Origin of the sequence: Rhodococcus sp. H29-C3 (assembly GCF_030063405.1) — a bacterium.
Taxonomy (GTDB): Bacteria; Actinomycetota; Actinomycetes; order Mycobacteriales; family Mycobacteriaceae; genus Rhodococcoides.
Map to the genome: position 1 here is coordinate 57,672 of NZ_JASITC010000010.1, position 57,671 is coordinate 115,342.

General features: G+C 61.3%; 45 protein-coding genes (2 of these 45 cut by a window edge). 13 read left to right on the plus strand and 32 right to left on the minus strand.

The window, feature by feature from the left end:
• Positions 1 to 355 carry the 3' portion of a DUF4188 domain-containing protein gene (locus QMK32_RS19355; protein ID WP_283476817.1) on the plus strand. 128 nt of this gene lie to the left of the window's left edge, so only the last 355 of its 483 coding nucleotides appear in the window; its start codon lies off the left edge, out of view; its stop codon occupies positions 353 to 355.
• A gap of 281 nt (positions 356 to 636) precedes the next feature.
• Here QMK32_RS19355 and QMK32_RS19360 read toward each other — a convergent pair whose 3' ends face one another.
• From QMK32_RS19360 to QMK32_RS19370, 3 genes are all read right to left on the minus strand, one after another.
• Positions 637 to 2,232, minus strand: a complete 1,596-nt coding sequence (locus QMK32_RS19360; protein ID WP_283476818.1) for a thiamine pyrophosphate-binding protein — start codon at positions 2,230 to 2,232, stop codon at positions 637 to 639.
• 162 nt (positions 2,233 to 2,394) lie between these two features.
• Positions 2,395 to 3,636 carry an NAD(P)/FAD-dependent oxidoreductase gene (locus tag QMK32_RS19365; protein ID WP_283476819.1) on the minus strand — a complete coding sequence of 414 codons (1,242 nt, stop codon included), beginning with the start codon at positions 3,634 to 3,636 and terminating at the stop codon, positions 2,395 to 2,397.
• Positions 3,633 to 5,066, minus strand: a complete 1,434-nt coding sequence (locus QMK32_RS19370; RefSeq protein ID WP_283476821.1) for an amino acid permease — start codon at positions 5,064 to 5,066, stop codon at positions 3,633 to 3,635. The genes QMK32_RS19365 and QMK32_RS19370 overlap by 4 nt, the downstream gene beginning before the upstream one ends.
• A gap of 228 nt (positions 5,067 to 5,294) precedes the next feature.
• On the opposite strand from QMK32_RS19370, the gene QMK32_RS19375 reads away from it, so the two are divergent.
• Both QMK32_RS19375 and QMK32_RS19380 read left to right on the plus strand, forming a co-directional pair.
• Entirely contained in the window at positions 5,295 to 5,897 is a 603-nt protein-coding gene (locus QMK32_RS19375; RefSeq protein WP_283476822.1) for a TetR/AcrR family transcriptional regulator, read from the plus strand.
• 113 nt (positions 5,898 to 6,010) lie between these two features.
• On the plus strand, positions 6,011 to 7,228 hold the full coding sequence (locus QMK32_RS19380) for a Glu/Leu/Phe/Val dehydrogenase dimerization domain-containing protein (RefSeq protein WP_283476823.1): 1,218 nt from the start codon (positions 6,011 to 6,013) through the stop codon (positions 7,226 to 7,228).
• Positions 7,229 to 7,609: 381 nt separating this feature from the next.
• On the opposite strand, the gene QMK32_RS19385 is transcribed toward QMK32_RS19380, so the two are convergent.
• The 13 genes from QMK32_RS19385 to QMK32_RS19445 form a co-directional block, all read right to left on the minus strand.
• A complete protein-coding gene (locus QMK32_RS19385; RefSeq protein ID WP_283476825.1) occupies positions 7,610 to 8,224 on the minus strand; it encodes a TetR/AcrR family transcriptional regulator in 615 nt (204 codons plus the stop codon).
• A gap of 21 nt (positions 8,225 to 8,245) precedes the next feature.
• Positions 8,246 to 9,211, minus strand: a complete 966-nt coding sequence (locus QMK32_RS19390) for a DMT family transporter (RefSeq protein ID WP_283476827.1) — start codon at positions 9,209 to 9,211, stop codon at positions 8,246 to 8,248.
• 4 nt (positions 9,212 to 9,215) lie between these two features.
• A complete protein-coding gene (locus QMK32_RS19395) occupies positions 9,216 to 10,373 on the minus strand; it encodes an acyl-CoA dehydrogenase family protein (RefSeq protein ID WP_283476829.1) in 1,158 nt (385 codons plus the stop codon).
• A gap of 94 nt (positions 10,374 to 10,467) precedes the next feature.
• Complete coding sequence (locus QMK32_RS19400; protein WP_283476831.1) at positions 10,468 to 11,892, minus strand: aldehyde dehydrogenase family protein; 1,425 nt, start codon at positions 11,890 to 11,892, stop codon at positions 10,468 to 10,470.
• Positions 11,889 to 13,469 (minus strand): thiamine pyrophosphate-binding protein, encoded by a 1,581-nt coding sequence (locus QMK32_RS19405; RefSeq protein ID WP_283476832.1) that lies wholly within the window; start codon positions 13,467 to 13,469, stop codon positions 11,889 to 11,891. The genes QMK32_RS19400 and QMK32_RS19405 overlap by 4 nt, the downstream gene beginning before the upstream one ends.
• Before the next feature lies 1 nt (position 13,470).
• On the minus strand, positions 13,471 to 14,277 hold the full coding sequence (locus QMK32_RS19410) for an SDR family oxidoreductase (protein WP_136171585.1): 807 nt from the start codon (positions 14,275 to 14,277) through the stop codon (positions 13,471 to 13,473).
• Positions 14,278 to 14,349: 72 nt separating this feature from the next.
• Entirely contained in the window at positions 14,350 to 16,395 is a 2,046-nt protein-coding gene (locus QMK32_RS19415) for an acetate--CoA ligase family protein (RefSeq protein ID WP_283476834.1), read from the minus strand.
• A 32-nt stretch (positions 16,396 to 16,427) separates the two neighbouring features.
• A complete protein-coding gene (locus tag QMK32_RS19420; protein WP_283476836.1) occupies positions 16,428 to 17,534 on the minus strand; it encodes an ABC transporter ATP-binding protein in 1,107 nt (368 codons plus the stop codon).
• Positions 17,531 to 18,367 (minus strand): ABC transporter permease, encoded by an 837-nt coding sequence (locus QMK32_RS19425; protein ID WP_283476838.1) that lies wholly within the window; start codon positions 18,365 to 18,367, stop codon positions 17,531 to 17,533. The genes QMK32_RS19420 and QMK32_RS19425 overlap by 4 nt, the downstream gene beginning before the upstream one ends.
• On the minus strand, positions 18,364 to 19,275 hold the full coding sequence (locus QMK32_RS19430; RefSeq protein WP_283476839.1) for an ABC transporter permease: 912 nt from the start codon (positions 19,273 to 19,275) through the stop codon (positions 18,364 to 18,366). The genes QMK32_RS19425 and QMK32_RS19430 overlap by 4 nt, the downstream gene beginning before the upstream one ends.
• On the minus strand, positions 19,272 to 20,330 hold the full coding sequence (locus QMK32_RS19435) for an ABC transporter substrate-binding protein (RefSeq protein ID WP_210729889.1): 1,059 nt from the start codon (positions 20,328 to 20,330) through the stop codon (positions 19,272 to 19,274). The genes QMK32_RS19430 and QMK32_RS19435 overlap by 4 nt, the downstream gene beginning before the upstream one ends.
• Before the next feature lie 413 nt (positions 20,331 to 20,743).
• A complete protein-coding gene (locus QMK32_RS19440; protein ID WP_283476842.1) occupies positions 20,744 to 22,051 on the minus strand; it encodes a plasmid pRiA4b ORF-3 family protein in 1,308 nt (435 codons plus the stop codon).
• 86 nt (positions 22,052 to 22,137) lie between these two features.
• Positions 22,138 to 23,889, minus strand: coding sequence for a TerD family protein (locus QMK32_RS19445; protein WP_283476843.1), 1,752 nt, complete (start codon positions 23,887 to 23,889; stop codon positions 22,138 to 22,140).
• 243 nt (positions 23,890 to 24,132) lie between these two features.
• On the opposite strand from QMK32_RS19445, the gene QMK32_RS19450 reads away from it, so the two are divergent.
• Positions 24,133 to 24,759, plus strand: coding sequence for a DUF2510 domain-containing protein (locus QMK32_RS19450; RefSeq protein ID WP_283476844.1), 627 nt, complete (start codon positions 24,133 to 24,135; stop codon positions 24,757 to 24,759).
• Between the two features lie 8 nt (positions 24,760 to 24,767).
• Here QMK32_RS19450 and QMK32_RS19455 read toward each other — a convergent pair whose 3' ends face one another.
• Positions 24,768 to 25,559, minus strand: coding sequence for a hypothetical protein (locus QMK32_RS19455; RefSeq protein ID WP_283476845.1), 792 nt, complete (start codon positions 25,557 to 25,559; stop codon positions 24,768 to 24,770).
• Between the two features lie 283 nt (positions 25,560 to 25,842).
• Positions 25,843 to 26,577, minus strand: coding sequence for a DUF4352 domain-containing protein (locus QMK32_RS19460; RefSeq protein ID WP_283476846.1), 735 nt, complete (start codon positions 26,575 to 26,577; stop codon positions 25,843 to 25,845).
• Between the two features lie 172 nt (positions 26,578 to 26,749).
• On the opposite strand from QMK32_RS19460, the gene QMK32_RS19465 reads away from it, so the two are divergent.
• A complete protein-coding gene (locus tag QMK32_RS19465) occupies positions 26,750 to 26,980 on the plus strand; it encodes a hypothetical protein (RefSeq protein WP_283476847.1) in 231 nt (76 codons plus the stop codon).
• 585 nt (positions 26,981 to 27,565) lie between these two features.
• On the opposite strand, the gene QMK32_RS19470 is transcribed toward QMK32_RS19465, so the two are convergent.
• The gene (locus QMK32_RS19470; protein ID WP_283476849.1) at positions 27,566 to 28,033 is read right to left on the minus strand and encodes a DUF4190 domain-containing protein; all 468 of its coding nucleotides are present in this window, start codon (positions 28,031 to 28,033) and stop codon (positions 27,566 to 27,568) included.
• A gap of 510 nt (positions 28,034 to 28,543) precedes the next feature.
• Positions 28,544 to 33,391, minus strand: coding sequence for a PDDEXK-like endonuclease domain-containing protein (locus tag QMK32_RS19475; protein WP_283476850.1), 4,848 nt, complete (start codon positions 33,389 to 33,391; stop codon positions 28,544 to 28,546).
• Positions 33,392 to 33,498: 107 nt separating this feature from the next.
• Here QMK32_RS19475 and QMK32_RS19480 point away from each other — a divergent pair, with 107 nt between their 5' ends.
• Positions 33,499 to 33,690, plus strand: coding sequence for a hypothetical protein (locus QMK32_RS19480; protein WP_283476851.1), 192 nt, complete (start codon positions 33,499 to 33,501; stop codon positions 33,688 to 33,690).
• Positions 33,691 to 33,922: 232 nt separating this feature from the next.
• On the opposite strand, the gene QMK32_RS19485 is transcribed toward QMK32_RS19480, so the two are convergent.
• The 3 genes from QMK32_RS19485 to QMK32_RS19495 are packed head-to-tail and all read right to left on the minus strand — an operon-like array spanning position 33,923 to position 35,054.
• A complete protein-coding gene (locus QMK32_RS19485; RefSeq protein WP_283476853.1) occupies positions 33,923 to 34,351 on the minus strand; it encodes a hypothetical protein in 429 nt (142 codons plus the stop codon).
• Positions 34,348 to 34,572, minus strand: a complete 225-nt coding sequence (locus tag QMK32_RS19490; RefSeq protein WP_283476855.1) for a PLDc N-terminal domain-containing protein — start codon at positions 34,570 to 34,572, stop codon at positions 34,348 to 34,350. Before QMK32_RS19490 ends, QMK32_RS19485 begins: the two co-directional genes overlap by 4 nt.
• A 32-nt stretch (positions 34,573 to 34,604) precedes the next feature.
• The gene (locus tag QMK32_RS19495; protein ID WP_283476856.1) at positions 34,605 to 35,054 is read right to left on the minus strand and encodes a DUF6924 domain-containing protein; all 450 of its coding nucleotides are present in this window, start codon (positions 35,052 to 35,054) and stop codon (positions 34,605 to 34,607) included.
• A gap of 284 nt (positions 35,055 to 35,338) precedes the next feature.
• Between QMK32_RS19495 and QMK32_RS19500 the strand changes: the two genes are divergently transcribed.
• The gene (locus QMK32_RS19500; protein ID WP_283476857.1) at positions 35,339 to 36,934 is read left to right on the plus strand and encodes an SIR2 family protein; all 1,596 of its coding nucleotides are present in this window, start codon (positions 35,339 to 35,341) and stop codon (positions 36,932 to 36,934) included.
• 120 nt (positions 36,935 to 37,054) lie between these two features.
• Positions 37,055 to 37,981, plus strand: coding sequence for an SMI1/KNR4 family protein (locus QMK32_RS19505; RefSeq protein WP_283476858.1), 927 nt, complete (start codon positions 37,055 to 37,057; stop codon positions 37,979 to 37,981).
• A 287-nt stretch (positions 37,982 to 38,268) separates the two neighbouring features.
• Here the strand turns inward: QMK32_RS19505 and QMK32_RS19510 are convergent, their stop codons facing one another.
• A complete protein-coding gene (locus tag QMK32_RS19510) occupies positions 38,269 to 39,480 on the minus strand; it encodes a Fic family protein (protein WP_283476859.1) in 1,212 nt (403 codons plus the stop codon).
• A 412-nt stretch (positions 39,481 to 39,892) separates the two neighbouring features.
• Here QMK32_RS19510 and QMK32_RS19515 point away from each other — a divergent pair, with 412 nt between their 5' ends.
• The 5 genes from QMK32_RS19515 (at position 39,893) to QMK32_RS19535 (ending at position 42,830) form a co-directional block, all read left to right on the plus strand.
• The gene (locus QMK32_RS19515) at positions 39,893 to 40,258 is read left to right on the plus strand and encodes a WXG100 family type VII secretion target (RefSeq protein WP_283476860.1); all 366 of its coding nucleotides are present in this window, start codon (positions 39,893 to 39,895) and stop codon (positions 40,256 to 40,258) included.
• 2 nt (positions 40,259 to 40,260) lie between these two features.
• Positions 40,261 to 40,563 (plus strand): WXG100 family type VII secretion target, encoded by a 303-nt coding sequence (locus QMK32_RS19520; RefSeq protein ID WP_283476861.1) that lies wholly within the window; start codon positions 40,261 to 40,263, stop codon positions 40,561 to 40,563.
• A 62-nt stretch (positions 40,564 to 40,625) separates the two neighbouring features.
• Positions 40,626 to 41,849, plus strand: coding sequence for a hypothetical protein (locus QMK32_RS19525; RefSeq protein ID WP_283476862.1), 1,224 nt, complete (start codon positions 40,626 to 40,628; stop codon positions 41,847 to 41,849).
• Entirely contained in the window at positions 41,834 to 42,220 is a 387-nt protein-coding gene (locus QMK32_RS19530; protein WP_283476863.1) for a hypothetical protein, read from the plus strand. Before QMK32_RS19525 ends, QMK32_RS19530 begins: the two co-directional genes overlap by 16 nt.
• Before the next feature lie 340 nt (positions 42,221 to 42,560).
• Complete coding sequence (locus QMK32_RS19535) at positions 42,561 to 42,830, plus strand: SMI1/KNR4 family protein (protein WP_283476864.1); 270 nt, start codon at positions 42,561 to 42,563, stop codon at positions 42,828 to 42,830.
• Positions 42,831 to 42,889: 59 nt separating this feature from the next.
• Here QMK32_RS19535 and QMK32_RS19540 read toward each other — a convergent pair whose 3' ends face one another.
• The 8 genes in view from QMK32_RS19540 to QMK32_RS19575 are tightly spaced (at most 55 nt apart) and all read right to left on the minus strand, a layout consistent with a single transcriptional unit that may run on beyond the window.
• On the minus strand, positions 42,890 to 43,483 hold the full coding sequence (locus QMK32_RS19540) for a hypothetical protein (protein ID WP_283476865.1): 594 nt from the start codon (positions 43,481 to 43,483) through the stop codon (positions 42,890 to 42,892).
• Between the two features lie 15 nt (positions 43,484 to 43,498).
• Positions 43,499 to 44,656, minus strand: a complete 1,158-nt coding sequence (locus tag QMK32_RS19545) for a TRAFAC clade GTPase domain-containing protein (RefSeq protein WP_186629387.1) — start codon at positions 44,654 to 44,656, stop codon at positions 43,499 to 43,501.
• Positions 44,653 to 45,687 carry a hypothetical protein gene (locus QMK32_RS19550; protein WP_283476867.1) on the minus strand — a complete coding sequence of 345 codons (1,035 nt, stop codon included), beginning with the start codon at positions 45,685 to 45,687 and terminating at the stop codon, positions 44,653 to 44,655. Before QMK32_RS19550 ends, QMK32_RS19545 begins: the two co-directional genes overlap by 4 nt.
• A 40-nt stretch (positions 45,688 to 45,727) precedes the next feature.
• Positions 45,728 to 48,448 (minus strand): GAP1-N2 domain-containing protein, encoded by a 2,721-nt coding sequence (locus QMK32_RS19555; RefSeq protein ID WP_283476869.1) that lies wholly within the window; start codon positions 48,446 to 48,448, stop codon positions 45,728 to 45,730.
• Positions 48,445 to 50,856 carry a SaeA-related protein gene (locus QMK32_RS19560; protein ID WP_136171562.1) on the minus strand — a complete coding sequence of 804 codons (2,412 nt, stop codon included), beginning with the start codon at positions 50,854 to 50,856 and terminating at the stop codon, positions 48,445 to 48,447. Before QMK32_RS19560 ends, QMK32_RS19555 begins: the two co-directional genes overlap by 4 nt.
• 1 nt (position 50,857) lies before the next feature.
• Positions 50,858 to 53,566: a hypothetical protein gene (locus QMK32_RS19565; protein ID WP_283476871.1), complete on the minus strand. Its 2,709-nt coding sequence runs from the start codon at positions 53,564 to 53,566 to the stop codon at positions 50,858 to 50,860.
• Positions 53,566 to 57,171, minus strand: a complete 3,606-nt coding sequence (locus tag QMK32_RS19570; protein ID WP_283476873.1) for a tubulin-like doman-containing protein — start codon at positions 57,169 to 57,171, stop codon at positions 53,566 to 53,568. Before QMK32_RS19570 ends, QMK32_RS19565 begins: the two co-directional genes overlap by 1 nt.
• Positions 57,172 to 57,226: 55 nt before the next feature.
• Positions 57,227 to 57,671, minus strand: partial view of a vWA domain-containing protein gene (locus QMK32_RS19575; protein ID WP_283476875.1) — the final stretch only. 2,342 nt of this gene lie beyond the right edge of the window; only the last 445 of its 2,787 coding nucleotides appear in the window; its start codon lies beyond the right edge, outside the window — the gene reads right to left on this strand; it ends in the stop codon at positions 57,227 to 57,229.

Genomic DNA, 57,671 nt, shown 5'->3' on the forward strand with positions numbered 1-57,671 from the left:
CATGCCGCGAATGCTGCGAGAGTTGCAACAGCACCCTGACAAGGGCCTGCTGGGCGCTCGGATGTCGTTGGGGGGCCGCACGATCACCGTGGTGCAGTACTGGCGCAGCTTCGACCAACTCGAAGCATTTGCGAAGAACCCGAACGATCCACACCTCCCGGCATGGAAGGCGTTCAACAAACGCGTCGGCACCGGCGGCGACGTCGGGGTCTACCACGAGACATACCGTGTCAGCACTGGTCAGCACGAGTCGATCTACTCGAACATGCCCATCATGGGGCTAGCCGCAGCCGGCAGATCGGTCGCAGTAGGAAAGCGCAGTGAAACAGCGAGAGCACGCATCGCGGGGTCATGAACGGGGATTCCGGTTGTGCAGGCAATTCTGGCGCTGTTCGCTATCGGATTCCCGGCCGACGACTGATGGATCCTCCTCGTGGTAGACACCCGACGCCGATCAGGAGCCCGATTCGGTAGCGGCGCAATACCCACTGCGCTCACCCGCCTTGCTTGACAAATTCTGACTGTTCACCGGCGTTCCGGCCCCACTCGGCGCTGACAGAGTGGGGCCTTCTGTGCGTCACGTCCAGGAACCGGCGCCAGTGACGGTCGATGCCCGGACAACCTCTCACAGCCGGCTCATACTGATGTCTCTCGAATGTGAATGATCGTCGGCCGATCTGCCGCAAAGGCTTTGGCCACTGCGGCGGTCAACTGCTCCGCCGACTCGATCCCCACTCCCAGAGCACCCACGGTCTGGGCTAGCGCCGGGAAATCGATCGGTGCCAGATCGACCGCATGCACTATGTCGGCCCGATCGGCCATCTCATTGCGGATCTCCCCGTAGCCACCGTTGTCTACCACGATGACCGGCAGCGCGATGCGTAATTCCGCAGCAGCCGCCAACTCCGCGATGGTGAACATCACGCCACCGTCGCCCAGAATGGCGACCACCTGTCGGTCCCCCGCCGCCACCTTGGCTCCGATCGCTGCCGGCAGTCCATAACCGAGGGTGCCGACACCGGTCGGATACAGGAACGAGCGCGGTCGATGCAGCGGCAGGTTCGCCATCGCCCCGTAATAGCAGGCCATTGTGCTGTCGCCGACGACAATCGCATCCTCATCGAGAGCTTGTGCAAGTGCCTCGACGATACCGAGGTAGTTTTTGCCCTCAGCGCGGGAATCCGCGCGCAGGCGCTCCCGCCACTGTGCGGCGCGATCGGCGGCAGGATCTCTGCTCATTCCGTCGATAAGTTCGTCCAGCGTATGAGCTGCGTCGCCGACGAGGGCCACGTCGGGCACTCCGTTCGTGTAAATAGATGTCGGGTCGATGTCGATGCGAATGAGTTTGCCCGTCGCTTCGAGCGGCCCGTACCAGAAGTCTGACGGCGCCAATTCCGTACCGACTGCCAGCACCACGTCCGACTCCGCGACCAGTTTTGCTACTGATGGCAGATGGACGCCTGCTCCCAGTGACAGTGGATGACTCTCGGGTAGCACGCCTTTGCCGTTGGTAGTGGTGATAACCGGAGCTCCGAGAATTTCGGCCAGAAGCTTCAGTGGTCCGGAGGCAGTGGACGATCCGCCACCAGCGATGATCATCGGGGCGACCGCTGCCGTCAACAGAGTGCGGGCTTGGGTCACATCTTCCTCGCGGGCAGCGACGACCGCGCCTCTCACTGGCCCTGGCACGCGCACGTCCGCGATCTCGTCCAGGATGTCCAGCGGGATCTCGAGGAACGCCGGGCGCGGCCGACCCGTGGTCATCGCCGCGAAGCATTGTGCGACGGCGAGCGGGATCTCCGCGACGCTGGTGACCCGCTGACTGTGCCCGACGATCGCATCCATAGCACCGATCTGGTCTTTGATCTCGTGCAAGATACCGTTGCCGTGCCCGGGGTGTCGTAGAGGTAGGCCCGGTGAGATCAACAAAACGGGGATCGAGTCCGAGTAGGCCTGTGCCGCGGCGGCTGCGGCGTTGAGAATCGCCGGACCGGATGTGGTGACGACGACGCCCGGTGCGCCGGTGGTTCGTGCGTAACCGTCGGCCGCGTATCCAGCACCTTGTTCGTGCCGGGTCAGCACATGGGTGATCTCGGAATCGGCGAGGGCGCTGTAGATCGGCAGATTGTGTGTGCCGGGGATGCCGAACACGACGCGCACGCCGTGCGCCTCCAGCGCGGCGACCAGTGCTTGGCCGCCAGTCATCGTGGTGGTCATGTCAGTTGTCGGCATGTCAGCCCTCGTTTCGGGAATCGGTGTGAATGGTGAATTTGAGGTGGGTTGGCTGCGGACGGGTAACTTCTCGACTTTACATATTGACTGATTCACCAGTTAATTATGGAGAGCGCACCGATACCATGTCCATAGTCACGGGGACCGCTCCGATCTCCGCGTTCACCGCAGCGGATCGAACGCAGCGATGTCCTTCGGTATCGTGCGCGTGCATATAGCCTCGGCCAATAGCCGGCCGGTGGCAGGGCCCAGTGTCATCCCTTCCATTCCGTGGCCGCCCGCGACGAACACTCGCGGCGAATTGGTCCGCCCGATCAGCGGGAGACCGTCTGCCGTGCAGGGGCGCGAACCCACCCACTCGTCACGCCTGTCGTCCAACTCCACACCACGCAAGAGGGGGCGAACCGACTCGACAATTGCTTCTATCCTGCGCGGATCCAACGGGGCGTCGTGCGGACGGAACTCCATCATCCCGGCCACCCGAATCCGATCGCCGAGTGGCGTGCAGACAACCGAGCTGGTCGGGAAATACAGCGGGCCCTCCGGCATACGTTCGGGCTCGACAGAAAAGCTGTAGCCGCGGCCTGCGCGCACCTGCGCACGTACCCCGAATGGCCTAGCCAATGGATTCAACTCCGCCCCGTTGGCGAGCACAACGGAATCGAAGTCCACGTCGAGATCGTCACCGACCACCGATACGCGCGGCCCGTGGTCGTGCACTGCCGTGACCTTGGCGCTGCTTCGCAGCAAACCTCCGCGTGCGACGAACGAATCCGCCAGTGCCGCAACGAAGGCGGGCGGGTGCAGATAGCGTTGGCCTCGCAAGAGGAGTGCCCCGCGTATGTTCATCGACAGCAACGGTGCCATTGCACGCGCGTCCTCGACGGACACTCGCTCGATCTCCACATGCTGTCCGGTGGCGGCGATTTTGCACCCCTCGTCCAGCAACGTCTGGGCCTGGGCCGGGTCCGTGTAGGCGACGATGAACGGATCGGCGTCGTGGATCGGACCTTCGACCCCACCGTTGGTCAGTATGTCGAACGCGTCGAGCGCCTGGCCATTGATACCGACCAGCTTTTTCATTCCTGAACGCCATCGGCGAGAAGTGCTGTTTCGGGTGAATCGCGCAAGGAACCCGATGAGATCGGGGTCGACGCTGAGCGGTACGTACAGCGGCGATGTCGGCCGCAGCAGCTGACGAATGCCATGCGTGAGCGTGGATGGCTCGGGTAGCGGTGTGCTCAGCGTCGGCGTGATCCAGCCGGCATTGCCCCATGAAGCACCGGCCGCGGGGCCCGTCTTGTCGAAAACCGTCACCTCGGCTCCTCGCTGCTGGAGAAACCAGGCTGTGGAAAGCCCGACCATGCCGGCACCGACCACCGCGACGGTGTAGTGGGTGCTCATTGAACGGTTCTGTCGAGATTTCGCTTGACCACGAAGTGGTAAACGAGGTAGCACACAGGCACCACTCCCAAGCCCAGGCCCAGTGAGAGACGTTGCGTCGAATCGAAGGCCATCGCGACAAAGACCGCGATGTTCATCAGGATGACCAGGATTGGCGTAATCGGAAACATCGGCGCCGCGTAGGGGAGGTCCGACACCTTTCCGCCGTCCGCGATGAATTCGCGCCGGAACTTGTACTGGGACAACGCGATGGTCATCCAGCTGAGCGCACCACCCACCCCGCTGACGGAGATCAAGAAGATGAAGAGAGTGTCCGAAGCGACGACGTTGGACAGCAAAGAGAGAAGCCCGAAGGCGAGCGTGACGATCAAGGCGACGAGCGGCACGCCGCGCTTTGTGGTGCGACCGAAAGACTTCGGTGCCGCGCGTTCTTGGGAGAGTGACCAGAGGATGCGGGTGCACATGTACAGGCCGGTGTTGCCGACCGACAGGACCGCGATGAGCACGACAAAGTTCATGATACTGGCGGAGTAAGGGATGCCGATGTTGGTCAAAACCGTGACGAAGGGGCTTTCGTCAAGGCCTACTTGGTCCCAAGGAATCAGTGCGATGAGGATGACGATCGCCCCGAGGTACAAAAATACGAGTCGGAACACGATGGTCTTGACGGCGCGTGGGACGGCCTCGCTCGGGTTCTCGGTCTCTCCGGCGGCGACGCCCATGACCTCCGAGCCCATGAACGTGTAAATCACTGTCATCATCGCGGCAAACACGGCGCCGAAGCTCGCGGGAAAGAACCCGCCGTGATCGAAGAAGTTGGAAAGAAGCGGAGGGGGTTGATTGTCCGCTCCGATGACGCCGAACACTGCCAGGCCGCCCAGAATGATGAACAGTGCCACCGCAAGCACCTTGATGCCGGCCAGCAGGTATTCGGTCTCGGCAAAGGAGCGTGTGGTGAAGCAATTGATGAGGAAGAGGACGGTGATGAATACTGCCGACCAGATCCAAGTCGGCGTGTCTGGAAACCAGTATTTCATGATGATTCCAGCGGAGAGAAACTCCAATCCGATGAAGGCGGCCCAGCTCAACCAGTAGATCCAGCCGATACTAAACCCCGTTGCGGGACCGATGAATCTGGTGGCATGGGCTTGAAATGAACCCGACACCGGCATCACAACCGAGAGTTCTCCGAGGCAGACCATCGTCAGGTAGAGCAGAAAGCCGCCGACTATGTACGCGACGATGGTTCCGCCGGGACCGGCCTGACCAATGACTTGCCCCGTTCCGAGGAACAACCCGGTCCCGATAACGCCGGCGAGGGTGATCATGAACAGGTGACGACTCTTCATCACCCGTTTGAGCTGCTTACCCTCGGGGGCCACCGAAACCGCGGGGCTCTCCGATTCCGTGAGTTTGTCGGATGTAGTCATACGCAGTAACTCCTTTGCCGGGTCAGTAGTGGAATTTTCGATCACAGCGATTACTCCTCGAAATTCTGTGGCTTCGGTGTGAGTCGCTGCTCCCGCGGACCGACGCCTCTGGCGCTTCACGTAACTGACTGGTCACTCAGTCAGGTGTGACAACTGTGCGATACGCATCACACTTTTGTCAACCCTCGACTTGGATCACACTCTTACAAATTAGCGATAGCACGTACCATGACTTCCGTGACACGGGCGAAAGCGGATGCAGTGGGCCGCCGCGAAGACATCCTCAACGCGACCCTCGCGATGATCGAGGACAAGGGCATCGACCAGGTTCGTGGTGCCGACCTCGCCAAACGTGTAGGCGTAAGCGTGGGATTGATTTTTTACCATTTCGACAACCTCGAAAACTTGATCATTTCTGCGCTCCGCTTGGCCGCTAGCCGCGACATGGAACACCTTCACGCCATGCTCGAGAGTGTTGATGGCGACGTAACCACTCGCGTGTATGCGGTCCTGCACGAGTACGGCCCCACCGGAACCGCATTCGGCTGGCGCCTCTGGGTGGAGTCATGGTCCGCGAGCCTGCGCAATCCGGAATTGCGCAAGGTCATCAGGATGCTCGACGCGGGTTGGCGCGATGTCCTGATCGAACTTATCGACGAGGGAACGAAGTCCGGCGAGTTCCGATGCCCTGACCCGGCGGCAGCAGCGTGGCGCATAACTTCACTCCTGGACGGGCTGGCAGTGCAGGTCGTCGTTTTCGACGAGGCTGTATCCAACGAACAGGTCGCCGACTGGACGCGCCTCACGGTCTCCCGCGAGCTGAACGGCTGACCTTCAGCCGCTGTGTAGGTATCCCGATCTGCCTCGACCTTTGACGCAGATAATGATGCGTGTCACACTGACTGAGTACTCAGTTAGCTACTCACTCAGGAGTCCGTATGTCCATGACCCTTCCGAACGCAAGCAAAATGAACGGTGTCGACCGCGACGACGCGGCCATTTACGAGGCCGTCTGGCGTGACACCGAGAGTGACGCGACGGGTTACCTCGTCATCGATACCCTCGTGCGTGGCGTTGCCTCGGGCGGCTTGCGTATGCGTGCCGGGTGCACGATGGACGAGGTCAGAGGATTGGCCCGTGGGATGACGCTCAAGGAAGCGATCCACTTCCAGGACGGCGCCCACTATGTTCCGCTCGGTGGCGCGAAGGGCGGAATCGACTTCGACCCTTACCATCCCGATGCGGACGGCGTACTCCGCCGCTTTCTTGCAGCGATGGGCCCAATGATCGAGAAGCGTTGGACTATGGGCGAGGACTTCGGCATCCAGCAGGCAACGATCGATGCGATGCTGAACGATCAGGGCCTCGAAAGTTCCATTCAGGCTGCCTACCGGGTCGTGGCAGATCCGGATGCTGCGAAGCTACGGATGAAGACCGCGTTCGCGAGCGTTGTGGACGGGATTCAGCTGGACGAGCTGGTCGGCGGTTACGGTGTGGCACAGGCCGCACTGGCCGCAATGGAGCAGCGTGGCCTCGCGCCTTCCGGCTCGCGCGCCGTCATACAGGGATTCGGATCGATGGGCGGCGCAACGGCCCGTTACCTCGCTAAGGCCGGAGTACGCATCGTCGGAATCGTCGACGTCGAGGGAGTTGTCGTCAACGACGAAGGCTTGGACGTCGAAGAGTTGCTGCGCACACGGAGCGCCAAGGGCAATGTCGATCGTACGAGGTTGCGTGTCGACGATCGCCAGCTGGCTGCATCCGAATGGCTGTCGATCGAGAGCGAAGTGCTGGTCCCCGCTGCCGTCTCGTACTGTATCGACGAGACCAACCAGGCTGATATCCGTGCCCAGCTGATCGTAGAAGCCGCCAATATGCCGGTCACTCCCGAGGCAGAGAAGCTACTGGCCGACCGCGGCGTACAGGTCTCCCCCGACTTCGTTGCCAACTCGTCGACCAACGCGTGGTGGTGGTGGGTGTTCTTCGGCGACGTCGACGGCACGCCCGAGCAGTCTTTTCGCCAGATCGCTGACCGCATGCAGACGCTCAGTAATGAGATGTTCGATGTCGCCGCCGAGAATCGCGTCACCCTCCGGGAGGCCGCATTCGACCTGGCTTCACAGCGTCTCGGAACCATCCGACAAGAATTCTCGACCTACTGAGACGTGCACACTGCTGGCGGCCAGCTACCGACGAAATCAATCGACATCGCCGGTAGCTGAGGGCCAGCGCCGTTACCGGCCGTGTCTACTGTTCGACAAGCATCGAAACGAGTGCGGTGGCGACGGACTGATCGGATGGGTCTGGCACGACCCTGAGTCGGTCGCTGGAAAAGTTCACGATCGGTACCCCGCATACGACGAAAATTTTGCCAAACCTTCTCGTGCGAGCAGAAGTTGAGAGAGCGGGTCACCGCGATGCCAGCATCGTGACGAGTGCCAACTCACTGTTTCGGGTTTCGCCAAATCGTGGGACTGGCATGCCAAGCTCTATCGAGACAAAGTTTGGGATATTCGTCGGTACCCCCCGGAGGAGCCCAGCCTTCAGGTCCGAATTGGGTCGCCGATGAGCATGATCGAGTCGATGTACGAGTCACATAGTTCGAGCATGCGTGCTTGCGTCACATGGGTGGACTTGTTCAAGGCCTGAATTGCCAAGCCGTCGAGCATGCTCAGAAGCATGTCGGTCAGGTCGGCCGGGTCGGTGGCCTCGTTGAGCACGCCCACCGCGGCAGCGTCGTCGACAGTGGAGCGGACGATGGCCCGCCAGGTCTGATAGATGGTGTCGTTGAGTGCTTGCAGCTCAACGCTGCCCAGCGCTGCTGCCCATAGCTCGACCCATACTCGCCACGCTGTGATCGTCTCGGGACCGGCCGGCAGGTACGACTCGACGAGGTGGTGCAAGTGCGCGCGAGGTGATTCCTTGCCCTCCCCTATCCACTTGCGTCGCTCGAGGGAGTTTTCGAAGTTGAAGGCGAATGCCTCGCGCAGCAGGGCGTCTTTCGACTCGAAGTAATAATGGACGGTGCCACTACTTATCCCTGCACCCTTGGCGACGTCAGCTACCCGGACACCTCGGAAACCCAGCTCCGCGATGCTTTCGCATGCGGCTTGCAGAATTTGCTGCCTGCGTTCGGCCTCGACACTCGGGCGTGCCATGTTGATCACCACTCCTTCTCATCACTCTTGGCTACCGTATCGGACAAGTGTTGGGGTGACTGGCACTCGCCTTTTGGTGGACGTCGCCCAAGGCAATACCCCGCACGCGAGAAGAATCACCACCATCCCGGCCCACTGACCGGGCATCAGGGATTCTGCGAGCACAAGGCTTGCGGCCAGCACACCGACGATCGGCTCCAACAAACCCAGCAGGCTCAACGAGACCGAGCCGAGCCTGCGCACCGCGTAGAACGCGCAGCCGATGCCGACCGGAATCATGAAGACCCCCTGCAGGATCACCGACACCCACCCCATCGATGTGATCGCCAGGCTCTGCCAGGTCACCAAGGCGACCGCCCCAGCGGTCAGCCCAGCGCCCGCCGTAACCAGACCGCCGGCGACCACGGCTCCCACTTCTTGCACCCACCGCTCACCGAGCACTAGGTACAGGGCATAGCCCAAAGCGCTGGCCACTGCGAGCCCGATGCCCGCCAGCTTGACGTCTGCCGCCCCGGTCCAGCCGACCAGCCCGATTCCCCCGATCATGACGAGGCATAACGCGATAACCAGCGGGCTGTGCCGCTGTCGGTACGTCAGCCACACCATCAGGAGGACGAACACCGGGTAGACGTGCACGACTACCACCGCGACCTGCACACCGGTGGATTGGACAGCCGCAAAATAGCACAGCAGTTGAAAACCGAAGAGTGGCCCACACACCAGCATCAGTCTCAGTGCCGCCCGCCACGACGAGAGTCGAATCCGGCCGGTCGCCCAGGCGAACAGCAGGATCGCCGCGGCCCCGAACAAGCTGCGCAGCGCAACGAGCATCGTCGGCGTCAATCCAGTTCCGTAGGAAAGCGCGGCGATCGTCGGCGTCAGGCCATATACCACTGCCGACAAGACGCCGCACGCCCAGGCGACGGCGACGTGCGGCGGGGTGGCCGGATTCGCTTCGACGCCTGGGCGTTTGGTCGACAGTGACACTAAATTAGAGCTTCCGCGAGATCACGAGCCGCATGATGTCCGAGGTGCCTTCCTCGAGCTCTTCGAGCTTGACGTCGCGCATCCATTGCTCCACGGGGAATTCGCGGGAGTAACCCCAACCACCGAGTGTCTGGATCGCAGCGTGCGTGACGAACATGGCCGTCTCCGAAGCCGTCAGTTTGGCCATCGCTGCCAGCCCAGTGGAGTCGTGGCCGGCGTCGAGCGAACGCGCCGCGTGCAGAACCAGCAAGCGCGCAGACTCGATGCGATTTGCCATGTCCGCCAACCGAAATGCCACTGCCTGGTGCTCGATGATCGGCTTGCCGAACTGTGTGCGATTGCGGGCGTAGTCGAGTGCGAACTCGTAGGCCGCGCGCGCTGAGCCGACGGCCGCTGCGCCGAGGACGATGCGCGAAATATCGAAGGTCTTCATCAGACCGATGAAGCCTTGGCCTTCGTCTCCGAGTCGATCCTCGTCGGGGACGAAGACGTCGTCGAAGAACAGCTCGCGGCAGACGATCGCCCGCTGGCCCATCTTCTTCATCGGCTCGCCCCAGCTCAGACCCGCCACGTCGCTCTTGATCAGGAATGCGGTAATCCCCTTGGACCGCTCGTTGCGGTCCGTCTTGGCGAAAACTACGTACTGACTGGCCGCGCCGGCGTTGGAGATCCACACCTTCTGGCCCTTGATCTTGTATCCGCCGTCGACCTTGGTGGCGTAAGTGACCATGGATGCGGCGTCCGAACCTGATCCCGGCTCGGTGGTCGCGAGAGCCGTCAGCAGGGGCGAAGTGCCGGTCAGTGGACGCAGCCACTTTTCCTTCTGCTCATCGGTGCCGAGCTCGAGGATCGGGTCGGAGAAGAAGCCGTTGGAGCACACGAAGTTGCCGATACCGGGATCGCCGAAACACAGTTCCTCTTGGACCAGGCACTGAGTGAAGACGTCGGTGAACCCGCCGCCGCCGAACTCCTCCGGGATCATGTAGTCGGTGATGCCGACCTGCGCGGCCTTCTGGAAGATGTCGACGGGTGTGACCGTGTCGGCCTCGTCGACCTCGCGGCCGCGGGGGCGGATCTCCTTCGCTGCGAAGTCGCGGCAGAGCTTGACGATCTCGCGCTGCTCGGTGGTGAGGGCCCAGGGCTCGAACGCGGTGAGGGTCATCTTGATGGCCTTTCTTAATTGACTGGTCAGTTAACTATGTACCGAAGTGTCTGAAATGTAAATAGATGCGCGAAAGTTGCTCGTCTTCAGTGGTTCACATCTGCACCGACGTCCATTCCGTGAACTCCTCGAAGCCGATCACACCGAGCTCACGGCCCAGTCCGGAGAGCTTCCAGCCGCCGAACGGCGCCAATGGGTTGAACAACGCGCCGTTGATATCGACCTGCCCGGTATCGAGTCGTGCCGCAATCTCCAGTGCAGCTTCCGCATCCGCCGACCACACCGCGCCGGCCAACCCGTAGTCGGTGGCATTCGCCAGCGCGACAGCGTCGTCCTCGTCCCGGTAGGCCTCGACGACCAGGACCGGGCCGAAGATCTCCTCGGTTGTCACCGGGTCGCCACGCTTGATATCGCAGAGGACGGTCGCGCGCACGTAATGCCCGTCGAGTCCGGGGATTGGATCCGTGCCGCCTGCCGCAACCCGGGCACCGCGCTCGATCGCGCCGTCGACCGCAGCCAGCACCGACAGTCGTTGCTTGTGCGAGACCAACGGACCGAGATCGGTGCTGCGATCGTTCGGATCTCCTACCACCAGTGCGTCGGCACGCTTCGAGGCCAACGTCACGGCCTCGTCGTAACGTTCCTGCGGCACCAACAACCTGGTCCACGCGCTGCACGTCTGTCCGCTGTTGAGCATCGCGGCGTCTACGGTGGCGGGTACCGCGACTTCGAAGTCCGCGTCGGCCAGCAGCACCGAGGCGGACTTCCCGCCGAGTTCGAGGCACGCCCGCTTGATCAGCTCGCCCGCTGAGCGGCCCACCTGACGGCCCACCATGGTCGAGCCGGTGAAGGAGACCACAGCGACATCGGGATGCTCGGTCAGCGCCGGCCCGAGCACGGTTCCGGAGCCGGGCAGCAGGTTCACCACCCCGGCGGGGAGCGAGGTCTCGAGCACCGCATCGCAGAACAGGTACGTGGTGATCGGAGTCAGCTCGGCGGGTTTGAGCACCGTGGTGCACCCCGCTGCCAAGGCCGCACCGACCTTCGCCGCCAACTGGTAGAGCGGATAGTTCCACGGCGTGATGCATGCGACCACCCCCGCCGGGCGACGCAGCAGCACCGAGTTGCCGGTTCGCTCACGTAGCGGGGTGTCCCGTGCAATGACGGCGAAGGACTCGATGATCTCGATCGCCAAATCCACGTGGGCCTCCTCGGCCACCGTGATCGGCGCACCGACCTCTGCGATCGTTGCTGCGACCAACTCGTCCCGGCGATCACGTAGTGCGGCCACCAGTTCTTCCAGTGCCGCCGAGCGCTGCTTTCCGGTGGTCCGGCCCCAGTCCGTACCCGCGGCGACTGCGGCCGCGACAGCAAGGTTCACGTCTGCCACGGTGGCGGATGCGGCCCGGCCGACGATTTCACCGGTGGCAGGATTCTCCACATCCGTCGTAGTCGAGCGCGGTTCCCAGCGCCCGCCTGTCAATACGGTGTCGCGCATCCAGTTCTGCGGTGCGGTCATGACTTCTCCTCGCGAATGTGAATGACGGTGGGCCTATCGGCCGCGAAAGCTTTCGTGACCGCGTCGGTCAAGTCGGCCGAGGACTCCAGGCCGACACCCAGACAACCCATCGAGCGGGCCAGGGCAGGGAAGTCGATGGCGGCCAAGCCCACCGCGTGGACGGGGTCGGATCGTTCGATCATCTCGTCGCGGATCTCGCCGTAGCCGCCGTTGTCGACCACGATGATCGGCAGCGGCACAGCGAGTTCCGCGGCCGCGGCAAGTTCGGCGATGGTGAACATCACGCCGCCGTCACCGAGCATCGCCACAACTTGCCGGTCACCCGCCGCGATCTTTGCGCCGATCGCTGCGGGCAGTCCGTAGCCGAGAGTGCCGACACCCGTCGGGTAGAGGAAGGAACGCGGCCGGTGCAACGGCAGGTTCGCCATGGCGCCGTAGTAGCAGGCCATGGTGGAGTCGCCGACGAGTATCGCGTCCTCGTCCAGCGCCTTGTCGAGTGCGGCGAGAATGCCCAGGTAGTTTTTGCCCTCGACCTCTGAATCGGACCGCAGCCTGATACGCCACTGCGCAGCACGCTGCGTAGCGGGTTCGCGAACCAACCCGTCGATGAGCGCGCGCAAAGTCGCGGACGCGTCGCCGATCAGTGCCACCTCGGGAATCGCGTTGGTGCACACCGATGTCGGGTCGATATCGATACGGATCAACTTCCCCTCCGCCTCGAGCGGCCCGTACCAGAAGTCCGAAGGCGCGAGCTCGGTGCCGACGGCGAGTATCGCGTCGGACTCCGAAACCAAATCCTTGACCGACGGCAGATGTACGCCCGCCCCGAGCGAGAGCTCGTGGCTTTCCGGCAGTACGCCTTTGCCATTGGTGGTGGTCAGCACCGGAGCTCCCAGCAGCTCTGCCAACTCCCGCAATGGTGTTGCCGAGCCCGAAGATCCACCGCCCGCGATGATCAGCGGCGAGGCCGCCGCTGCCAACAGCGCGCGGGCCTTGTCCAGCTCGGCGACGGGCGCAGCCACCGAAGACTGAGCGATCGGCCCAATGATGTTGACGGGTACCGACTCGTCGAGAATATCGAGTGGAATCTCCAGGAACGCCGGCCGGGGACGGCCGGAAGTCATCGCCGCAAAGCACTGCGCGACCGCCAGTGGAATCTCCGCCACGCTGGTCACCCGCTGACAGTGTCCCACGACGGAGTCCATTGCGCCGATTTGGTTCTTGATCTCGTGCAGGATGCCGTTGCCGTGGCTCGGATGCCGCAGAGGTAGCCCTGGCGAGATCAGCAGCACCGGAATCGAATCGGAGTATGCCTGAGCTGCCGCGGCAGCGGCATTGAGGATGGCCGGGCCGGATGTGGTGATCGCCACCCCCGGTTGGCCCGATGTGCGCGCGTAACCGTCAGCCGCGTACCCGGCCCCCTGCTCGTGGCGGGTGAGCACGTGGGTGATCTGCGAGTCCGCGAGCGCGGAATAGATCGGTAGGTTGTGGGTGCCGGGGATACCGAATACGGTCCGGACGCCGTGGGCTTCCAGCGCTGCGACCAGCGCCTGGCCGCCATTCATATCGGTTGCCATTTCAGGCCTCGTTTCGGGGATCGGTGTAGATGGCTTTGCCCAGCCATTGGCCGCCGTCGACCACCAGCGTTTCGCCGGTGACGTAGGCGGCCCGGTCGGACAGTAGGTAGGCCGCGGATTCCGCAACCTCCTCGGGTGTGGTGAACCGGCCCGCCGGGACGCTGGAAAGTACACGGGCACGGGCCTTCTCGTCGGGCCACAGCGCGGCGCCCGCGCCCTCGGTCTCCGTCGGTCCCGGCGCGATGCAGTTGAGCCGGACACCGCGCGCAGCCCACTCCACTGCCAAGGTTCGCGTCATCGCAACCACCCCAGCTTTCGCCGCCGCACTGTGCACGGTGCCAGGGTGTCCGTGCCAGGCGTAGGTGGCGATGGTGTTGAGGATCGCGCCCCGGCCGGCGGCGAGCATATGCTTGCTGGCCGCGCGGGTGCCGTAGAAACTGCCGTTGAGGACGATGTCGATGACGGCCTTCCAGCCGCCCGGTGACAGGTTCTCCCCGGGCACCACGAAGTTGCCAGCGGCATTGTTGACCAGTACGTCGAGGCGGCCGTGCCGTTCGACGACGCCGTCGATCAGCGCTTCGACCGCTGCGGCATCGCGTACGTCGCAGGTCAATGCTTCCCCTTTGCCTCCGGCGGCTTCGGCGAGGCGGACGGTCTCGAGCAACGGCTCTTCTCGGCGTCCCACTACCGCGACAGTGCCTCCGGCGGCGGCGTAGCGGACCGCGATGGCACGGCCGATCCCCGATCCCCCTCCGGTGATGACGGCGACGCGGCCGGCAAACTCGTTGCGAATATCTGGTGCAGTCATATCAATTTCCTTGCTTGTCAATGCTTCTGAACAGATTTGGGCTTCTGAAGAGATTTGGGCTTCTGAAGAGATTCAGTAGGAGGGTTCTTCGATGATCAGTGCGTCCACCGCAACGATGCCGGTCGGTCCTACGCGTAGCGGATTGAGCTCGATCTCCGAGATGGTGGGGTGGGCGGCGGCGAGCTCGGAGACCGCCACAACGAGGTCCGTCAGTCCGGCGATGTCCACCGCAGGCTTGCCGCGCCAGCCGAGTAGCAGTGCGTGGCATTGAAGTCGCTCGATCATCGCCGCGGCGGTGCTGCGATCCACGGGCGCCATTTCGATGGCGACGTCACGGTAGACCTCTGCCTCGGTGCCGCCCGCGCCGACGACCACGACGGGTCCGAGGTCGCGGTCGCGGCGTACACCCAGCAGGATTTCGACGACGTCCGCGCGCCGGTCCATCTCTTCGAGGATGTACTCACCGTCGCCGATCTTGTCGTGCATCTCCACAAAGGCCTCACGCGCCTGCGCGATGTCACGCAGGCCGACTGCGACGCCGCCGACCTCGCTCTTGTGCTCGAGCCAGGCGGCTTTGAGGACGAAGGGGGCGGTCAGTTCAGCGGCTACTCGGTCGATGTCCTGGGCCACGAGAACGCGGCCGCTGCCAGGAAACTGGACCCCAGCTCGACGCAGAAAGGATTGAGCCGCAGTATATCCCGGACCGATCGGGGTGTCGTCTGGCGCCGATATGGTCATCTCTCGACCGGATCGTTGCAATGCGGTGACCGAGGACAGGGAGGACACTGCAGCCTCGATACTGGCGTAGGCGGGGATGCCGTGTTCCCACATCGCCTCGATCGCGGGGCCTTCTGCCACCATCGAATGCACGAGCAATGGCTTACCTGCCGCGAGTGCCGAAGCCGCCATCCGCTCGACCAATCCGGTTTCGCAGGCGGCAAGGGTCGGTGTGTCGACGCCGTAGCTGCCGAAGTAGCCGGTCAACAGTACCGAGTCCACTTCCTCCGATGCCAGCATCTGCTCGACGACGGTGGCGTAGGTGGTCAAGTCCTTCTCGCCTGCTCCGGCGAGATCGACGGGATTGCTGACCGCAGCACCGTCCGGCAGCATGTCCGTCAGGACGCCCGCCAGTGGTTCGCTGAACGCCGCAACTTCCAACCCGGCCATGGATGCGACGTCGGCCGCGATACCGGTCTGTCCCCCACTGTCTCCGACTACGCCGACACGGCCGCCGGCGGGTAGGTGCGCCGACATCAGCAGTCGCGCCACCTGAATGATCTCGGTGGGGGTGTTCACTCGTACCGCGCCCGCTGCACGCGCCGCCGCATCGACGACATCCAGTGCGGAGGTCATCGATCCGGTGTGCGAACGAGCCAGCCGGGTGCTGGCCGCGCTGGCGCCCACGGTCAACAGGATCGTGTGCTTGCCGGCCGCGCGCAGTCGGGCGATCGTCGAGATCAGTTGCCGGCCGCCGGCGAAGCTTTCGAGATAGAGAGCAACGACTTTGGTGCGCTCATCGCCGATCAGGTCTTCGAGCAGCTCGGCCGCTATTACGTCGGTCTGGTTTCCGATGGAAACGAAACGTGAAATACCCAGTCCGGCGCGATCTGCGAGTGTCGCGATCTCCGAACCGAGCTGGCCGCTCTGCGAGATGATCGCGATGGAGCCTGGGGTGAATTCGCCCCAGGCCAGCTGCAGCGTGGTGGAGGCGTCGAAGATGCCGAGGCTGTTCATGCCGACCATTCGGGCCCCTGCTGCCTTGATCCGCGCGCCGATCTCCTGCTCGCCGGGTGCTCCGGCGGTGATGCCGAGAAATCCACGCACTCCCAATGCGAGCGCTTCGTCGACGACCGCGCCCACCGTGGCCGGCGGCACGCACAGCGCCACGAGCTCCGGCACGGTCGGTAGATCCGCGATGCTCCGGTAGCTGCGCTCGCCGAGGATGTCGGCCCCGCTGCGGTTGATCAGATACACGCTGCGCCGATCGCGGCCTTTGAGTGCGCCGCGTGCCAGCCAGTATCCCCACTTCGACAGATCCGCCGACGCCCCGATGACGGCGACCGATTCCGGATCTGTGAACACGCGCAGGCTTGCGCCGGCGATCGTGGTAGTAGCCATAGCGATGGAACTCCTGAGTTGGTGAGGCTGGTTCAGCGATCGAGGACGGTGAGATCGACGGTGGGCCAATGCGCGTGCACTGCTGCACCGGCCGTCACCGCGTCTGCTGTATGCGGGACGGGGGTGCGGGCGATCAGCAGACGACCATCCGATGTCCGAACCTGCACCTGACGGCAATTGCCGAAATAGACTGTGTCCTCGACAGTTCCGTCGATCTTGTCGTGGTCGGCGGCGACGGTCTCACCAGCACCGATGATGCCGATGCGCTCGGGACGCAGCATTACGCTGGCCGCTCCGCTGGGCGCGGTGGCCGGTACCTGAAGGCGGTTCGAAGTCTCGTTCTCGGTGAAGACGCCGCCCGTGATCGTGCCCGTGAAGATGTTCGACGCGCCGATGAATTCTGCCGCATAGGTGCAGTTCGGGGATTTGTAGAGCTCCTCGGGAGTACCTACCTGGACGATCGCGCCGTCGCGCAGCAGTGCGATGCGGTCGGACATCGCGAGTGCCTCGTCCTGGTCGTGGGTGACGAACACGAACGTGATGCCCAGTTCCTTGTGCAGGCGACGAATTTCCAGCTGCAATTGTTCGCGCAGTAGCTTGTCGAGCGCGCCGAGAGGCTCGTCCATCAACAGCACCGGAGGGCGGAAGACGACCGCGCGGGCCAGCGCCACTCGCTGCTGTTGACCGCCCGAGAGCTCCGACGGCATCCGCGCGCCGAGGTGGCCGAGCTGGACCAACTCCAGTGCGTCGGCGACGCCGTTCTTGATGTCCGCTTTGTTCCAACCGTGCCTGCGTAGCGGGAAGGCGACGTTCTCGGCGATGGTCATGTGCGGGAACAGTGAGTAGTTCTGGAACACCACGCCGAAGCCGCGCTTGTGGGGCGGCACCTTGGTCAGCATCCGTCCATCGACTTCGATGTTGCCGTCGGTGGGCTTGATGAACCCCGACATGATGTTGAGAAGTGTGGACTTGCCGGAGCCGCTGGCCCCGAGCAGTGTGAGGAACTCGCCGCCGCGGATGTCGAGGTCCAAGTTGTCCAGCACAGTGGTGGTGCCGTATTTCTTGGTCACGCCGGTGACGGTGATGCCCGCGCCTGGCTTGTCGGTTGCGGCCGGGGTTTTCAGGGTTGCGGTGCTCATGACGTTGCTCCAATCGTGGTGCCGGCGTTGCGGTGCCGGTACGTTCGAATGCTCAGGCGGATCAGCTTCATCGCTCCGAACAGGAGGAATGAGCCGATGATGACGAACAGGGTCAGGCCGGAGATGGCGGCGACCGTCGGGTCTACAGATACCTTGACGCCGGACCAGATCCGCACTGGCAGCGTGGTCATTTCCGGTCCCGAGAGGAAGATCGCGCTGACGACCTCGTCCCACGAGGTGATGAAGGCGAACAGGGCTCCGGCGAAGACGCTGGCTGCGATGTTCGGGAATGTCACGCGGAAGAAGGTGGAGATCGGTCCCGAACCGAGGCTTTGTGCCGCGAGTTCCAACCCTCGGTCGAAGCTGACCAGCCCGGAGGCCACATTGATAATTACGTACGGCACCGCCAGCGCGGTATGCACCAGCACGAAGCCGAGCGTCGTCTCGGTCAGCCCCATCTTGAGGAAGACGATGTAGACCGCGAGGCCGACGATGACGTACGGCACGATGACCGGCGCCAGCAGCAGTGCGGTGAGCGCCCCGCGGAACGGGTACTTGCCGCGGACCAGGCCCATCGCGGCCAGCACGCCCAGCACTACCGCGCAGATCGTCGAGAGGACCGCCACTCGCAGACTTACCAGCGCCGACTCGATCCACGTCGGATCGTTGATCAGCTGCTCGTACCAGCGGGTGGAGAATGCCTTCGGTGGGAATTGCAGGAAGGCGCTGTCCGAGAAGGACATCGGGATCACTACCAGTACCGGCAGGAGGAGGTACGCGATGGTCACCGCGGCGACGAGGATCAACGCCGCTCGGGTCAGGAGTCTAGTCATGATTGCCCCATCAAATATTTCTTCATGTCCACGAATCGGCTGGCGATGGCGAGGAGCACGAGGGTGCTCACGAGCAGTAGGACACCGAGCGCGGCCGCGAAGCCGAACCGCAGCACCGTGCTGACCTGTTGGACGATGAGCTCGCCGATCATCGTGTTCTGCGGACCGCCCAGCAGGGCGGGCGTGATGTAGTAGCCGAGTGCCTGGATGAAGACGAGGATCACGCCGGCGAACATGCCGGGCATCGTCAGCGGCACGTAGACCTTGGCGAATGCCAGCGAGGGCCTGGCCCCGAGACTCTCTGCCGCTTGGAGCAGCCGACGGTCGATCCCGCGCATCGTGGCGTATAGCGGCAGCACGGCGAACGGCAGCGTGATCTGAACCATGCCGAACAGCACCCCCGACATGTGACGTAGCAGCGGCAGCGGTTCGTCGATGACGCCTATCGAGTCGAGGGCGGTGTTCAGCGCGCCGGTGTCCCGCAGCACGAGCACCAGCGCGAAGCTGCGTACCAGCAGGCTGGTCCAGAACGGTACTAGGACCGCGATGATCATCACGGCTCGCCAGAACGGGGTCGCCAGAGTCATCAAATACGCATAGGGGAACGCGATGAGCAGTGTCAGCACCGTGGTGCCGATTGCGACGACGAAGGTGTTCTTCAGGACCTTCAGGTAGAGGGAGTTTTCCCAGATCGCCCGGTAATTATCCAGTCCGACAGTGGGATCGGTGAAACTCTTGGAAAACATCATGATAAGTGGCGCGATGAAGACCACGAGTAGGAACACCACCACCGGCAACAGCAGCAGCGACCACCCGTTGGTCTCGAAGCGTGACCGCCACGGCGGCTTTGCACTCTTCGGCGGTTTGGGAGCCGTCACTTCGACCGGGGCTTCGAGAACATGACTCATGAGATGGCCCACGCATTCAGTCGCTCGGTGACTTCGTTGTAGTGCTCGGCCCAATAGCGGTAGTCGATCGCGCCGGCCGATTCTTCGATGTTGGCCGGGTAGGTCGAGAGTTCCTTGGCAATATCGGAGGGGACCTCGTCGAGCGCCGCGGGATTGACGGGTGCGAACAGACTGCCTTCGGCATCACGGGCCTGGCCCTCGACGTCGCCGAGGAAGTGGACCATCCAGTCCATCGCCAGTTCTGTGTTCGGGTAGCCCTTGGGAATGACCACCTGGTCATGCGAGATCAGGTTCTCTCCCCATTCGTTTGCGATGGGTTGATCTTCAGCCGCAGCTTGGCCGACTCGACCGTTCCAGGCTTGGACCAGGGGCGCTTCGCCACTGGCGACCAGTTGAGCTTGCTCGTCTCCAGTGTCGTAGAAGACGATGTCGTCCTTGATCGTGTCCAGCTTGCGGAATGCGCGATCCAGATCGAGCGGATAGAGATTCTCCGGCTCTACCCCGTCTGCCAGCAGTGCGGCCTCGAACATGCCGCCGGTGGCGTAATTCCAGAAACCGCGTTTGCCAGGAAATGTATCGGTGTCGAAGAACTGAGCCCAGGTGGTGGGGTGAGCGTCGGGGAAGGTGTCCGTGTTGTAAGCGATAGTGAACGCGTACAACAAGACTGGGATACCGCAGTCGCTCATGAACTTCGGATCGATGTTCGCGGCGACGGCCGCGGCCTTCACCTCCTCGGACAGCGGGGTGAGGGTGCCGTTCGCGCAGGCTGTTTCCGCGTAGTTCGGCTCTACCTCGACCACGCCCCACTTGACGTTGCCGTTGTCGACCTGTGCGGCAATCTTCGCGTAGTCCGAGGGCGAGTCTTGGCGGACCTTGAGACCGTTCGCCTTAGCCCACGGAGTCACGTAGCTCTCGATATGGGTCTGCTGACCTGCCCCTCCCCACATGGTGACGGTGAGGGTTTTCGACGGATCACCGCCCACCCCGCACGCAGACAGAGCTAGCAGTGCGGCCAGCCCTACTGCGACTCGGGATCCAATTTTCGCTGATCTCACGCTCGACTCCTTAGTTGACTGACGCGCCAGTTAGTTATGAAGTGTGGCGTGCGTCATGATGAAAGTCAAGATGTGATGCCCGTCTACTTCCAAGCTCGCCGACAATCGGGTGGGCTACGTGAATCCGCTCCAATAGCCCGGGCCTCGAACGTGAGTGACCGTGACGCAGTACTCCATCTTCTCGCGTGACCGAACAGTGCTGGAAAAAGAACGTTCGACGCGAATGTGCCGGCACCGGTGATTCACCTATAGTTCGTGGAAAACGTTGTCACATAATAAAACTCGTCCGCGCATAGACCGTTTCCAACAACGCCATGCTTCGATCGGGACTAGTTGACGGCCGCGCCGATCGGCCCGAATGGATCCCGAATTCCGTGCAATCCTAGGTCACGATATGCGTGTCGACGGCGCAACTACCCGAGGCACTGTCGTGCGAACGACCGACCCCAGTCAGGTCCGGCATCTCTTCGTCCGAGACCCGATCCAACAGCTCCTACGAGGGTGAGAAGGTCGAGTGTCGGCCGTGCGAGGTATTGCGTGTACGGACGCTCCGAGTCCGGCACCCTCCACCCGATGGCGGACAGCGAATCGAAAATCGCCGCGTTACGTTCGGTCCCATCGCATCCTGCTGCCACAGTCACCAGAAGCAGAATCCCGGCGTCAACTTCCAGGTCGGACTTGCCCAGTGGGGATCTCGAGACTGCCCGGCGCCACAAACCTACGGGATCGTTGGCGAGTTTTCGACCATCCTGTGTCAGGATCAGTCGCCCCTTGAGCACTCGGGCGAGGCCGAGGTCTTTCAGTGCGGTACGCATCCAATGAACCTGATGATTGTCGATTTCACGCGAGGAGTTGCCGATCCAGTCCCGCCCCCAGTCCAACTCGTCCCGCATTGCGGCGACGTCAACGGGTCGTAAGTAGTTGGCAGCGGTCAATTGAAGCCCTTCCGGGCCGATGCGAGCAAGCATCCAGGACAGCTTCTCCATGGCGACGCCGGAGATGACTGGGTCCACGTCGACGTCGTCGAAATCGATGAGTCGAAGCATCGGCGTGAGAAGTCGGTGGTAGTTGAGCGGCGCGCGGTCGAGGATCGTTCCCAACAACGGCGTCGCACGGGTGACCAGTCGACTCAGTTCACTGAGATTGCGCCTGGACACAATCCGCGCGTTGGCCTCGTCCACCTCGAATCGACCTGCCTCGAACATTCCCGCCCACTGGCGATAGTGCTCGTGCTCCTCACGCCCCGGGTCGGCGAGGGCCTCCAGGAAGTCCTTGTATCCGTACGGTCCCCCGCAGTCCTCGGGAGGGCACGCGCGCTCACCGCCGAGGCAGCGGACGCCGTTGTCACCCAGCCTGCCGATTGCCTCCACGACGAGCCGGTGCTCCCAGTTGTCGCCGAAATCGTATTGATATCCGAGGCTGTCACCCACCCGGGACAGCAACCGGCCTATCGGGATGTCGTCCTCGGCAATCCCGGTACCGTCGTCGCCTTCGTCGAGCGAGAACTGCATCTCGAACCGTTGACCATCACCGGCACCGCCTTCCGCTGAGGAGAAGGCGTGTAAATGTCGGTCCTCCCAGCCCATCGCATCCTGAATCACGTTGTGCAACTCGGGAAGAAGCAGGTTCGAGGGCAGAGCAACACGCCGCCACACCGGCGGCTCCACTTCATCCAGTGTCACCTTGATTGTCAACAACACAGCCTGATCAGTCTCCGTCACCCGCACGACATTAGCTCAACCGCAATCGCTGGCCTTTGAAAACCAGAACAGCGAACTTGCGACCAATCACAACCGAAGATCGATGGCTACTCGTCCACCTCCACGCCGTATCGCACGGCAAGTTCCGCCAAACCGTCGTCGTACCCTTGACCGATCGCGCGGAACCGCCAGCCCGCTCCTCGACGGTAGATCTCGGCAAGGAGCAATGACCGCTCGGTCGTCGCCGCATCGAGGACCGCTGTGGCTACGGGAGCCCCGTGCCCGTCGAGAGCGATCGACACAGCACCGATATCACCGAACGTTGCGTCGCCTTCGATTGCTCCCGCGACCACGATCCGTTCGCAGTCGGCTGGCACCGACGTCAGATCGATGCCGATCCCCTGCTCACTGTCCCCATCGATAGTCAGCGCAACTCCGCCGTCAGACGTCGCCGGTGCATTGAAGAAGACGAAATCTTCCTCGCTTGAAACCAATTCGTCGCTGTTGAGCAGGAAGGCTACGACATCGATGGCCGTGCTGTCGGTGTCACTTGCTCGCCAAGATACGTTGACGGACAACGAAGTCATGCCCGGGTCGAGGTCGAGAACACCTCCTCGCGGAACGAGAGGGGCAATCTTCGGCCGTACGGGGCCAACTGCGATCGGGTCGTCAAGATTCAAAGCGCTGTCGACCAGCACCGGGGTGAGCACTGTCAATCCACGTTCAGCGACTCGCGGCATCCGCGGGTCGCCATCACCATCGGTCAGCACCAGAACGTCCGTCACACCTGCACTCAGATTCACAGCGGGCGTCGCGCCGAGCTGAATCAATCGCGATCGCATCAACACGGACTCGACGTGCGACCCACCCATCACCAGTACGCGTCGGTCTTGCCACGGCTTGCCCGCCTCGAGTCGGGCCTGAGGTGACGGCGGCGAAGGCACGACGATCGATGTCCGCTCGCCCTTGGGAGTCCCCGGACGTACGGCGTCAAGGAGGTCGAGGATGTGCGATTCGCTCACGACCTGCAGCCCGTTGGCGCGGGCGCGCCGTACCTTGCCACTCTCGGAAGTCGGGTCGGAGCACACCACCAGGCTCGTGTAGCGGCTCACCGAATTCATGACGTCGAGCCCCGCCTGATCGAGACGGGCGGCCAGTTGTAGCCGTGGAATATTCGTGCTTCCACTGATTACGACGCGCATCCCCTGTATCAACCCCTGTGACGGATCGAACCGGCCTGGATTCTCCCAGCCGCAGTCGGTCCGTGGGACGGAGTCCGGATACAGCGTCAAGCGCTCGGTGCACATCGTCACCGGCAGGGGCAGATCCAACGATCGGGCGAGACGCGAACTGTGGGTGAAGATCTGCGCCAGAACGACAGCATCGTCGTAGGCATCGTGCGCGTTGGACTGCATGACTTTCCAATGCCCAGCGAGCGTCGCCAGCTTGTGGTTCGGTAGGTCGAGTTGTAAGCGACGTGACAAAGCGACAGTGCACAGCCGCTGTTTGGTGGGCATGTCTATACCTGCGCGCATAGCTTCCAATTTCAAGAACCCGTGGTCGAAGCTCGCGTTGTGCGCGACCATCGTTCGACCGTCCAGCATCTCCATGAGCTGCGGAGCAACGTCCTCGAACTTCGGCGCACCTGCCAGCCGATCCGGCGTGAGCTTGTGAATATGCACCGGTCCAGGGTCGCAGCCCGGGTTCACCAAGGTGGATAGTTCGCTTCCGATATTGCCGTTCTCGTCGATCGTCAATGCGGCAATACTGAGAACACGGTCGCGGCTTGCCTTCAGGCCGGAAGTCTCTACATCGACCACGACCCAGCGGTCATCCGTGGCCGTAGTGGCATTGCGCATCTTTTCTGCTTTCGACGATAGTGATCCGATCTCCGGTCACTATGCAGCATCGACGGTGAGCGCACCACCAGAACACAATCCAGTCCCGGACTCTGACGTGAACTGCCCGAGACAGAAGTTCATTCACTCGAATGAACAAACTGGTGAATATATCCAGTTTCTCATTGGATAATTGAAAAGCACTTTCGCCGTAGCACTCCCGCTACCGGCCCTCGGAAAGCCTGTTACGAACGGATCGCTTGAATGCCCGATGAATCACCGTCCGCGCAGCCTGGATGGTACCCGACCCCTGACGGTCGCCAGCGGTATTGGAACGGCTCGACATGGCTGGATCTACCGGAACCGTCGAGTCCCTCGGCGCCTGCCAGTGTGAAGTCCCCGAGGTGGCGCCCGTCCAAGAAACTTGTCATCATCGCTGCCGCAGCCTTGCTCGTGTTGGCTGTCGGAGGAATTACCGCAAAGGTAGTTCACGACTCTAATGTGAAGGCGGAGCAGCAAGTTGCGCAGGACGCCGCCGATCAAGCCGCACAACAAGAGTCCGACCGTGTCGCAGCCGCTGCCGCAGCACAGAAGAAAGCGGACGACTCCGAACGGGTCTCGAGGCTCATTTCGGTAAGCGGCATCGAAAGCAGCATCGAAAAGATGGCCGAGGACCACATCTCGAAAGGCATCGTTGAAGGGCCGATCATTTCGGTGTCGTGTTCACCAGTGAGCGGAGGATCAGCCGACGATCTCACTGCGACGACGACTGTATTCGAATGCTTTGTTTCGAACGAAGACAACGGAGATGGGACCATGAGTGGTTACAAATACCACTCCACGATGAACTGGACGACGGGGAGTTACACCTACGGCTTCGGCGCACCGTAAGCGAGTCCTCAGACCGATCGTCCCAGCTGTTCGGCTGCGTCGCGCAGTTGAACACCGATTCGGTCGGTCGCTTCGTCGAACATGTCGCGGGCTGCGCCGAGGTGCAGTGATCCGAGTTCGTCGCCCTCCCGAGCCTCGAACTCGGCTGCCTCCGGTGTTCCATGGTTCTCGATCCACCGCACCTTCTGCAGTTCTCGCTCGATGTCGGTCAAACCGTCCAGGTACGATCGCAGAGCCGTCAAACGACCGATGAGCGTGCGTTGCCGGTCCGCGAGTGCATCTGTGCGCTCGCGATAAATCCTCTGTACCTCTGGATCATCGGCAAGATGACCGGTCGGCGACGCCCCCAGCCGCGTGAAAGCAGTTTCGAGTTGCCCGGCACTGCTCGCGACGGAGGCAACCTCGGTCGAGAGATCGATTCGCACGATCCGATGCGCCACCTCGATCGCAGTCCAGGCCTCGAGGCCCGACACTTCTGCTGCCAGAAACACGACGGCGTAGACGACTTTGCCCCGTATCGAGGTCTGAAGCGCGCTGATCTCAGCGATGTCCGCCGACACGCCGTTCTCGGCCTTGCGGTCACGGTCGACGATTCTGCGCACCTTCTCGCGTCGGGTCGCAGTCGGATCGACCGAGGCTGGGATTGCAGCGGTACGCCAAGCTCCCAACGCGTCACGAACGAACTGCAGCGATCGGCCGGCGACTCGCGGGTCCGCCCAAGGAGACTTTCCCAGGCCGGCCAGTGCATCGTCGATCGCACGCTGGTCCTGCGACCGCCGATCCAACGGGTTCCATCTCATCGCTCGCGTCCTCCCCCAAACAAGGTTCTGTCTTCCCACGCAACATACAACCAGGGTCCGACGGGAGTTCAAGGATGATTGGCTCACCCGAATACTGCTCCACTGCATACTTCGTCTGCTCACCGCCGCCAGCAATGCCGATCCTTCGCCAGGTCAATGCGGTTGACGCGGAACGATATAGAGGGTTTCTTTCGCGACCACATCTGTCGAGCACTGACCAATTCCCGATGCAGCCGAATAGCCGGGCACAATCACGGGTGCCCGGCCAACGACGAAATCCGACCTACCGCAGGGAGATTTCGGCCCCACCGGAGAACATTGAGTCGTGCACTTCGAGTGTCGCGGGCACAGCATCCTGCGGGATGTCGAACACAATTGTGATGTTCTTCGACAGTCCGGGGTTGATGTCGCCCCCGATTGCTGTGTCCGACTCCAGATTGATTGCAGCCATTGCGTCGTTCTCGAACTCACGGCCCTGCGCATCGATCAACTTCTGGTTCGAGCCGAAGTAGCTTTGTGCCTTGTCGGACACGTTGGTAACCGTGACACTCACCAGAACGAACTGACCCAGTGCGTCCTTCTGCAGGTACGGGTTGTCTCCCAAGGTTGTAACACCAGTCTCCACACCGGTCACGACGAAACCGAACTTGCCGTCGCGCACTTCTTCGCCGATTCCTGGCGCCGATTTTTCAGGTTCTGGTGCAGCGGCAACCGGTTCGACGGGCGCAACCGCAGCAGCCGAGGGCGCTACCGCGGCTGACGATGTGGCTTGCGCCGTCGTACTTGACTTCTCCTTGTCACCACCGCCCATCATCCCGGCGATGACAAGTACGAGTACAACGCCGCCGACAACCCACGGCCACTTGCGCTTCTTTTTGGCGGGCGACTGTGGCTCGCCGTACGGCTGCTGAGGGTAGGACTGCCCGGTGGGAGGCTGGTTACCGTAGGGAACCTGAGATTGCCCGTACGGGGACTGCCCGGCAGGCTGCGGCTGGTTTGGGTCGTGAGGAAACGTCATGAAGTCCTGGTCTCTGGTTGAAGTGGTGCTTTCTCCTTATAGGACCGGTCGATTGGAATGTTTCACAAAGTTCGAAGTTTCATACAATTGAATGACAAACTTTCAATTGGATCAGTTCACGGATCAGCCTCTACCGGGGCAGGTCGCGATAGTGTTTCCCACGAGATCGCCTATGTCGTGGGTTCTTTGGCATCGAGCCTGCTACCAACGATCATCACTGCCGACTTACACCAGGCGCTGGACGCCTGCCGCTGCCTCCGGCTCACTCGCATTGAGGGCCAACGATGTAGCCCTGTTCACACCCATACTGGGTCTGGATGTCTCCGCTGGTCGGCTCTTCCCCGCACAGAACTCCACACCGCTCGTATCCGTTGACGACGCCGTCGCCATTCCGGTCCTCTGATTCGTTGTACGGGTATCCAGTTGAGGAAGGGGGCGCTGTGTCCGCGCAGGCGGGGTCGTTCGCGATGTACGAACCGTCCGTGTACACAGCCGTTCCACCGTAATCGCATTACCTCAGTTTCGGTGTAGGAACTATGAAGGTGTCACACACTGCCTCATAGCCCGTTGTTCCGTCAGAATACAACGCGGTACCAGACTGATAGAGCGAAAAGTCACCACACTGGAATGTGACTGGCGCAGCCTCCGGAACCGGCTCGGGCAGGAAGTCGGGAGCACCTGTCGGCGACGGTGCAACCGTCGTCGGCACAGACGGCGACACCGCCGAGCTGGTTATGGAAGTGGTCGGTCCGCCCGGCTCATGCGAATCGTCCGACGAACAACCGAAGCACACGGCGGCAGCAACACTGAGCAGAAGAAACAGGCGCGGTGTGTGCATGGCGACCTCCCCAATTATGTAATCGTGGCGGCCACTCGTCGACCGCGAGTGCACGCACGTTAGCTACACAGCCAGGGATAGGCCGACAAAGCTACCAGAACTGGTTTTTACTTCACCGATTGGCGTTTCATCCGTCCTCTGGCGATGAAACTATTGAGAACACGCTTCCATTTGAGCGGCAGTGTCGGCATTACTGATGCAATCCATACCTGTGTCAAGGTCATCAACCGCACCGAAGACGATCGTGATTCCCCAAATGCCAAGTGCGATCGCCAGGACGGACACGACGACGCCAGAGATGGCGGTCTTCTTGTTGGTTGCCTTGTTCTTTCGGACTCTCGAAATACCAGCTAGGCCGAGAATGAGTCCGACAATCCCGAGAATCAAGCAGATGAAGCCGGTGAACGGGATGATGCCGAACACCAGCCCGACCAGAGCAAGAATCAAAGATGCCAGGCCTAAGCCATTCTTTTCAGGGTTCACAGGTTGCTGCGGCGCGTAACCGTATGGGTACCCCTGCTGCGGCTGCCCGTAACCTGGCTGTTGCTGGGGGTATCCGCTCGCGTCGTAGTTTTGAGCCCCTTGGCCAGGGTCGGTTGGATACTGCGGATTCGACATAGCGATCCTTTCTTTACGTGACGCCCATCACATCGGGAACTCCTTTCGATTCGTTACCACCATGCGACCGGGGCCTATACGAATCGTCAGGGGTTCATCGCCTACTCGATCGCGATGCCCATTCCACGTTCGAAGCCGTCGCATCCATGACCATCGATCTGCCGTCAGGTACACCGCGGCCGCCTGCGCCTAGCGTGCCATCGACCTCGACGAGCTCCCGCAGTGCAAAGACGTCATCAACGCCGAACCACGGTGGCAGGAGTAGATGATCAAGCGTGGCGGCACCGACTTCGGCCCCGCGATGGGGAGCGCTACGCGAGCGGACGGCCGCACCCCGATGGTTGACGCCTCGACCACTCGACGAAAATCATGCGCAGCATGGCCCAAGAGAACGACTGCGCCCGGTCAGTCGAGAACTCGGTCGCAGCGTTCATATGGCACATGGAGTTCGTCGACGTCGCGAACACCGAGTCAGCGTCCCCTCGACGGGATTAATTTCTGGTGCGATCATCATTTCGCCTCTACCTGCTGCACAGTGCGGTACTGCCCGGCGATTTCTTCCAGGGCGCCTTCGACCACCAGTCCCCTACCCACGGCGCGCACGATCTCCTCATCGACTCCCAGTTCAGTTGCGATCTCGTCGGCTGATACTTCCGCTGCAGTACAACGCTGGAGTAAGTACTCGCGGACATCTTTGCGAGAGACGATTCCTCGCTTCGGCTGCGCTGGTACCGCACTGTCGAGATGGCGTGATGATTCGGTTGATTCACTTATTGGAGTTTGTGATGCACGCACAACCTGCGCCGAGGAAATCCCGGAAGCCTGAGCGATCGGTGCTGTCCTGCGCGCCCGAGTTGCCGCCACGCCAGACATCACGGGGGCACCAGCAAGGGCCTCCTCTTCGGCAATGTCTTCCACGACCGATTCGTCAGCGGTCAGTGTTATCGGGGCCCATGTCGTCGGCGCCTCCTGTCCTGCGGAGGCGTTCACCGAGTACGGGGAGATGCCAAGTGTGTCGAGCGTGTCCCATAGAGATGAAAGCGCAGCCTCCTGGTCCAGGTAGTACTCGGATTCGCGTAACCGCCAGAATGTCCAGCCGACGCGTTTGATTTCTTGTTCTCGCTCCAGGTCGGCGTTCCGCTGTTCGGGAGTCGAATGAAACGCGTCGCCGTCGCATTCGACGGCCAGCCTCGACGCGCCGCCGGTGACAACCAGATCGATTCGGCGGCTGTTGACCTCGACCTGGGGGTTGACGTGATAGCCGCGAGCGACGATATCGTTGAACACTCGCTGCTCGAAGAGACTGTCGAACGGTGACTGGCGAACGTCACGACTGACGTTCTCCGGCATGGCTTCTGCCGGAACCGGCGAGGTCGAGCTGATATAGGTCAGCAATGATTTGCGGAGGTCACCTGCTTTCAGTCGATCCGCCGTCACGGAGTGGAACAGCCACAGCTGATCCTGCGCGCGTGAGGCAGCCACGTTGAAGCGGCGTTGGTACTCGCTCTGAGTCAAGGAGATGAACTTCTGTTCTGGGGCGACGACCAGTGACAGCATCACCACATGACGTTCGTCGCCCTGAAAGTCGGGTGGTGTACCGACTCTCAGCTTCCGCTCTTCGTACACTTCGGCGGACACCCGGCGCATCAGGAGGTTCTCGATGACGTCGACCTGTGAGCGGCCCTGAAGCACCACGACTCCGAAGGTCTTGCCGTCGTAGGCCGGGTTGTCGAAGCACTCGATCAGCTGGTCGACGATGGCGGCTGCTTCGAGTTCGTTTCTGAGCGTTGCGCCCTTGCCGAGATGAACGGCGCCTTCGACGTACGTGTGTGCCAGCGGTGGGAGCCGATCTGCACCGAACTGTCGAACCGGAATCAACGGCGAATCACGGTAGAACTGGTTGCTCGACCAGTTGATGATTTCCGGCATGCACCGGAAGTGCTCACGTAGCCGGACCACCTGGCCGAACCGAGTCCGCAGCATCGAAAACAGGCTCGACCGCGGAGTAAGCGTTGTGCGCACATGCTCCGGTAGATCACCCAGATAGAGATCGAGCCGGTCGAAAATCGTGTCGAGCGCGCCGCTCGACACTTCGCTCGGTGTGCACTGCTTGTCGTCGCCCACCACGATTACGCGCGGCGCCAACCAGAGTAGGAACAGGCTCGTGATGTCTGCTTGGCTGGCCTCGTCGACGATGACGACGTCGAACGTATTGGGTTTTGCTGGAATGGACGAGAGAACTTGCTGAAGCGGCATCACCCAGGCCGGGACCGCGCTCTGCGCTTCGAGCATCGCCGAACGAGCTGCGCTGCTGTACTTCTCCGCATACTTGCCAGTGCCCATACCGATGTTGGCGACATGGTCGCGGTATGTCTGCAGTGCTTGAACTTCTGTCGCGGTCATTCGCTTGAGCGAGTCCCGCCACGCGCTCGCTGCGGCGAGCTGGGATGTCAGTTGCGCAATATCGGCGTCGACGGCGTCGAGTTCCGCATCGAGCTCCTGCTCCCTACCGGTTCGGTGCTGCTCGACAATCCACTCCTGTGCACGTCGCCACGCCCAGGCTTTGTCGAGTTCCCAACCGATTCGGTCCCATTGCTCGTCGCCGGCCGTGGTTCGAACGAGCTTCGCACAGGCGGGCGCCGCCTCCGCTAAACGAGACTCCAATTCGGTCAACCGCAGTTGGTTCAATGTTTCACTGCACGCCGAGACGTACTGATCGACTGAGTCTTCCAACACGCTGAAGTCAGCCGAGTCGAGCGTGTGGATCAATACCTCTCCCTCGGGTGAGGGAGCTTTGTCCACCTCCAGCGACACGGATCGGACCAGCTGATCCAACTCCGCGCGTGCGCTTTCCACATCCGACCTCGTGGCTATAGCACCGGCCGCGCCTGCGATCGACAATGCTTCGGCCAGGGAACGAACTCTCGGGTGCGAATGCGAAATAGACCTGAGCTGAGAGACCAGCTGATCACGAGTTGCCACAACGTTTCGAATAACGTCCAAGGATCGGAACGTTCCTTGCAAGCTGTTGATCTGCAGGCCTCGAGATCCGTCGACGACTACCGAAATGCGCAGGTCGGCGAGGAGCATCCCCGCTGAACGGATAGCGTCCAAAGCCCTCACGTGCTCCGCCACTGCACGGAGTGCACTGGCGTCGGCCGCGGGAGCACCATCCACGGTGGCGACAATGCCTGACTGTTCGAAGGCTCGCTGCTGAACGCTCTTGAAGAATCGACCCGACTTCCATTTCGCTCCTGTCTCCAGAGCGACGGCCAACGCGTTGAGGACAGTCAGGCCCTGAGGCGTGGTGTCCGAACTGTAGGCATCTCGCGGGCCGACGGCGGAGTCTGCTCGCACCGCGATATCGAGAATCGCGGGCAGAGAATCAACGCGCGCCCAGAGGTAGTCGGCCTCGCCGGACAGGACGCGGTCGGCCAGTTGTTGGAATTGGGGCGAGAGTTGCTGCACGTCGTCGACGAGACCATGCAAGCTCTCGCACAGCGACCGAACCTGTTGCGCAGTAGGCAGGTCGACGCCCCCGAGAATCTCGATGAGCTGTGCGGATTCGGCGGTATCGGTCGAAACGCGAGTAGTAGCTCGGGCGAAAAGCTCTTCCAGTGCCGGCCGATCCGGCAGCAAGAATTCGATGGGAGTAAGTAGTTTGGCCGGCCGAGCACTCTGAGTCGGTGACGCTGTACTGATGAGCTTGCGCAGTTCACCGATCTCTGTGCCGGACAGGGAAGGTTGCTTCGCGTGCAGTGGCCCGGGAAGCCACGAATACGCCGCCTCGTTTGCCTTCACCTGTTTGACGATCGATGCTGCGCTACCTTCGTATCCGTCGGAAACAGGAGGATGCTGGTAGGTTTCGGCTTCCCGCAGCGAGCGAATGCGTTCGAGGATGACTGAGCGATTCTGCCGGGCGGCCTGCCGTCGGGCAGCAAAATCCTTGATTCGTTGATCTTCGAGGTGCTCGTTGAAAGAGGATTTGCGCTCGGCGATCGTCGCGACACTTTTGTTCAGCTCGTGCGAGCCACCTCGTGCAAGATCGGTGATGGAGACACAGAGTTCTTGCATCTCGACCGGCAGCTTGTCCCGCAGTACGCGGAGTGCCTGCGATTTCTCGCTCGTGACAAGGACTCGTTGACCGCGAGCCAACAGCGCCGAGACGAGGTTGGCGATGGTGTGGGTCTTGCCTGTTCCAGGCGGACCCTCGACGACAACACCGCTATCCTTACCCAACCGTTCCAGGATCTGTGACTGCTCGGCATTGGCAGGGAGCGGGAAAAGTGGATCGTCGGCGAGTGTCGAAGAAGCTGCAGCGCCGACGCTCTGTAGCCAATGGAGACGGTCGTCGGGCTCGATCGCTTCCACCAGCTGAGCCAATCCCAGAGGCACTGGGGAATCGTCCGCCTCGACGTCGGCGATCATCTTCTCGTAGTACTCGACCAGTGCAAACGCCCCACGCTTACGAAGCACCAATGCTGGTGACGGCGTTAGCATCTTGTCCGCTTTGGCAGCGGGTTGTTCCAGTAGTTCGTTGACCTCGATGGTCTGTGTCAGGGCCCGCGGTGCCCAGTCTTTGAGGAACAACAGAACGCCATCACTCAGCGGCGACGCCGCCTGCTGTTGTAACTGCTTCTGCAAACCGAGCGAACCCGAGGAATCGAAATCTGATCTACCCGTGAGGAGCTGGGTGTCCTCGAGTCGTGGCGAGCTCATCGGGGTCAGGCGTACAACGAGATCACCGGTTGCTTCGTCACGATCAACGGACGCGCTCTGAGTGATCAGGTGGGTCTGCACAGCGTCTTCGGTATCGAACGACGCAAGAGAAAGCAGCCCTGATGCCAGGACCAGTTCGACGGATTCCGGACGGGCAGACAGTTCCTGCATCATGCGTTGCAGCGCCTGATAGAACTCTGCCTGCGGTCGCCTGATGCGATCGGACGCAGCCCAGGTCTGCCACGTCGGCAACCACTCAGCGAATGCGCTGCGCACTGTCTCCGCTTCTGGTGAGTCGCGCTGGATGGCGCCGAGACCGGTCAACGAGCAGGTTTCCGACAACTGCGGAGACTTCGATCGACTATCGGTAACCAGCTTCGCGTCAAGCCATCCTGTGAGAACCTTCGGGACCGGCGGCGGATCTTCGATGCTGACTCGTGGGGCACGGACAGCGATGCCGCCTTGCACGACCGACGGGTCGACCTGGGTGACCCTGTCATCACGGAACAGCCATTCGACCTGCGCGTGCTGCTGAACCTGCAACACCGGACTGGTGCGAGACTTTACGATCTCGCGGAGGAACTGCATGAGGCGCTTTACCCGCCCCTTGAGTTCTGCGTCGTGTTCCCGACTAGCCACTGCCAACTCCAAATTCGCCCCCGGAGGCGACGTCTTCGCTCCCGCGGACAATCTATCGGTTGCCTCCGACACGTAATCCGTTAGCAAGAGGAAAGTACGCGTAATCCGTGGACTCAGCTTCGACGCACGACGGGTACGGACTATTCACCTTCACCGACGGCGACACACCACGCACACTCTCCGCGCACCGGTTCGCACTGCTGCTCGTGCACGGTGAACTCGGTGACGGTGTCGTCGGTGAACACGACTGCGACGAAACATTTTGCGTGCGAGTAGACCACGGGCACCTCGAACTCTGAACCCAATCGGCGAACCTTGCACACGCTGTTGCGCTCGGTCGCCATCTCGGGCCGACGCCGGCGGGCGGGCGGGGATCCGCGCGGACGTTACGGGCGCGGCGTCGCGATCCGCGACGCACTCACCGGAGGCTACGACGAACCACGGCTGCATGCTGCACTCGCCGGCCACAGCTTCGACGAACAAGCACCACCGACATTTGTTCTGACGCCCATGCACTGCCAGACATGTGCCTCAAATGCCACCCGGTTCGCGGTTCTCCACTTGCTCATCGAATAACTGTCGCGCATATATGGCCGACGCTATAGCTGCAATCACACCGACTCCCGTTCCGTACAACCACAATTCGCTAGTGATCCCCACTGAGGAAGCCCACAGCACCATCCAGAACGTGAACAACACCAACCCTGTTGCCGTCGCAAGGAAACATCTCTGCACCAACAAACCGGATCCAGGTAACACCGAACGAAATACTGCGCGCACGAACAGTGCGGTTGCGATCGCAAAACCACCGAACATGAATGCACACCCCACTGCTGCGATCGGAACAATCAACAACAGAACAACTACGTCTTCGAACGCCCCGAACTGCAGGACGATCCACGCGACGTAGAGCAGCGCACACACCCCCGGCCACAGCAACGCCTGTGCACGCCAACTCACCGCGTATCCTCGCGGGAATACGCCAAGAACCACACCAGTGCGCCCAACACCGGTACCGCAATGACAAGAAGACTCCACCAAAATTTACCGCCACTGCGCGCATGGTCGGTGCGCAGAACCGACACCACCGCGCACGCCGTTAAGACGAACCATGCCAAAACAGTGCCCATCCAGAGAAGGTCGTAAGCGAGAGGCAGTGTCGGGTTGATGTCCTCATTCATGCCGGCACCTTCTGTTGGCCATAGATTGGGGGTCAGAATCCGCGGAAGACACCGTCGGCATCGATTGCGCCGGCGAATTCTTCAAAGTCCATGTTTGCGATCGATAGGTTGTTCTCCACCGACGCCATTGCCTTCGGCGCCACCCGAAACGTCGGATACACCCCACCGGCAGCCAAGGCGTCGTTGCTTTCCTCCGCCCCTGTGTCGACGGCAAGAATCGGGTGTTCGGGATCCGTAATCGCACGGCTGTCGGCGAGAAAAATATAGTAAGGCGGCGGTGATCCGATCAGGGCTTTCAGGTCGCTCAGTGTCAACCCGTCGAACGCCGGGTCATCGACTGGAGTCAGTGCGGCACTTGACTCGATGTCACCGCCGAAATCCCACGGCTGCGTCGCAGTGGCGAGAGTCTCGCGCCACGCTTCGTCGTCCGAGTAATCGGTCCTGACCAGTAGGGATTCACCTTCGGGAAGTTGTCGAGTCATCGCTACATTTTAGACCACACGGTACGGTTCAATCGTGCGTGTGGTGATGGTCTCGACAACATTTTTTCTGACGGTCCTCAAGCGCGCACCGAGACTGATACGACAACTGCGCACGCGTTGAATACGTGCACATTGCCAGTAATCACCGACTGACACGTGAGCCATCGTCTTACGGATGTGGGCAGCGAAACGGCTGTCCATCGGACCAGCTCGATCGAACGATCTAGCATGGGCGGCGTGATCGAACGACGGCCTTCCGGGCACGCGCTATGAATGAACGTGAGATGTCAACGGAAACAGGGATCGAGGGGCATGTCTTCGTCGTCCGGGGCAGACTCGAAGCAGTGGCATCGGATGTCGTGATCGTACCGACGGATGGAACATTCGTACCTCGTCGAACGTGGTGGCCGGCCCTCGACATCGATCAGAAGCCTGCGCCGCCGCTCGACCAAGATCACAGGGCTCGGCGATTTCGACCGCATAGTACTGAGAGCCGATCCGCCTGGCTGTTGCACGTCGCCCACGGCGGCAATCCATCCGTCACGTGGCTGATCGACGGCCTCGAACATCTTTTACGACTAATCGACGCAGACCGGCCGAAGTTCGTGAGCGACGGTCGAGTGAGACCGCTGATCGCGCTCCCAACCATTGGGGTAGGACGAGGAGGGTACGCAGGCGTACGCGGAAAAGTGATCGAGGCGCTCTATGCGACAACACTCGAGTTCGTCGCCAGTTCCGACTTCGATGTCGTTTTCGTGGTGGAGAATGCAGCGGATTACGCTGCCTTCCAAGCGATTCGGCGAGAACGATCCTTGCCAACTCGGCAGCGCGAGGCGGGCGCCCAATTGGCTTCCAAAATTCGAGGTGGGGACACCGCTCTCCTGCTCGGTGCCGGCGTCAGCATATCGGCAGGCCTCCCCACCTGGGACGAGCTACTCGCAACCATCAAAAAGGACACACTTCCAGACCTGGATCCGGATCAATTTGCAACGCTGGGTGTCCTCGACAGAGCCCAATTGCTGTCGAAGTCTGTTCAGGGGCAAACCCTCGGAGAACGCGCAGCGGGAGCTACGGGAGCTGATGCGAAAAAGGTACCCACCCTTGCGCACTGTCTTCTGGCGTCGTTGTCAGTCGAGAAAGTTGTCACCACCAACTACGACTCCTTGTACGAGGACGCATTCAAAGCAGCGAACGGCCCAGATTCGATCTCGGTATTGCCGCGCGAGAACGCCGTTGGTGATCGCGCATGGCTACTCAAGATGCACGGTGACGTCGCGGCACCTGAAAGTATCGTGCTGAGTCGTCGAGACTTCGTTCGTTACGACGCCGAGCGACGCCCTCTCGGGTCCATCGTGCAATCCATCATGGCCACAGGCCATCTCATTGTCATAGGCGCCTCGATGACCGACGACAATGTACTACGGCTCGCGCATGAGGTTTTGGCAATGAATGCCACCAACAATCATCAACGCCCGTTGGGCACGGTGGTCACCCTGCAGAACGATCCCGTACGAAGTGCACTCTGGGAAGGCGATTTCGATTACCTCGCAGCGTCCGACTCATCCAATATGAAAGTAGCGGCGCGAGACCTGGAGATCTTGCTCGACGGAACCGCGATGTACTCCAGCGACAGATCCCCGTACCTACTCGACAATCGGTATGCCGAGCTGTTGAGTCCAGAAGAGGCGCAATTAGCCGACCACCTTCGTGAGGCTGCTCATCGAATCCGCGCACTCACCCCTGTCCAACGCGGCAGATGGAAGTCACTGGAGACAGTTCTGACGGCTATGGGCGACGGCGAACTATCCCAGAACCACGCTGGCATTCAGCCTGAGCGGACCGTGAAGGCGATTCGGGATCGTGGGCTTTTCAGAAGGTGATCGACAATCGCGCGAGATGCGCCGCTCCAGATGCGTCTTCGACACCAAATCGTGCGTAGCCGTTGCCTGGACCGGGCGTTCACCGCAGACGGCCGAGCCGCCACAACCGAGGAGAACGCAATGGAATGGTACGTGTCGATCTGGAACAGCGAGACGAAACGAATCGTCACCCGGGGTGGCGAGGCGCATGATCGTGAGACTGCGATCGAGCAGCTCGTCGCGATGGGCCGTTCGCTCACGCACACCGAGGACGGCACGCTGATCGGTAAATTCGGCAATGTCGTCGTCGATGACGAGCCGGGCAACTCGGTCCCGTTCGGCGACCAGGACCTGAGTGACGACGAACTCCGTCGCCGGGTGCATGCCGCCATCGAGTACACGATGGGACGGATCGAACCCTCGTACCAGCCTATTCAGACGATGCCGAGTGGACAGGAGGGTCCCACGAAGTTCTCCACCCCAACCGGTGCCGTTACCGATCAATGGGATCGAATTGCGCTGTGGCTCAGCACCTATCTCGACACGGCACCTGTGATCTCGGCAGAGCAGACCGCCATCGACGACGCCATCGCACGCACCGGCGTTAGCTGGCCCGAGGAACTGCAGGCGCTTTTCAGGTCGGTCAACGGGTTTCCACATGATGCGTGGGTGCCGCTGCTGCCGTCGCACGAGTTGTTCGATCTCGAGCGCGTGATCGACGAGCGTCAAGTGGAGCTCGAGGTCTGGGGCGAATTCGCCGAGGACATGGACGAGGACGAGTTGAGCACGTCGATGGCCGGGGACTCGGCGGGCACGTGGCTCCCAGAGTTCGTGCCGTTCGCGGGCGTCGACGGCAACCTACTGTTCGTCGACACCAGGCCCGGTCCACTACGCGGATGCGTGACCGAATTCGACAAGGTAGGCGCCGACGACGGCGGCCCGCAGTGGATCTCGATCAGCGCATTGCTCACCGACCTTGCCGATGCCCTCGAGTCGGGTCGCCCGTTCGCCGGTGCGTGGACACCATCGGTGGTCGACGGGCAGCTGAAGTGGTTGTACACCAACTAGACTGACCCCCTGGACCAGTCCGCAGCATCGCGTTGGCGCTGCACAGCACTTCTCGGGAGCGTCTACCTCTGCCGGAAGTCCGAGCCCTTCGACAGCATGGTCGGACTGTTCGGGGCATGGCTTCTGGTGAACTGCACCGTCCGGACCAGACCTGGTCACCACACCGCGGCTGATCGGTACTTTCGGCGCAGTTCACTGTCGATCCTCTATTCCGTCGACAACCTCGCGCGGTCGCTCTCCGGTAGTGCCGCACCTGAGAGGTCTAACTGACAACACGAACAGTGTCGCTACCGCCTGGCCCGACGGGTGCGCTCGGCGAAACGGTCGAGTGCATCGAGGATCTCGTCTGCCTGCCACACGCGGTTCCGTCGCCCCTTCGACGTCTGGTGGAGAACGCCCGCGTCGACGAGTCGGTCGATGGCTCGTTGAGCGGACATATCACTGACATCGAATGTCCTCTGCACGAAGGGGTTGTCGATCACTGGTTGTGCAACAAGTGCATCGATCAGGCTCCATACGACGGATTCGCGGCGCGCAACAACGGCTCCGATGAAACGGTCTCTAGCAGCTGCCAATTCGTCTATCAATATTCGGCCATTCGACACCGCTGTGAAAGTCGCGGCATTCAGGCGCCGAATTATCGGTTCGACGTGGCCCATTCTGTACTCGTCAAGGCTCGAAAAGTAGGTCGCCGTGTCCGTCAGCAGTCCGGCAGACAATGGGGCCGTGACACGTTCGATTACTTCGGCCCGTCGAAGCATCGTATGTATCAGTGATCTGCCGGTACGTCCGTTTCCATCGGTGAAGGGGTGAATCGTCTCGAACTGTGCATGGGCAATGGCCACCTGCGGAAGGACTGGTAGATCGTCCCTCGATGCGAACACGAAAAGATCGTCCAACGACTTCGCAAGCCGATCGTGGTGTGGCGGAACGAATGCAGCGTGGTGTGGGCCGACATCAGAGCCACCGATCCAGACCTGCTGAGTGCGCCATCGGCCTGCATCGGGGTCACCTGCCGGCTTCATCAGTGCCCGGTGCATGGCAAGTACCGACTCGGCGGACACCGTTGCACTCACTGCGAGTGCGGCCTCCATGGCGCGCACGTTGCCGCTGACGATCGACGCGTTTCGACTGCTCGGCGAGCCCAACTCGGCGAGAGCCAACGAACGCGCGCCGACGGTGAGGTTCTCTATCTGCGACGAGGCAGCGCTCTCGGATCGCAGCAGGATCGAGCTCATCGGCGCCAGCTCGGTGGACGAGCCGAGCCGCTTCGACGCGTATTCGTCGAACCGAACGATTTCACGCAGCGCATCCTCGGATTCAGCCGACAATTCAGCAGGAAGCTGCAGATCGAGGTCGCCGATCCGAGGAAGGACGGCAGCTCGGTAGTCCCCCGCGTGCAACCTGCGTTGGGTTCTGGATGCATGCATGGATGACGCCTGCCACGGCCGACTCTCGTACTCGACAGCAGCCAGCCCGAGATTTGGATCAGTGGCCATCGGACTACCATACCAATCTGTAATCCTTTATGGATTGGTAAAGATCCAGTTACGCCACCAAAAGCCTTCATTTGCATCCGCTGATCCCGGCAGGTCAGCGTCACACATCTGTGACAAACGCGGAGCATTCGATGCGAAAACATTCCTGGCCGCTCGGGGCACTTTGGTTGACATGACGCTTGCCGCAGAGTGCGGGGGTTCAGCAGCAGGCTGTCCGGAGACAACGGAGCTGTGGGTAAACCGCAGCTGACTGGCGGCAAGGGTGCTCGTTCCACGGGTGGATCGAGCCACAGGCCCTCACCAGCATTGCCGGCTACGTGCTGGGCAGAACCGCTCGCGTCTTCGTGTAGATTGCTCACGAGTCGAGACTGGGGGGTCCACTTTTGAATGCAGTTCTTGTTGGGGTGTGCGAATGCGTTACCGCCTGTCCCTCGGTGCCGCGTCGGGCACGCTGATGCCCGACGCGGAAGGCCCGGACACCGTCGATGCCGATCCGGCGACCATGATTACTGCTGCTGAGACACTCACCTCCATCGCACACGAACTCCATGAGGGCTTTGCTGCCATGTCGACGGACATTCAAGGAACAGTTAGTGATCACTGGTCGGGGGCGGCCGCCAACGACTACCTCGCGAGGTGGTCTGCTGTGCGTAACCACGGCGGACTGGTGGTGGACCGCCTAGAAAGCCTGATTGACGGGCTGACTATTTCGCGCGTTGAGTATCAGTCAACCGAGTCAGCGAACGCCTTCTCCATCCGAACTCTGAACCTCGACTAGCAATGGAGGGAAACTACACGGTCGATGTCGACGAACTTCAAGCTCTGACGCACAGAATCGACAGCTACGCGTCGCTCGTTCGAGAACGCGTGCTCGCGGCCGATGCAGCGGTGGCGCGCCTGTCGATGGGGTGGACCGGCCCAGCAGCGGACTCATTCCAGATCGCACACCAAGAGTGGGTCAGTTCCGCCGAGATGCTCGTCGAGTTTGTAGCCGACATGGCGGTGTCGGCGAGATCCGCGTGCACGGCGTATTCGGCTGCTTTCGAGGGTAATTCGAGTATGTTGCTGCAGGGCCGTTCGTGACCAAGCAAACTGCATCACCTTCGGTCTTGTATTCTGCTGCGACCCTGTGTAATGACGCAGCGGTGATCTCGTACGAAGTCGTCACCGAGACAACTTCAGCGCTGTCCGTTGCGAGTGGAATGGCCGGTTCGCACGACACAGCGCGGGAGTGGGCCACCACCTATGACGAGCGTGCATCGACGCTGCTGACATCGCTAGATGATGTCGTTCGAGCGTTGGAGAACTATTGCGTCGTGCTCAATCAGGCCGGCCACAACCATTCTATGGCGGAGAGCGCGGCCAACGGGTCGTCGACCGCGACGCCGGAACCCCCGTCTTTCGCTGCCGTGATGCCGGGTTGCACTGTCCCGCTGCAGCAGTCAGCCGGAGGGCCCGGCAACGGCCTGGAGGACTACGCCTTCGGCATTGCGGACGCGGTTGGTATTCCGGTACCCGACGGTGATACCGAGAACCTTCGGCGGGCCGGTGCGTTGTGGCGGAACCTGAGTATGAGCGGGGGGATCGACGACGTCCTCGCCCGCCTTCGCTCGGCGGAGGATCTGTTCTTCGACATCGAATCGACTGAGACCGATCTGATTCTAGACGACATGGACGACCTTCGAACGGGCCTGCAGTCCATCCAATTCGCTTGTGGCGAGCTGGCGGACTCCTGCGAAGAGTACGCCGCGAACATCGACGAGCTCCGATCGCAGCTGTACGGAATCCTGGAAGACCTCGCGGAAGAGCTCACCATCACCGCCGCGATATCGATCGCTGCGGCGTGCATCAGCTTCGGTGCGTCGGCAGTCGTCGGCACCGCGAAGTCTGCTGAGTCGATCAAGAAGTACGGAACCCTGATCGGCGACGGCATTGCTGCGTGGTCCTTTTCCAAAAGCATCGGCAGCGGTGTTCGTGTCGGGGCGGATCTGGGTGTGGTTCAGCGAGTGCTGCAGCGCCTGAAATCCATCGGCCAGAAGGTTGTCGACGCTGCTCGTCGCACACCGCCAAAGCGCAGCATCGATGAACTGTTCGCCAACGGGAGCAAGCCGAAGGCGTCCGAATTAGAGGAGTACGCGCAGTCAGAAGGATGGACCAAGATCCAGACCGCCAACGGGCCGCCGAAGTACATCGACGAGAACGGTGTGACACGGTTGACGATCAAGAGCGGTACCGATAGAGCACCGGGAAGCGGAGATCCGCACGTAGAGATCAGGAACGCCGATGGTCAGCGAGTCGACCCGTTCGGCAACGAAGTGACGCGCAGAAGCACTGGAAACCACACTCCGATCGAATGGGACTTGCCATGAACAAAGACTATTCGCAGCTGAAGGGGCTCAAAGGCCTGTATCTGGAGGACAGCTACGTGCTGTCCATATCAGAGGCTCCGGGCCAGTTCACGTTCGCGCTCGATGCGGTTCTGACGCCGGAAAGCGCACGTTACAAACCTCCGAAGCCCGACGAGCAGTACTGTTACGCGCTCGGCAGGCTGGTCTTCAGCGAAGTCACTGCGGTCAAGTGGATATCAAGATCGGCCCAGCAGTACACAGACGCAGCAGGCGACGTCGACCTCGGCAACATCGACAATCTTTCTTTTGAACAGGGCCTGTATGTCGCCGAGGGCGATTGGGGACAAGTGGAGATTCTTTCGTCGGCTGATCCAGAGTTTCTCTTCGACTGATTACTTCGCTCGAGTCCTTTCGCAGCGAGATCGGTCGGCCGAACGACTACCTCGCTTGCAAAAAACTTTGCTGCGCTCGCCTTTCGAGTGGAGACTGAGCAACTCCAGAGCGCTCCGATTGCGGATTCAACTGCCTAATTGGTGGGGAGACTATTAATCTCATGCGCATTCGGCTTTGCCCGCTAGGACGTCGGCGTCAGCTACTCCCCTGCCCAACACAGGCAGCGCGGTAGCGGATACTGAGTCCGCAGTGGCGGATTCGGGGCCACGATGTACTCGACACGGGGTCGGTCGAAGCGCACGAACCTTGGGATGCGCTCCGGTATCTGCCATTCGGTCCGTGCGCTCGGTGGTCATTGGGCTGTCAGAGTTCGTGCCGTTCGCGGGCATCGACGGCAACCTACTGTTCGTCGACACCAGGCCCGGTCCATCGCACGGATGCGTGACCGACTTCGACGAGGCCGGCGCGGACGACGGCGGCCCGCAGTGGGTCTCGATCAGCGCGATGCTTACCGACCTTGCTGATGCTCTCGAATCGGGTCACCCGTTCGCCGGTGCGTGGACACCATCGGTGGTCGACGGGCAGCTGAAGTGGTTGTACGACACGTAGCCGGCGTATTACCAACGGCATTCCTACGGGCGCCTACCTCAATCGTGTTCTCAACCAGCTCAGCGCGTGGATGCGTAGTCGCAATACCTACGCGACACGGGCAACCAAAGTAGTGCGACGGCAACGAGGCCGAGTAAGACAATTGTTACGACCAAGGGCCCACCGAGCAATCCGAACAGCGAGACCACCGCAAGTCCCGACGCCCACACACGTGGCCAGTGCTTCCCCTGGTACACGCCGCGCGCGAACGTGACATATCCGAACGCGAAGGCAGCGGCAACTGCGACCATTGCGAAGACCAAAGCAATGGTGGCTCCGTCGATGTAGTCGTCCGTATACAAGGTTGCCGCCCCCGAGGGCTCCATACCGACCAGGTTTTGAACGCGACCCTGCAGATCCAAAATGGTCAGCACACCTAAAAGCGCGGTCAACAACGACAACACGGCAGCCAGAGCCAACACACCGAAAGCAACATGCATGGGTATCGGTCTTGCAACCAACGGCGCACCAGATCCCCGCGGCGTCCAGCCCGCAGAAGAGTTGCGCGAAGCGAGCACCGACTCGGCCGGCCCAGCGAGACCGAAGGGATCAGCGCTCTGCTGCGGTCTGACAGGCGCACTCCTGCTGAACCACGGGTCGTCGTCCTGCGTCATGAAACCGTCTCCGTTCTAGAGCACACCGTTAGCCGAGAGAACCCAACGAATGGGGTCGAGGCACCGAAAGGGCGAGATTCCGTTGTCGTGGAGCCGACTTCCGACCGGTGAATCTCCGAGCGCCGATACGGCAAAGAAGCGATGAGGGTATGCCTGCCCCGTCTGTGTGTTCGTGACTGATCGGATCACAGGGCCCGCATCGAGTCGCTGAAGCAAGCTACTGACTTCTTCGTGCAACAACCGACCATCGTCTTCGTTGTATGTCGGGCTGTCCATGCCCGGGTCGCGCGAGAATGCTGCACCCGGATTGGACATGATCTCACTCCATTGGCTGCCGTTGACGTTCTGGAGAGCTTGCAATGCATCGAACTTCGACAAGATCATTGCAATGCGCGGAGTCTGGCGGTTGATCAGGTCGGTGACCGTGCGAAAAACTACCCTGGGATCGCCGCCTCGGTAGCCTTGCATGGGAATGAGATCCATCAACTGGTGCGCAATCTCCTCGACGCGCAGCGGGTCGAACAGAAACAGGACGGCATCGGCCAGACCGAAGAAGTGCCAGGCATGTCCTTCGGTATTCGCGTTCTCCAGATCCTCACCAGCTACGTCGCGAATCACCAAGTACTGCTTGACTCCTTGCCAGATTCCCAAGCTGAAGATCAGCGGATCCCGCTGGTAGGAACTCGCTGTGTTGACGGTGGGAGTGGGCTCGAGAAGGCCCCGCTCCTCATAGAGGGGGCGTTCGTAGAACTCGCGATAGTTACGCTCGGTCTCTTGATTGGCTGGATCGACCGATTGCCCTTGCCGCTCCACGAGACGCTGCAGTTGTTTGATCATGACAGCGATATAGACAGTCTTTCCCGTTGCGCGAGCTCCGGCCATCGTGATGCAGGTGGCGTTTCCCCAACGCCAGTACGCCGGTAACTTGAAATGGCAGATCGGACACAAATCCACAGCAGGCCGGCCGAGCTGTTCCTCAGCGTAGTTAGGAGTGGGAGTCCAATCAGGAGGCCCGTTTTCCGGCTTGCGTAGCTCTATCGTCGTACCCATAACCACGGGGACGCCGCTGTACGCTGATGCGCGCTTATTCGATTCTGTTTCCGTCGGTGTCTCGGCCGTCCACGCAAACCACTCGGGGGAAAGATGATTGAAGCACCTGGGGCACTTGGTCATATCGAGGATCCTCGTGCATCGTTGGCGATACGATCGTTCAATGGGCGGAGGAACGACCGAACAATTTCCTCGACCTCTGATGGTCGAGAGACCAGATAGTCTGCAGTGTCGGAGCCGTCCGGCGCGGGGACTACGACCGCGCCTGCGAAAGCGCGGCAACGTTGCGCTGCTCGCGATGACGACGCGATCATCGAGGCGAATCGCGAATCAGCCGACTCGCGTCCACTCGCGACGAAGTCTGATGGGGAATCAGTAACGAGGACGACCATAGAGTCCGGTCTCACGGCGTCGAATTGGTCGCCATTTCCAAAGCCGATGCCTGGCTTCGTTGTTTCGAGATGCGTATGGACCGTCGATCCCAAATCACCGGGTCCACTGTACGGAAGACCGGCCGACGTGTTTCCGACGATCGTTACTTCGGGATTTCGATCGTACGAAATCACTGTGGAAACTCCCGCGAGTATCTCCATGATCGCGCGCACACTGCCATCCGCAATCGCGGGCAACATGGACGCACTGGTGTCCACCCGGATGTCGAGCATGGTCTGCTGACTATCGGACAATTGGTCGACGCGGAGCACCGACCTGGCCGCGGCCCGCGCTGACGACGCCAAGGGCCCGAGTTCGATCTCAGGCTCCTCCAAGCGGGTGACTACGGCAATGCGATCACCGTCGGGACCGATCGTGGCGAGCTCGAGATAACTCAAACCTGACACGTCGCGCGGGGTGAGCTGCGCACGATCAGGGTCTGGTTCGTTCGAACTATCGACCGCGACCGAAACGTGAATCGTCGTCCCACTCGGGAAGGTCGAATTGCCCTGCGCGGGAACGGCTACAAGCAGCATCTCGTACTCCACCCTGGGAAGGATGAGCATCCCGGGGCTGTGCGCAATCACAGTGGGATCAGAGACGCCGCTGTGACGGACGTCGAGTGCAGCGGCTCCTGCGACACCTACCACCGACATGGACACCATCAGTGGCCGTTTCGGCAGGTGGGCTTTACTCTTGCCGTCCAGCACGTAGGTAACCATCAGATGGTGTCCTTTCGATGATCCTGCATTGTTACATTGTCTACCACTGTGCCCCTCTATCTTCGCTTGGCCTGATATCCGAGATGTATCGACGAATACCGTGTGCCTCCAACCACTCCCCTACACAACGCGGGTAGTTCGCAAAGATTCTCTCGGCATCGTGTGCGGCCATGTCACGAACGAGAGGCCACATTGCATCGCGCAGTGAATCCGAGTCCGACGGTCCCGAATACAACTGTTTCCGGACAAGTTCGGATAAGAACTCGTCCTCCCTGGAGGGACGTGCCGATGGTCGCTGATAGCGCTGCTCGACGAAATCGATGAACGACTTACCTGCCATGCGAGACACATCGACGACACTCCGTGCCATCAAGGCACGAAGCTGACCGGACTGGGACTCGGCAGTCGCGATCAGATGCGAACGGCATTCGGCCGTATAAGCTGAAACATCATGCCCCATCGACTGTGCTACATAGAAAAGAAGTCCGAGTTTCTGCGAAAGATCCTGCGCTAGTTCTGATGCCGCAATACTGCGACCGAAGAGTTCGTTGTAGTCGTTCATGATCGGATCGAAGTAAGTGTCGATGAAATTCACGACAGCGGAGCGAGTCAAGTCACCCCAATCTGCCAGTCCACGCAACGCGCCCCACGCTATGGTCACCTGGTCGGACTTCACACGCCGACCATCAAGTTTCGGCCGGTGGCCCGCCGCAATGAGGTGCGCCAGGACCGTGGCCAAGTGAGCAGTGTCCTCCGCGTACAGAACCACTTGACGCGCGGCTTCGGGCGGAACGAATTCGCCGAATGTTTTGAACAGGGCACCGACGTCACTCGGCGACAACGCATTCAGTCGACACAGCGCACGAAGATCCTCGGATCGGTCACTCGGGTCGGCCCTTTCCCGTTGGTCATCGAGGATTCCCCACACGGCAAGGCCGGCATATTCCCGCACGTGAGCCCGTTCAGGAGGCGAGGCCCAATCAAGCATCAACGTGCTGTACACATACTCCAGGAACAACGCGACGTCGTAGGGATACTCGAGCTGATTCTTCTCATCGGCGATCTGACACAGTGCTGGAACGTCCAACTTCGATGGAGCGACCCATCGGATGACTTCCACCGAAAATCGGTGACCGAACCGAACCTCCCTCAGCCGCGGCATGGTCGCAAGAGTCCGACGGACGACTAAGCGCAAAGTACGCTCGTCCAGTCGACGACCTACTGTCGCGACGATCCTCGGTCCAGCTGCTGGATCCATCAATTCAGCTGCGACATTTTCGAAAACCTGGCACAACTGCTCGACGAGGTCGAAACTCACTGCCGCATCGGCATTGGTCGCTACGAGCACGTCTGCGATGCGAAGAAGGCGTACTGTCAGATCAGCTTTCTTAGCGAATCGATCACACGCCAAGCCTGAGAGTTCGCCGAGTAGCGCACTGATATCGGTCGAAAAGACAGACGGAGCCAAACCTGCGAACTCTGCTCCGATCTCGCCGGCGGGATGCAGGCTCATCCACTCGTCGTCGCGCACTGCAAGTCTGATCAGGCTGCTGAGAGCGCCGGTTGTATTGCGGCCGTGCGACTTCGAGCGAATAAGTGCGGCCATGGCCTCGACCGCGGACTGCGGCGCGAATTCGGCATCGATCTCGTCGGACACTTCCGCGAGTCGTGACTCGGGAAGAAGCGATCCCGGTCGATGCTCGGAGACTACTCTCGATGCCTCGCGCTTGACGTCTTCCAAGCTTGGGAACGACAGCACTGCGATCGCCAATGGCCACATCGGCGACAACCCTTCACCACCCGCCTCCTCCGCTATAGCGTCCTGAAGTTCGACGACGGACAGAGCGGTCGCGTAGTCGCTCAGCGACGCTTGTGCCAGCATCGACCACGGCGTGACCTCGACCGAGACCCCGTGGTGCGTCCGATGCGGGACTCCGTCGAGCACTCCCAAAATCGGATCGTCCTGTGAGTCGAGGACAACTATGCCGCTGAGAGCTTGGAGGGACTCCTTCTCGGAATCCGGGGCGACGGTGAGATGAACTCTTCTCCCGATATTTTCAACAACCGCGCCCGCTCGATCGTGAGTGCTCCAGTTGAATCGCCTGCTCGTCGCCGGCGACATGAAAAAGCTGACAGCGCCGATCCACAGGGTGCCCGATTCCGAGTTCTCGGTCAGCAGCACCACCGGTGGTCCACCTTCCCACGCGTGTGCCACGGCATCGAGCAGAACCTGAAGCACCCCGAGGCGAAACACGCGGACGTCTGTCAAGAATGCAAGCACCTTCTCGCGGGTAATTGCACTGCCAGGTTCCGGAAGCGACGTCGAAGACACAACTGCGGATCTCGTGGCCGCCGGCCCGTACGGCATCGACCAGGAGGGCGACAACCACAGTTGAATAGGCCGAAAGGCCGGGATCGGATCGTCGATGGCACGGTCCAACACAACGTGCGCGAAGATGTTTCCCGGACGACCAGATCCATCGGTGCCTGCTTCGGCGATATGCCAGTAGGCCGCACCACCCGGTACCGCGGCGTACATCAACCGACGCTCGCGGCCTTCGATTGCTTCCGGCGTCGGATACCGTTCCAACACCGGCTGCAGATCGAATCGAGTCGACACCCAGGCCGTCAGAGCGTCACGCTCGGCCGGATCCAGGTCTCCTGAGACATCCTTGACTTGCCATCCGCCTCCACTACCCGAGCCGTCGTCGAACGACGTGTAGATCAGGTGTGCGAAACGTGTCGGAGCCGACGGTGTCACCGGTCCGGTCTCGCATCGGTCTCCAAGAGAAGCTGTGCGACAGGCGGGTCCAGCAACGCATACGACTTCGCTCGCGCCGAATCGATGTCCAAGAACAATCTGACATATCCGCGGCGGTTGGTTGCGTCTGCACTCCATCCGGTCGGAGTCCACTGTGGGACCAAGCGTGGGGGAAGAAACTGCCGCATCTCGCGACCGGAATGATCGTTCTGATCGCTCAACAGCAGAGCCTCACCGTCTCGTGCGCTGAGGGGCAGCCTTTCGTGGTTGTAGACCAACGTGAACGGGGCAGGGGGCTCCAGGTCGCCATCGGCGCCCATTGTGATCTCCAGACGGGTTCCACCGTTCGGTGTCACAATTCGATTGAGCAGATACCAAATACTTGCGAGACCTTTGTAGTCCAAAGTGGTTACCGTGCCGGCCACCCGTTCACCGCGCGAGTACGCGATCGGAACGAGATGTACAGAACAACCTCCGGGTGGTAGCCGCTTGAAGGACAAACCCCCGTCGCGCTTGTACTGGGTCGCCGAAATCTCCAGATTCGGTTGACTTTCCAGCAGATTTTCGGGCACATGATTTCTAGGCCCGTAGTACGCGTACACACTCGCTGCTGCCTTCGGCCAGCCAAAGGTCACCAGCTGGTTTGCGCAACGCTCCACTATCCGCGCGTCGGTTACCGGCGAGATCGGGCGGGTCTGCACGGTCGTCTTCCCGACGCGAGCCGAACCGTTGAGAAGGGTGACCGGTGTGAGATACGCGCGGTCCCAGCCCGCAGGCCAGGGAATTCTCCGCATCCGCGACGTGCCACCCTCACCAGCCTCGATAGGTTGAGCGAGTTGCGTTTGGCGAGACAAGCCCTCTACTTCGATTGAACCTTCCGCCAGGACTGCGAAACGCAGTCCAGCGTCGGGTGGAGTCTCGGTGCGATAAACGAGAACATGGCCGGATTCGGGTGTCGTCCAAACCAGTTCGAAGGAGGGCTTGTTCGGATCCTGGTCCGGGTGGACTGTGAGGTCTTCCACTGGTTCGAGAACGACGGAAACCAGAATCTCGCCCTGCGACGGCGCGGATTGTCGCACGCCATCAGCGACCGATACCTCGGAGATTGCCCGATACAAGTACCTTTGGCCACGCACCACATCTTCGTCGACGAAGCCGGTGAGGTTGTCGGCGTGTTGTTCGATCTGGTATCGGGGATCGTTGGATACCGGGGACATACCGTCCAGGGGAATTCGATAGATACGCACAGCTCTGGTCCCCTGGAAAGCCGACCATCGGCCGATCACCCGGCCCACGTCCTCGGTGAGCTCGAATCCCGTCACAGGACTTACCGCTTCGCCGTACGCAATCTTGTCGGGCTGTTGCCTCGTCGCGTCCGCAGCATCATGTCCGCGATGGCACCACACCTGATAGTTGCGGACTGCAGACGTCGGCGGTCGGTCGTCGACCCACGTCGTAAGTGATGTCACGCCCAGGAGCTCACCTGCTTCAGGCTTGTACGGTGCGTTGATCTCACCCGAGATCACACGATAGATGGCGATCGAGCCGTCTGCATCGGGGTGCGGTGACCATGACAACCGGCGCCCGTCACCGGCGTTGGATACCTTCAGTGGCTCGGGTTGGAACGTGCTCTCGAAGTTGTACTCGCAGAAGTCCGAGGACTCGAGACCACTGAACTCGGACTTGTCTGGAAGAGCGGGCGACGGTGTCGACGCTTGCGGCTCGTCCTTTCTTCCGTGGCGCGCGGTCCCCGGCGGGACGACAAAAGTTGGGGCGGGATCCACCCTGGTGCTTTCCTCGACCGGGGCAACAGCACTCGGCACTTCGGCTTCCGCTTTCGTATCCTTTGCACCTGCGTTCGAGAAGACCTCGGCGATACTCCCCGCCAAGGACACCGATGGTCCTCGCAACTGCTTGCGAATCTGCGTCGCTGAGGTATGGCCGTACTTGATCAGGTTGTGAAACGTGACGTCCTTGATCGACGCTGCAGCGGTATCGCCTGCTGCAATCCGGTCCGCTCGCCACGCCAACAACGCGTCGATAGGTGTCCGCTCCCCTGCTTTGGTGTCCGGCGCTTTCGGAGTCGGCTTCTCGATGTCCGGGGACGTGGAGCTGGAGGTGGCGATCGGGGGCTTGGCCGGACCGCTTCGCGGAGTTCGTAGCTCCTCCGGGAGGTGGCGGAGCACCTCCAACGGGTCCATCCCGAACTTGATCTGGTGATTGATATGAGTGATCGTGTCGGCCCAGTCGGACGCCGCGGGTGACACTCCTGACTTCGACCACCCGTCGGGATCGCTCGAGATCGTCTGTATGTCGCGGGCAGTCGGAACACCGAAACCCACGCCTGCTGCGGCCTGTGCCCACTGGGTCAACGCCGTGGAGCGTCGAGCCTGCTTATCTGTCGCCATGTCAGAATCTGAACTCTCTGTTCTGCGGTGGGTCGTAGCTTTCGGGAGCGTCAACCGGCCTCGACTCTGCGACGCTGTGACGGTCGGGCATCTCCGGGACCGTCCAGTCCTGTGCGGCCACAACCGTCGTATCGCCCGATCCGACGGTCAACTGGTCGACGGACAGTCCGTCGCTGATCTGTGTTGCAACGCTGACCGTCCCGATACCGGCCCAACCACGCTGCCGGACATCGTCCTTGACTGCAGTCATACCTTGTGTGGTTGCAAGGTCGGTGACCATTCCGCGATCGAAATGATCGACTCGTCCCTGGCCAGGTGCGTCCGCGACCCCTGCCAGGAAGTCGTTCAATGGCACGAATGTTTTGGTGCCGTCGAGAAGAACTTCGATTTGTCCGGTAAGCGACTGCACGAGTTCCGACTTCGGACCCATCAGGTTCGTCCGCGCCTTGTCCCACATCAATGCGGCACCGGTAGAGGCGAACGATCCTCGAAAGAAGTCTCTCGACCAACGGTCCAATGAGGACGCAGATCCGCTTCCCGGAGCTCGCCACAACAGCGTCGGATCGGCTTTGATATCTCGACCATCGCTACCCAAGGACTCTCCGGCGTTGACCATTGCCCGCTCCCAGGGCGTACTGAGCCAGCCCAGACCGAACAGATCCTGCCGGAGGTATTCCGCGGTGCTCGCCAGCTGATCTGGGTGTGGATTCGCATACCCGATGGCTGTGTTCTTGGGTAGACCCCACGCAATCCTGCCCTCATGCGACCGCTGAAAGGTGTTCGGCCCCAATGGTTCAGCGAGGAACGCGCCCAGCGCTCGACTCCATGAGAGGTACTGAGAGTAAGCGTCGCTCAACCGATCCAAATCGCGTAGTGCAGTTCTGAGATTCGCCTCGTCCGCCTGCTCGTTCGCTGCTGCAGTTTTACGTCTGTTCAGGTCCTGGAACAGGTCGCGTTGCCCTCGCAGGAACACAGACACGAGTACGACGATCCACAGAACAATCGATCCCACGATGACGAGGGCGCCGATCCACCAGTCGAACCATGCTTGCGCGATCCCGACCGCCGACGCCGCGATCACCAACACCAGGATCACCGACGTGATCTGAATCCACCGCGCAAGTTTGTTGTGTCCCTTACTCTCTGCGGGTGCCGGTCTGTCTGCGTGCGCCCGGAGCCTCGCCAGCAAGTCCTTGACTTCACGATGGCGGTCGTCGAAGTTGCGCGCGAGTGTGGTGCCCACAGCAACGGCGAAACTATTGCCCGTCCGCGAGCGCCACTCGTCGAGTGCTGAGCCGGTCCGGCGCGCTTCGATACCCAACGACGCGTCCTGGTCGAATTCGCTCAACCGGCTTCGAAGCTGGCTCGCACCGATCACGTCGGTCGCGTCGACACTGTCGACTTCGACCGTCGCGGCAACGACACCAGGGATGCGATCGAATTGTTCGGCCGGCCCCGGTACTACGTCCGATGCCCGTCGTAGGACACCTCGGCTCGCGCCGATCTGCACTGGCGGCAACTCGGCGGACCTTGCACCCCCATCTGCAAGAGTCATCGCAGCACGTGAGTAGTCCTGCCAAAGGTCGGAGAGGTCCGCGCGCGCAGCATGGTGTCGATCGTCGTCCATCGACTCTATGGAACTGCGCAGTTGGTGCGTGGCCGAACCTACCTGGAACCAGCTGGCCGACCGCCCCTGTGTTGTGCGACCGTTGGCCACCACCTCGTAGGCAGACGGATTCTCGCCGAACACCGTTGAGTGAACGGCTCCGGCGACGGAGGAAGAGACGCTGTCGACTACACGTGCATACCAAGCCGCAGGTGCATTGCGGAGCGCTGCACCGAGAAACGAAAAGAACATCTTCAAAGCAGCCCAGAATCCAATGATCTGGGTCTGCTCGACGGCATAGGGGACGCGGTCACCCATCAGTACTGCGCGATGCTTGTCCCACAGATTGCGGGCCATCGTGTGCGTCGCCAGCTGTACATCATCGATGTACGTGACGGGCGCGCCACCTTCGCGGGGTAGAGGCAATTGGCCGTCTTGTTCGAATATCTGTCTGCGCAGCGAATTTTCGACCTCCGAAGTGTCCAAACGTCGGTAGAACGAGCGCGTAAGGCTGAGTAAGTTGCCGGGAAGGACGGGCTTGTCATCGAAGGGGGCATGTTCGACGTCGGCCCATAGCCCGGACACAGCCGCCACAACCGGCGCCGCATGGCGTCCGATTTCGAGACCGTTGTCCTCGGCGGAGAGTGCGATGTGCCCCATACCCGGGCCGCGTGCATCTTCTGGAGCGATCAGGATGTTGTGCCAACCGTCGAGCGCCAAAACCGTGTTGGTGGGCGGTACACAACCTGGTCGGCCGAGGAGCAACCGCAACCGCACGACGCGAGCTCCACCCGAGGTCGAGGCCAACAACTCGGCTACTCGGCGCTCTGTATCGATGCTCAATGCCGGAGACTGTCCGGTAAGAGGCACGAGCACGGACAGTCGGAGCGTGAGAATCCGTTGCGAAGCAACGACTTCCTCGATCGTGGTGTCGTACTCGCGACCGTGCTCGACCCTGGTTGCGGCCACTGGCGAACGATCCGCCTCCGAACCGTCCACCCATAGGAACGGGCGTATCAACCCGACTGCAGAGAGATCCTTCAGAACATCTTTGATCCCACCGGCAACACCGGGGGTCGCAAGAAAAACAGTAAGTGCAGCCATCAGTTCGTTCCTCGTTGTGGGATCTCGAACGAGTCCGCACCGGTCGACCACGATCCGACCGGAGGCGCGGGAGGCGGTGTGTCGGTACTTCGAGACGGTTCGAGTGCAGCGGCGAGGCATTCGTCGATCAGCGAAATCAACTTACCGGTGCCCCAGAACACATCTGGTGCCAGATCCCTGTAGATAGGAGTTTTCGTTGCTTGCGCCCGAACGGTGATGTTGGAGAAGACTCCGCCACCGACGGCGCCTGCCTCGCCGACGGCCCCGCCAGAGCCAGCAGGCATGTAGTGCTTGCCTACGAAGGCACGCTCCTCCTCGAGCCAGGCCTTCGTTCTGGCGGCGCGATCCTGTGGAGTGACAGATTCACCGGTATCGGCAACTGCCGAGGCCAAACCGGTTCCGGTGTTTCCGGTCCGGAGCCAGTCGGTCAGGTGTGCAGCTGCTGACAAAGCGAAGATGCCGCTGACCTCGTCCTCGGTCGAGGAGTCGTAGAGTCTTCTGAGCGCACGGTAGGGCTGCATCGACGACATCACCGGCGGTTCGTGCGACTGAGCCATCGCCAACAAAACCGACTCGATCACAGCCGGCAGCCAATCGTAGTCGGCAGCGAACTCCGATGGTGGAGTCAGCAACGGGTTCGGAAAGTTGAGCCATCTCCCAGCCTCACCGTCCCAGATCCGTGCCGGTTCGATGAACGGCGATTTCGGGAGGAAGATTCGTCCGAGGATCTGCCCGAGCAGCCAGCCTCCGACCATCGCTTGACGCTCGGACTGGTGCATCGGCAACGAGGCAGCCAACGGACGTGCACGACGCAAGTGCCAGAACGCCTTACGCTGCGACGGCGAAGACTCCAGCCACTGTCGGGAGGCCGGACCGATTACCGAGTTGTATGCGAGCGGGGAGTAGTTGGGGTACGAACCGAAGATGTCGATCCGCTTGATCTGCTTCTCATCGGTCAGTGCGTTGACCAGAACGTCCTTGGTCGTCTGGTCTATCCGCACACTTCGTTCGAGTTCGGCGGAGAGGTCGTCGGCAATACTCTGTCCGTCGAACGGGATCGCTGAGAACTTGAAGCGGTACTTCATCTGCTGGTCGTTGTGAATCGCTTGCATCGCAGTCTCGTTGACGCTGGCCAGGGGTCTTGCGAGCGCGATGGCTTCACCGAACTTCGACACCAGGTCTCGACGTCGACCTGCCAGTTCCGATTCGGCGGCACCTCCCCCGGTGACGAAGTCGTGCAAGGAAACCGAGCAGAATTTGTCGAATGATTCTCCGGTGCGGCTGACGAACTTGCGGGCTCTGGCGAGCAGCTCGTGAGGCCGGGTGTGCACGTTGTATGCCGCGGGTGAGGAGATGATGGACTCTCCGCTTGCTGGGTTCGTCGGAAAGACCCGTGAGCGCCACGACGCGGTGCGTTCGACGAGCCGAACTGTCTCCCCCGGTGCACGACTGCCGTCGATGGTGGGCCACAGGCCTGTGATGAACTGAGCCGCCGCCCGAGCGACGGAGTCACCGAACGCTCGCCGATCCGTTGCACTGCTTCCGGTCGCGGCAGGAAGATCCAGCTCGTATCGCATCTTGAAGTCGCTCGAACTGGTCAGCATCACTTCGTTGTTCGCCTCGGCGAACCGAGACGGAACCTTTTCGTCCGAATCGGACGGCCACGCCGCATATTGATCGGTCTGTAATCGAGCCAGACCGAGATCCCGCGGTTGTTCCACCGATGCTTGCCGAAGCAGTGTGTGAGATTCGTTCAGCGCAGCTACCAAGGGGTCGAACACCTCGGCGACCATCGCGCCCGACGCTGCGCTCAGGTGCGACGAAAGCGTCGCGTAGATCTGACGCTCTACGATACGGCGGGTGCCGTCGAGCACGCTCACGACGACTTCTTGGGCGTTCGACAAAGTGCCCTTGAGCGCAGCCAAGGTTGCACGTACGTCTTCTGGTGGTTCGGCGATGTCTCCCGGTGCCTGCTTCGCGAGGTCCTGTGCCGTCGGCAAAACCACGTTCTGCATGTACTTCGACACCCGCTTGACGAGAGCCGTCGCATAAGGAAGGCCGAGTTCGGCTACAGCGTCGCCAACGACCTGCTCGAGTTTGTCCGCAAAGTCGAGGTGCCAACGGAACGCTGCCGAGTAAGCGGCGTTCTGGGCACCGGAGAGCAACGCCGATCGCCTGCCGTTGAGGTTCCGATGGACCTCCGGGACCCACGCAGCAGCATTGAGACCGTTGCCGGACGGAATGTAGTCGCGGAGCGAGTCGTCGATCACGTGGGTTGCGAGCGTCGACACTTCGGACCGGGGTAGGACCGTCGTCGTGATCCACATTCCGATGTCCTGGGGAAGAGCGTTCGCGTCTGTGTGCCCGGTCGGAAGCCCCAGCGCTGCACAGATGTTGCCCCACTGATTGTCGAGAACTGCTGCGGCCTGCTCATCCTCCGATGCGCGATTCCCCGGCTGCACATGTCCACGGAGCAGCTTGTCCGCGCTCGCTCGTGCGAGTCGCTGGGATGAATACTCGGCGTAACGATCACGGCCCATACTCAGACTCGCAAATCCGAACGATCCCCACGGCAACGTGTTCCAGGTCTTGTTTCCCCAGCCGAGGTACTCACGGCTGCCTGCGATTCCACCACCGTTGGTCAGATCCCACTCGACGAATTGCTGGGTGGCCGACTGGCTCATCATCAGCGCCGACAGTCCTCGGCCGAGACCACGGTAGATCGCGTTGGGGGTACCGTCGCCGAACAGCGTCTGTTCGGCACCGACGTATCGGCCCACTGGGAACACCCGGGCGAAGGGAATGAGTTCCCCTTCACCGTTCTGCTGTCCGAGTGCGCGAAGAATCGAGACATCGTGGTCTCGTGCGGATCCCGTTTGGCTGGCCACGATTTCACCGAGCATGGCGAGCGCATTGGCGCGGACTCCGGTAGTGGCGGAGGCGTCGAGACCGTCGAAAATATCCGGAGCGACCATGAACACCCCCATGAGCCGCGGATCGACTCCAGTGATCAGGGTGAGCAAGCGACAAATGTCCAATGCCATCGATGCCCCAGCACCACCTGCCATCGACGAGACAACCAGAACGACAGGCCGTTCACCTGGGTCGTACTTGCCGGCACCCGGAATATCGAGATTTCGCATCTCTGTATCGGTCTCTACGAGATTGAGCTTGCCCCAAGCAGTTTCGAGCCGTTCCCGAACCGAAGCCGCACGACTCAAAGTGATCATGCGGCCGAGAGCGCGGAATTGTCCTGCTCCGGTGCTCAGCGGAGTGTGTACCGCAGACGGATCACGAGGTGCCCAGGTCGCGATGGAGTCGAGGCGCTGTTTACCGATGAATTGTTGGCTCATCGCATTGTCGAGAACGCTGTAGCTGTCGCTCTGTGGACCCGTTCCGACGTAGGTGCCGCCTTGATCACGGACATGCCCCATTCCGTCGGGCCCGGGCGAAGGAGCCGTCGGAACATCGAGATGGATGAACTGCCATCCGGCTGGAATACCTTCGATGCCGTGGGAGGCGAGGTCGGAGCGGAGCTGATCCATCATGTACGCCAGCGTGGCTCCACCGGAACCGCCGCATCCGACGACGAGAAAACGCCTCATTCGTCTACCTCTCCATTAGCTGATTTACGCATTTTCGGTGCTCTTGTACGTGCTGTCATCGACCGTCGCCGAAAGGATCGAATGGCTTACTGGACGGGCCCGATTGCGTCGGTCCCTGGCCTCCGGAAGGTCCACCGAACGGTTCCTGGGTTCGAGGGGTGGGCGTAGTCCTGCTGGGTCCGCCACCGAATGGGTCATTGTTACCGGCGCTGGACGGGGAGATGCTGCCGCCCCCGAAGGGATCGAATCCGGACGGGCCGGCGGCCGGCGGCGTCGGTGCCGAAGGATTCGAATCAGGGTTGATGGAAGAACGAAGCGTCGCCAGCACATTGGGCAATCGGTTCGTCATGTCTTCGACGACCGACCGCCGAACGGTAGGGCCTGCGTCGTCACCGATCAACAACACGACCGTGGCCGAGTCTGCGGGGCCTTGCGGATCATGAAGTACAACCCAGGTGTTGTGGACCGCCAAAGGCAGTCTTGCCTCTAAATTCTTGCCG

Bases quoted from the DNA above. Each gene is read 5' to 3' on its own strand.
- QMK32_RS19570 (WP_283476873.1), bottom strand. From the start codon at position 57,171: ATGAGGCGTTTTCTCGTCGTCGGATGCGGCGGTTCCGGTGGAGCCACG.
- QMK32_RS19565 (WP_283476871.1), bottom strand. From the start codon at position 53,566: ATGGCTGCACTTACTGTTTTTCTTGCGACCCCCGGTGTTGCCGGTGGG.
- QMK32_RS19420 (WP_283476836.1), bottom strand. From the start codon at position 17,534: ATGAGCACCGCAACCCTGAAAACCCCGGCCGCAACCGACAAGCCAGGC.
- QMK32_RS19370 (WP_283476821.1), bottom strand. From the start codon at position 5,066: ATGACTACATCCGACAAACTCACGGAATCGGAGAGCCCCGCGGTTTCG.
- QMK32_RS19495 (WP_283476856.1), bottom strand. From the start codon at position 35,054: ATGACTCGACAACTTCCCGAAGGTGAATCCCTACTGGTCAGGACCGAT.
- QMK32_RS19445 (WP_283476843.1), bottom strand. From the start codon at position 23,889: ATGCGCAATGCCACTACGGCCACGGATGACCGCTGGGTCGTGGTCGAT.
- QMK32_RS19400 (WP_283476831.1), bottom strand. From the start codon at position 11,892: ATGACCGCACCGCAGAACTGGATGCGCGACACCGTATTGACAGGCGGG.
- QMK32_RS19460 (WP_283476846.1), bottom strand. From the start codon at position 26,577: ATGACGTTTCCTCACGACCCAAACCAGCCGCAGCCTGCCGGGCAGTCC.
- QMK32_RS19410 (WP_136171585.1), bottom strand. From the start codon at position 14,277: ATGACTGCACCAGATATTCGCAACGAGTTTGCCGGCCGCGTCGCCGTC.
- QMK32_RS19450 (WP_283476844.1), top strand. From the start codon at position 24,133: ATGCCCGATGAATCACCGTCCGCGCAGCCTGGATGGTACCCGACCCCT.
- QMK32_RS19465 (WP_283476847.1), top strand. From the start codon at position 26,750: ATGTCGTGGGTTCTTTGGCATCGAGCCTGCTACCAACGATCATCACTG.
- QMK32_RS19490 (WP_283476855.1), bottom strand. From the start codon at position 34,572: ATGAATGAGGACATCAACCCGACACTGCCTCTCGCTTACGACCTTCTC.
- QMK32_RS19540 (WP_283476865.1), bottom strand. From the start codon at position 43,483: ATGACGCAGGACGACGACCCGTGGTTCAGCAGGAGTGCGCCTGTCAGA.
- QMK32_RS19470 (WP_283476849.1), bottom strand. From the start codon at position 28,033: ATGTCGAATCCGCAGTATCCAACCGACCCTGGCCAAGGGGCTCAAAAC.
- QMK32_RS19500 (WP_283476857.1), top strand. From the start codon at position 35,339: ATGTCAACGGAAACAGGGATCGAGGGGCATGTCTTCGTCGTCCGGGGC.
- QMK32_RS19375 (WP_283476822.1), top strand. From the start codon at position 5,295: ATGACTTCCGTGACACGGGCGAAAGCGGATGCAGTGGGCCGCCGCGAA.
- QMK32_RS19530 (WP_283476863.1), top strand. From the start codon at position 41,834: ATGGGACTTGCCATGAACAAAGACTATTCGCAGCTGAAGGGGCTCAAA.
- QMK32_RS19505 (WP_283476858.1), top strand. From the start codon at position 37,055: ATGGAATGGTACGTGTCGATCTGGAACAGCGAGACGAAACGAATCGTC.
- QMK32_RS19360 (WP_283476818.1), bottom strand. From the start codon at position 2,232: ATGCCGACAACTGACATGACCACCACGATGACTGGCGGCCAAGCACTG.
- QMK32_RS19415 (WP_283476834.1), bottom strand. From the start codon at position 16,395: ATGGCTACTACCACGATCGCCGGCGCAAGCCTGCGCGTGTTCACAGAT.
- QMK32_RS19430 (WP_283476839.1), bottom strand. From the start codon at position 19,275: ATGAGTCATGTTCTCGAAGCCCCGGTCGAAGTGACGGCTCCCAAACCG.
- QMK32_RS19550 (WP_283476867.1), bottom strand. From the start codon at position 45,687: ATGGTTACCTACGTGCTGGACGGCAAGAGTAAAGCCCACCTGCCGAAA.
- QMK32_RS19425 (WP_283476838.1), bottom strand. From the start codon at position 18,367: ATGACTAGACTCCTGACCCGAGCGGCGTTGATCCTCGTCGCCGCGGTG.
- QMK32_RS19510 (WP_283476859.1), bottom strand. From the start codon at position 39,480: ATGGCCACTGATCCAAATCTCGGGCTGGCTGCTGTCGAGTACGAGAGT.
- QMK32_RS19380 (WP_283476823.1), top strand. From the start codon at position 6,011: ATGACCCTTCCGAACGCAAGCAAAATGAACGGTGTCGACCGCGACGAC.
- QMK32_RS19365 (WP_283476819.1), bottom strand. From the start codon at position 3,636: ATGAGCACCCACTACACCGTCGCGGTGGTCGGTGCCGGCATGGTCGGG.
- QMK32_RS19560 (WP_136171562.1), bottom strand. From the start codon at position 50,856: ATGGCGACAGATAAGCAGGCTCGACGCTCCACGGCGTTGACCCAGTGG.
- QMK32_RS19545 (WP_186629387.1), bottom strand. From the start codon at position 44,656: ATGACCAAGTGCCCCAGGTGCTTCAATCATCTTTCCCCCGAGTGGTTT.
- QMK32_RS19405 (WP_283476832.1), bottom strand. From the start codon at position 13,469: ATGGCAACCGATATGAATGGCGGCCAGGCGCTGGTCGCAGCGCTGGAA.
- QMK32_RS19395 (WP_283476829.1), bottom strand. From the start codon at position 10,373: ATGACCCTCACCGCGTTCGAGCCCTGGGCCCTCACCACCGAGCAGCGC.
- QMK32_RS19455 (WP_283476845.1), bottom strand. From the start codon at position 25,559: ATGAGATGGAACCCGTTGGATCGGCGGTCGCAGGACCAGCGTGCGATC.
- QMK32_RS19520 (WP_283476861.1), top strand. From the start codon at position 40,261: ATGGAGGGAAACTACACGGTCGATGTCGACGAACTTCAAGCTCTGACG.
- QMK32_RS19515 (WP_283476860.1), top strand. From the start codon at position 39,893: ATGCGTTACCGCCTGTCCCTCGGTGCCGCGTCGGGCACGCTGATGCCC.
- QMK32_RS19385 (WP_283476825.1), bottom strand. From the start codon at position 8,224: ATGGCACGCCCGAGTGTCGAGGCCGAACGCAGGCAGCAAATTCTGCAA.